The organism is Kribbella sp. NPDC003505, assembly GCF_040610875.1.
In the GTDB taxonomy this organism is placed as follows: domain Bacteria; phylum Actinomycetota; class Actinomycetes; order Propionibacteriales; family Kribbellaceae; genus Kribbella.
In genome coordinates this window covers 53,243-108,777 of the sequence record NZ_JBEXNA010000004.1, presented here as the reverse complement: position 1 = coordinate 108,777, position 55,535 = coordinate 53,243, and the positions used below count along the sequence as shown (strand labels likewise).

Here is a 55,535-nt window from a genome sequence, read left to right as displayed (position 1 = left end):
CTCGCCGCCGAACGAGAACTCCCGCAGTTCGTCCAGCCGGTCGATCGCGATGGTCAGCGGCGGGCGGTCACCGAAGATGTTCACCTGGACGCCGAGATCGGTGGAACCGGCAACGACCACCGCATCGTCCCGATCGCCCAGCATCGCAAGCGCCTGGTCGAGTGACGCCGGTCGGACGAACTCGCCTTCCGCAGACACCATGCCGGTCGGCGCCGGGGCGGGCGGTGGTGTGTCACGGCGTACGGCGAGCGCGTCGTTGTCCGCAGGCATGTCCAACGCGTAGGCCGCGTCCCGGATCGGGCGGTAACCCGTGCACCGGCACAGGTTCCCGCTCAACGCATGCAGATCGAACCCGTTCGCGCCGTGCTCGTGGTCACCTTCACCACAGGCACGACCCGGGCGGTAGTACTCGGCGGCCATGCTGCAGATGAAGCCCGGCGTGCAGAAGCCGCACTGCGAGCCCCCGCGGACCGCCATCTCCTGCTGCACGGGGTGCAGGTCGGCAGGGGTGCCCAGGCCTTCGGAGGTGATCACCTCCTGGCCGTCGAGGGACGCGACCGGCAGGAGACACGCGTTCACCGCGGTCCACTCGGTCTGTGAGTCGGTGCCGGGGCGGGCGACGAGGACGGAACAGGCACCGCACTCGCCCTCCGCACACCCCTCCTTGGCGCCGGTCAGGCCGCGGTCGCGCAGCCAGTCCAGAACCGTCGTGTGCACGGAGACCGCGCCGATCGCGGTGAGCTCGCCGTTCACCGTCAAGGCGGGGGCGCGCAGGGCTTGGGTCGTCATCGGTTGGTGCTCCATCGGGTGCGTGCGCTGTGGATCGGGTTGGCGTCGGACACGAAGTCGTCGAACCGGTAGCCGGCGATCTTCGCGATCTCGAGCAGCGCGGCGGCGTGCTCCTGGTTCTCGCAGTTCCCGAGCCGTTCCCGGCCCTGCTCGACGATCCGCTCGTACGACTCGGCGTCGCGGACCGAGATCACCAGCGGGAATCCGAACCGGTCCTCGTACGCCGAGGTGATCGCGGTCAGCTCGTCGCGCTCGGGGTCGCCGAGGAACGTCAGCCCCTTGTCGGACTGGTCCCGCAGCGACGCCTCGCCGCTGAGGCCGTCGGCGACGAACTGCGAGCCGAGCCGCGGGTACGCCTGGATCAGTTCCAGCTGCTCCTCGCGGGAGCCGGAGAACAGCGCCTCCTGGAACGAGCGCCGCAGCGCGTGCGTGTCGGCGTACGGCCGCATCTCCCAGGCCCGCTCGACCGCCCAGCGCGGGCCCTGGAACAGGCCGCCGAACGTCTCGACGAACTCCTCGCGGGTCATCTCGTTCACCTGGTCGAGCCGGACCGTGTCGCCCGGCTGGCCCGCCACCGCGGGCCCGAAGTTCTTGCCGACGTGGTGGAACAGGATGTTCAGGCCGATCGCGGTCAGGCTGCCGAGCGTGATGCCGCTGCCGAAGATGATCTCGGCCCAGCTCGGGACGGCCTGCGCGACCTGCGGCTGCGCGGTCACGTACATCGCCAGGCCGACGCTGGTCGCGACGATCACGACGTTGCGGTGGTCGTGGAAGTCGACCTTCGCGAGGGTCTGGAAGCCGACCACGGCCACGGTCGCGAACATCGCCAGCGCCGCGCCGCCGAGCACCGGATGCGGTACGCCGGCGACGATCGCACCGGCCTTCGGCACCAGACCGATCAGGATCATGATCGCGCCCGCGGCCGCGACCACCCAGCGGCTGCGGACCCGGGTCAGCCGGACCAGGCCGACGTTCTCCGCGAAGCAGGTGTACGGGAACGAGTTGAAGACGCCGCCGATCGTGGTGGCCAGGCCGTCGGCCCGCAGCGCCCGCGCGATGTCCTCGCGGCCGACCCGCTTCTCGACGATCTCGCCGGTCGCGAACACGTCGCCGGTGGTCTCCACGGCGGTGATCAGCATCACCACGACCATCGAGATGATCGCCGCGACCGAGAACTTCGGCCAGCCGAAGTAGAACGGCGTGGTCACCCCGGCCCAGGCCGCGTCACCGACCGCGCCGAAGTGCGCGTCCCCGAACGCCCAGGCGACCAGCGTGCCGACGACCAGGCCGATCAGGACCGCGATGGTCGCCATGAAGCCCTTGAACACCCGCTGGATCAGGACGATCAGCGCCAGCGTGCCGAGCGCGTACGCCATGTTCTTCCCGCTGGTCGGCGCGGCGCTCGGGCCGGCGCCGCCGACCGCGTCCCCGGCCGCGACCGGCAGCAGCGCCAGACCGATGATCGTGATCACCGACCCGGTCACCACCGGCGGGAAGAACCGGATCAGCCGGCTGAAGTACGGCGCGATGAAGAACGTGGCCAGTCCCGCGACCAGGACGGCGCCGTAGATCACCAGCAGCCCGTCGGTGCCGCCGCCCGCCGCGAGGCCGATCGCGATCATCGGCGAGACCGCCGTGAACGTCACGCCTTGCAGCAGCGGCAGCCGGACGCCGACCTTCCAGAAGCCGACCGACTGGATGATCGACGCGATGCCGCAGGTGAACAGGTCGGCGTTGATCAGGTGGATGAGCTGCTCGGTGCTGAGCCCGATCGCACTGGCGAGCAGGATCGGTACGATCACCGCCCCGGCGTAGAACGCCAGTACGTGCTGAGCGCCGTACACCGCGAGCTTCGCAGGTGGGAGCACCTGGTCGACGGGGTGGCGGTTGGTATGGCGGCTCGGTCGCAGGACTGCCTTCATCGGGGACACGCTCCTCGGCTGCTTGGGGCGGTGCGGGGATTTGACCTGCACCTGAGCATCGGCTCACCGGGGGACGGATTGCACCCGGTGAACCTCCGAAGATGAACGGCCGGAGAACGGTCCGTTTTGTGTGATCACACAACTACAGCGATTTGAGCGCCAGGAACACGTCCACCCGGTCCTCGAGGCTCGACAGATCGCGTCCGGTCAGTTGCTCAACGCGTTCGATCCGGTAGCGAACGGTGTTGACGTGCAGGTGCAGGGACTCCGCCGTCCGTGTCCACGAGCACGAGCAGGCGAGGAAGGCCTGCAGCGTCATGAGCAGGTCGGCGTGGGTCCGGCGGTCGTGGTCGAGAACCGCACCGAGGACGCGGTGGCTGTAGGTACGGCGTACGTCGTCGGGCAGCGTGGCGAGCACCAGGACGTGCGAGGCGACCTCGTCCGATGTGACCACCGACACCGGCGCTCGCGCGGCACCTGCCGCCCGCTGCGCGAACCTGGCCTCCTCGAGCGCGCCGGCGAGTGCGTCGACCGCCGTCTCGCCGCTGATCCCGACCGCGAGGCGGGCCCGGTTGAGGCCCGGGGCGAGGCGACCGAAGGCCCGGCGCAGGTGCTCCGGAAGGCCCGGCGCGAACGGCAGGAATCCGACGAGCAGCCCGTCCCGCCCAGGGGCGACGACGGCCGGGCCGACCGTCAGCGCGACATCCTCCAAGAGGCTGAGAGCGACCTCGCTCGGGCCGTCGTCGCGGAGTTCGGCGACCGCCACGACCATCGGCCGCTCGGAGTGGGCGCCGGCCTGCCGCAGCCGGGCGGCGACCTCGGTCAGCGGGGCGCCCGACTCGACCATGGCCAGCGCGTCCGCCACCAACGGGCGCAGTGCGCGGCGGCCCTCGTCACGCCGGGCCCGGTCCAGGGCAGCGATCGCGCACAGCTCGTGCACCGCCTCGACGTGATCGCCGGACCATTCGTTGTGGTCGCCCTCGATCACCAGCACCCACGCCGTCAGCCGGTTGCCGAGCCCGGATCCGACCGGGAACAGGCTGTACGACGCGTCGATCGTCATCGCCACGGCCGGTGTCCGGTCCGCGGTCAGGAACTTGCGGGTGACCGCGTCGACCGCGGCCGCGTCGAGCTCGCCCGGCCCGGGAACGACGTGCCGCCCGGTCGGGGTCAGCACCCGGCAGTCGTGCCCGATCTCGGCGGAGATCCTCGCCGCCAGCTCGTCGAGGCTCCGCCCGGCGGCGATCGACGACAGCAGCTGCCGCTGGCGCACCAGGCTGGCCGACAACCGCGCGCCGGTCTCGGCCGATCCCGCCGCCGCGACGTACTCCGTGACATCGGCGAACGCGATCTCGATCGGGACCTCGACCAGGGTCACGTCGTGCCGCCGGCAGGCCTCCACGAGATCCGCCGGCACGTCGCCCAGTTGCGCCTTGCCGGCCAGGATCGTGGTCGCTCCGCGGCCGGCCATCGACGCCACGAACACCTCGCTGTCGGCGGCCTGCCGGCGCCAGACCAGTCCGGTCAGGACGACCTCGCCGCCGCTCAGGTACCGCCCGGGCTCGAGCAGGTCGGTGGTCACCAGCCGCCCGATCGGCCGATCCAGCATGCCGGCGCCGGAGTACAGCAACCGCAGCCCCAGCTCGGGCGCATCGAGCAACTCCGCCAGCAACACGACGTACCTCCCTTTAGAGGAAAGTACAACGCGCGCGCCCGCGTACGACAGCCCCTCGGTCCGCGGCCGAACCCCGCCGGACGCTTGACGCTCTCTCGATCACGCGCTTATGGTCATTTCGCAGAACAGAAATCAAGTTCCACAATGCGGAAATTGGAGTCGGGATGAGTCACCAGCTGAAGTACACGGTGAACTGTTCTTTGCTCTTCGCCGAGTTGCCTCTGCTCGAGCGGCCGGCCGCCGCGCGCCGGGCCGGGTTCAGCGCGGTGGAGTTCTGGTGGCCGTTCGTCGCGGCCGTCCCGCCGGACCGGCAGGTCGACGCGTTCGTCAGCGCGGTCGCCGACGCCGGCGTACGGCTGACCGGGCTCAACTTCTTCGCCGGTGACATGCCGGGCGGCGACCGCGGGCTGGTGTCCTGGCCGAAGCGGTCCGGCGAGTTCCGCGACAACGTCGACGTCACCGTCGGCATCGGCGAGCGGCTCGGCGCCCAGGGCTTCAACGCCCTGTACGGCAACCGCGTCGACGGCAGCACCGAACAAGAACAGGACGACGTCGCCGTCGAGAACCTCGCGCTCGCCGCCAAGGCCGCCGCGCGGATCGGCGCCACGGTCCTCGTCGAGCCGGTCAGCGGCGCGGAGCGCTACCCGCTGAAGATCGCGGCCGACGCGCTGGGCGTGATCGATCGCGTGCAGGCGGCGTACGACGTACCGAACGTCGGACTGCTCGCGGACCTGTACCACCTCGCGGTCAACGGCGACGACGTCGACCGGGTGATCGCCGACCACGCCGGCCGGGTCGCCCACGTCCAGATCGCCGACCACCCGGGCCGCAACGAGCCCGGCACCGGCACCCTCCCGCTCGACCGCCAACTGACCGCCCTCGAGGCGAACGGCTACACCGGCTTGGTCGGGCTCGAGTACAAGCCGTCCACCAACTCAGACGCAAGCTTCGGCTGGCTGCCGTTCGAGCGCCGCTGATCGACCCAGGAGACGAATCATGACCAACATCGCCTTCATCGGCCTCGGCATCATGGGCAACCCGATGGCCGTCCACCTCGCCAACGCCAGCCACACCGTCGCCGGCCTGGACCGTACGCCGGAGCGCGCGGAGGCCCTGGTCGCCGCCGGCGGCCGCGCCGCGACCTCGCTCGCCGACGCGGTCAAGGGCGCCGACGTGATCTGCGTGATGGTGCCCGACTCACCAGACGTGCAGGACGTGCTCGAGGGGGAGGACGGCGTCTTCCATTTGGCCGAGACCGGCACCCTGATCATCGACTTCTCCAGCATCCGGCCGGACGTCACGCAGCGGCTCGCCGAGCAGGCGCGGGCGAACGGCTTCCGGCTGCTCGACGCCCCGGTCTCCGGCGGCGAGGCGGGCGCCAAGAACGCCGCGCTGTCGATCATGGTCGGTGGAGACGCGGACGACTTCGCCGCGGCCAAGCCGCTGTTCGACGTCGTCGGCAAGACCGTCGTGCACGTCGGCCCGAGCGGGTCCGGCCAGACGGTGAAGGCCGCCAACCAGCTGATCGTCGCCGCGAACATCCAGGCCGTCTCCGAGGCGGTCGTCTTCCTGGAGGCGTACGGCGTCGACACCAAGGCCGCGCTCGAGGTCCTGGGCGGCGGGCTGGCCGGTTCCACCGTGCTGAACCAGAAGAAGCAGAACATGCTGTCGCGCTCCTTCGAGCCCGGGTTCCGGATCGACCTGCACCACAAGGACATGGGCATCGTCACCGCGGCCGCTCGCGAGGCAGGTGTCGTCGTACCGCTCGGCGCGCTGGTCGCCCAGCTGGTCGCGTCCGCCCGGGCGAACGGCGACGGCGGCCTCGACCACTCCGCGCTGCTCCGTGGTGTGGAGCGCCTGTCCGGCAAGGCGGTCAGCTGATGACTCGCATGCGCGCGGTCGACGCCGCCGTACTGATCCTGGAGAAGGAAGGCTCGACGCAGGCGTTCGGGCTGCCCGGCGCCGCGATCAACCCGTTCTACAGTGCGATCCGCGCGCACGGCGGGATCAAGCACGTGCTCGCCCGCCACGTCGAGGCCGCATCGCACATGGCCGAGGGCTACACCCGGGCCCGCGCCGGCAACATCGGCGTCTGCATCGGTACGTCGGGACCGGCCGGGACCGACATGATCACCGGGTTGTACTCCGCCTCCGCGGACTCGATCCCGATCCTGTGCATCACCGGCCAGGCGCCGGTGGCGAAGCTGCACAAGGAGGACTTCCAGGCCGTCGACATCTCCTCGATCGCCAAGCCGGTCGCGAAGTGGGCGGTCACCGTGATGGAGGCCGCGCAGGTCCCGGGCACCTTCCAGAAGGCGTTCCAGGTGATGCGCGAAGGCCGGCCGGGACCGGTGCTGATCGACCTGCCGCTGGACGTGCAGCTCGCCGAGATCGACTTCGACATCGACACCTACGAGCCGCTTCCGGTCTCGCGCCCCGCGGCGACCCGGGCGCAGGCGGAGAAGGTGCTGCAGCTGCTCGCGGACGCCGAGCACCCGCTGATCGTCGCCGGCGGCGGAATCATCAACGCCGACGCGTCGGACCTGCTGGTCTCCTTCGCCGAGATCACCGGGATCCCCGTCGTACCGACCCTGATGGGCTGGGGCGCGATCGCCGACGACCACCCGCTGAGCGCGGGCATGGTCGGGCTGCAGACGTCGCACCGGTACGGGAACGCGACCATGCTGGCCTCGGACGTGGTCCTGGGGATCGGCAACCGGTGGGCGAACCGGCACACCGGCGGACTGGATGTGTATCGGGGAGCTCGCAAGTTCATTCACGTGGACATCGAGCCGACGCAGATCGGGCGGGTGTTCGCACCGGACTACGGGGTCGTGTCGGACGCGCGCGCCGCGCTGGAGGTCTTCGTCGAGGTCGCCCGCGAGTGGGCCGCCGACGGACGCTTGCCGGATCGTACGGCGTGGGCCGCGGAGTGCCGCGAGCGCCGTACGACGCTGCAGCGGAAGACGCACTTCGACGCGGTGCCGATCAAGCCGCAGCGGGTGTACGAGGAGATGAACCGGGCCTTTGGGCCGGACGTGCGTTACGTCAGCACGATCGGGTTGTCTCAGATCCAGGCAGCGCAGATGCTGCACGTGTACCGACCGCGGCACTGGATCAACGCCGGCCAGGCCGGTCCGCTCGGCTGGACCGTGCCGGCGACGCTGGGGGTCGCGGTCGCGGATCCGGACAGCACGGTGGTCGCCTTGTCGGGCGACTACGACTTCCAGTTCCTGATCGAGGAGCTCGCGGTAGGGGCGCAGTTCAACATCCCGTACATCCACGTGGTGGTGAACAACTCCTACCTCGGCCTGATCCGCCAGGCGCAGCGGAACTTCGACATGGACTACTGCGTGCAGCTGTCCTTCGAGAACATCAACAGCCCGGAGGTCAACGGGTACGGCGTCGACCATGTGAAGGTCGTCGAAGGCCTGGGCTGCAAGGCACTGCGGGTCTCCGAGCCGGACGGGATCCTGCCGGCCCTGGAGCAGGCGAAGAAGCTGATGGTCGAGCACCAGGTCCCGATCGTCGTCGAGGTCATCCTGGAGCGGGTCACGAACGTGTCGATGGGTGTCGAGATCGACAACGTCGTCGAGTTCGAGGACCTGGCGATCTCACCCGAGGACGCGCCCACGGCCCTCGCGTTGCTGGACTGACCCGTGCGCGTGGTCGTTGCCTCCGACAAGTTCAAGGGCACCTTGACGAGTGCCGAGGTCGCGGACGCGGTCGGCACCGGGGTACGACGAGTCTGCCTCGACGCCACCGTGGTCGCAGTCCCGGTCGCCGACGGCGGCGACGGCACCCTGGCCGCCGCCGTCGCGGCCGGCTACACCCTCGTCCCGGTCGTAGCCTCCGGCCCCACCGGCGAGCCGGTCCACTCCGGCTACGCCCGACTCGGCAACTCGGCGGTGGTCGAGCTGGCCGATGTCTCAGGCCTGGTCCGCCTCCCCGACGGCATACCCGCACCCCTCACCGCCACGTCGTACGGCACGGGCGAGCTGATCGCCGCCGCCGTCGACGCCGGGTGCACCCGCATCATCCTCGCGATCGGCGGCAGCGCCTCCACGGACGGCGGCGCGGGGCTGATCGCCGCCCTGGCGGACCTGGGAACACCCCCTGGGGTCTGGGAACAGGCTATTGCTTGTTCCCAGACCCCAGCGCTTGTCGCCGCGAGGCTCCAAGGCGCGCGGTTGGTCGTTGCTTGTGACGTGGACAATCCGTTGACCGGGCCTCGGGGTGCGGCGGCTGTGTACGGGCCGCAGAAGGGGGCTACGCCGGAGCAGGTTGTGGAGCTGGACGCTCGCCTGGGGCGCTGGGCCGATGCGGTCGCTGACTGGACCGGCGCGGACCTTCGCGACACAGCGGGCGCCGGTGCGGCCGGCGGGGTCGGTTTCGCGGCGCTGGCGTTGCTGGGTGCCGAGCTCCGGCCGGGTATCGACCTGGTGCTGGAGATGGTCCATTTCCGCGAGCAGCTCGCCGGCGCCGACCTGATCATCACCGGCGAAGGGGCCTTGGACGAACAAACGCTGCACGGCAAGGCAGTTGCCGGTGTCGCGGCCGCTGCCGGCCGGCTGGGTCGCGACGGCGCGGGAATCCCGGTCGTCGCGGTCTGCGGTGTGAACCGCCTGGAGCCCGACAAACTCCAGGAGATCGGCGTATCGGCGGCCTACGCACTGACAGACCTGGAGCCTGACGTCAGCAGATGCATCGCCGAACCCCGCCCGCTGCTGGAACAGCTCGGCGAACGGATCGCAGCCGAGCACCTTACGATGGCACGAAGAGAGAAAGGCATCGCATGAGCGCTCTTGATCTCGTGATTCAGGCCCGCCGCGTGGTGCGACCCGACGGGGAGCGGTCGGCCGCGATCGGTGTCCGGGACGGGCGGATCGTCGCGATCTCCCCGTACGACGCGGAGCTCGACGCCGCGACGGAGCTGCGCGTCGGGGACGACGAAGTGCTGCTGCCCGGACTCGTCGACTCCCATGTGCACGTCAACGACCCCGGCCGCACCGATTGGGAGGGCTTCACCTCCGCGACGAAGGCCGCCGCGGCCGGCGGTGTCACCACGATCGTCGACATGCCGCTGAACAGCATCCCGCCGACGTGCGACGTGCCGGCGCTGGCGCTGAAGCGCAAGACCGCCGAGACCCAGGCGTACGTCGACGTCGGCTTCTGGGGCGGCGCGATCCCGGGCAACGTGCCCGACCTGCGCCCGCTGCACGACGCCGGCGTGTTCGGCTACAAGTGCTTCCTCCTGCACTCGGGTGTCGACGAGTTCCCGCCGCTGGACGCGGCGCAGGTCGAGGCCGCGATGCGCGAGATCGCGTCGTTCGACGGTCTGCTGATCGTGCACGCCGAGGACGCCCACGCCATCGACGAGGCCACCCCGCCGAACGGCGCCGGCTACCTCGACTTCCTCAATTCGCGGCCGCGCGCCGCGGAGAACGAGGCCGTCGCGCAGGTCATCCGGCTCGCCCGCGACACCGGTTGCCGCGTCCACATCCTGCACGTCTCCAGCGCCGACGTCCTCCCACTGCTCAGCCGAGCCCGCACCGACGGCGTACGGATCAGCGCCGAGACGTGTCCGCACTACCTGAGCTTCACCGCCGAGGACATTCCGGACGGCGCCACGCAGTACAAGTGCTGCCCGCCGATCCGCGAGGCCGCGAATCGCGAGCTGCTGTGGGAGGGCCTGCGCGACGGCACGATCGACCTGGTCGTGTCCGACCACTCGCCGTCGACGATCGACCTAAAGCACCTCGACACCGGCGACTTCGGCACCGCGTGGGGCGGGATCGCGTCCCTCCAGCTCGGCCTGCCGGCTGTCTGGACCGAGGCCCGCCGCCGCGGCTTCACGCTGACCGACGTCGTCCGCTGGATGTCCGCCGCCCCGGCCGCGCAGACCGGCCTGACCGCGAAGGGCGGTATCGAGGTCGGGTACGACGCCGACTTCTGCATCCTCGCCCCCGACGAGACCTTCGTCGTCGACGCGCGGCAGCTCCAGCACAAGAACGCCATCACGCCGTACGACGGCCGCACGCTGACCGGTGTCGTGCGGAGCACCTGGCTCCGCGGCGTCCCCGTCGACATCGCCGCCGACCCGCGCGGCCGCCTGCTGACCCGAGGAGAACGATGACCTTCTACGCGCCGAAGGGCGGACTGCCTGCGCAGACCGACCTCACCACCGACCGCGCGGTCTTCACCGAGGCGTACGCCGTCCTGCCGCGCGGCACGATGCGCGACATCGTCACCAGCCGGCTGCCGTTCTGGGACGACACCCGGTTGTGGGTGATCGCGCGGCCGCTGTCCGGGTTCGCCGAGACGTTCTCGCAGTACATCGTCGAGGTCGCGCCGGGCGGCGGCAGCGACAAACCCGAGACGGACCCGGCCGCCGAGGCCGTACTGTTCGTTGTCGCCGGCAACCTTGTGCTGACGGTCGCGGGCGAGAAGCACACGCTGACCGAGGGCGGGTACGCCTACCTGCCGCCGGGCGGCGACTGGACGGTGCGGAACACGAGCGACGCGGCGGTCACGTTCCACCTGGTGCGGAAGGCGTACGAGCGGATCGAGGGCATCGACGTACCGCCGGCGCTCGTCACCAACGAGGCGGATGTCGAGGGCCGGGAGATGCCGGACACGAACGGCGCCTGGAAGACGCAGCGGTTCGTCGACCCGGACGACGTACGGCACGACATGCACGTCAACATCGTGACGTTCGAGCCGGGCGGCGTGATCCCGTTCCCGGAGACGCACGTGATGGAGCACGGGCTGTACGTGCTCGAGGGCAAGGCGATCTACCTGCTGAACAAGGACTGGGTCGAAGTGCAGGAGGGCGACTTCATGTGGCTGCGCGCCTTCTGCCCGCAGGCCTGTTACGCGGGTGGGCCCGGCCGCTTCCGGTACCTGCTCTACAAGGACGTCAACCGGCACCCGAAGCTCACGCTCTGACGGTCACCGGTCGCTGCGGAGGGAGGAGCGCGTCCGTGATCAGCCGGGCGTGGCGTTCCACGTCGTACCGCGTGCCGTCGTACGCGAGCCGTTCGCGTTCGATGCCCTCGGAGAGGAAGCCGGCGCCGACGGCGACCGCGCAGGACGCCGGGTTGTTCAGGCGGTGCCCGAGCTCGAGACGGTAGAGCCCGGCCTCGTGGTGGGCCCAGCCGGCGAGCGCGCGCAGGGCATCCCGCGCGACGCCCTGGCCGCGCACGTCGGCCAGCGTCCAGTACCAGATCCAGCCCACCCGGTGCCGGTCGATGTTCGTCACCCCGACGCACCCGATCGGGTGGTCGTCGGCGTCCGCGACGGCGTACACGTGCCCGTTGTCCAGGTCCGCGACCCGCCCGATCCAGTCGACGGCGGACGCGCGGTCCACGATCCCGCCCTGATGCACCATCTCAGGGTCGTCGTGCGCCGCCGCCAGCCGCAGCGCATCACCCGTCCGCCACCGCCGGAGCCCCAGCTCCCCGAGCGCGTATCCCATCCAACGAAAATACTCCTGCGACGTCGCGCACAGACCCCCTCACGGCGCGTTCAGTTCCACACCACGGCCAGGCCCCCGACGATCACGACCACGGTGCCGAGAATCTCGACCAGGCGGTCGCCCAGCGGGATCTTCCCGTCGAACCTCCGATGGGTCGTGTCCTGATCGAAGGTGAAAGTCACCCCGCGCGCCGTGGCCAGGCAGCCGCCCACGGCGACCACCCCGCCGAGGGCAATCCCAACGGGATCGCAACCGACGGTGGTGTGGCGGTCGTCGCCAGCACGAGGGCGACCAGGTAACCGAGGCCGGTGGCGGTCAGGCATCGTGCGCGGACTGGCGTCGCCAGGCGCAGAAGTAGTGCGCCGACGGGCCAGGCGACATACGCGGCGAGGAGAACGGAACGCGGCACTGGGAGAGGATAGGGCGCATGGCATATCTGGATTTCAGGGATCAGGTTGTGGTGGTGACCGGGGCCAGTAGTGGGATCGGGGCCGCGGCGGCGGTCGGGTTCGCGGAGACGGGGGCAACGGTCGCGCTGCACTACCACCGGAACGAGGAGGGTGCGAAGCACACAGTGGGCGCGGTGCAGACGGCCGGTGGTACGGCGTCCTTGCACCAGGCGGATCTCGCCGACCCGGTCGCGGCGGACGCGTTCGTCGACGAGGTGCTCGCGCAGCACGGGCGGATCGACGTCCTCGTGAACAATGCCGGCGACCTGGTGAACCGGTCCGCGATCGCCGAGGTCACCGACGAGGAGTTCCACCGGATCCTGGACGTCAACCTGACCTCGGTATTCGCGCTCAGCCGGCGGATCGTGCCGGTGTTCCGCGCGCAGGGCGGCGGCTCGATCGTGAACGTGACGTCGATCGCCGGGCGGACCGGCGGCGCCGGCGGGTCGGTCGTCTACGCGACGTCGAAGGGCGCGGTCAGCACGTTCACCCGCGGTCTCGCCAAGGAACTCGCCCCGGAAGGCATCCGGGTGAACGCGATCGCTCCCGGCGTGATCAAGACCCCATTCCACGACCGCCACACCGGCGACACCCAGATGCAGACCATGCTGACCACGATCCCGATGGGCCGCACCGGTACGCCGCACGAATGCGTCGGCACGATCCTGTTCCTGGCCTCCGAGCGGATGTCGTCCTACGTCACCGGCCAGATCATCGAGGTCAACGGCGGTCAGCTGACGCCCTGAAGACCGCGTTGTGGTCCAAGACCTCACCGGTCGGCAGGTAACCGAGCTCATCCAGTACGGCGTGCAGCCGTGCGCGCGACTCGGGGCGTTTGTCCTCGACGATCACGACGCGCGGCCGCAACCGCTTGAACGTCTGCGTGGCTCCGGACAGGGCGGCGATCTCGGCGCCTTCGATGTCGAGCTTCACGGCATCCAGCCGCTCCAGCTCGCCGGCCCAGTCGTCGAGCCGGACGACAGGCACCTCCTGCACCACGTCACCGTCGCCGTACAGCGACCGCACGCCGGCGTCCGCCTCGTCGTACCGCGGGTCCGCCCGTAGCGTCGCCAACTCCCGCCGCTCGCCGAGTGCCATCGGCACGACCTCCAGCTGTACGCCGTTGCGCGCCGCCGCCGCGCCGAGCTTCGCCACACTGTCCGCGGCCGGCTCGAATGCGATCACCCGCCCGCCCCCGAGCTCCTGCAACCGCTTCGCGACAGTCAGGGCATGGACACCGATGTTCGCGCCGACATCCAGCACCACGTCCCCCCGCCGCAGCTTCGCTCGCAAGAACCGCCGTACGGCAGGCTCGTACCGTCCCGCGTAGTACAGAACAGCCTGCAGGTTGTCCCGCAGATCGAGCTCCAGCAGCACCCCCTGCCGTCGTACCCGCACCGTCGACGCCCACCGCGAGGGGATCTTCACCAGCCCCGGATTCGCCTCCGCCAACCGCGGCGAGATCCGCAGCGCGACCCGATGCACCCCCGCGTCGGTCAGCCCCTCAACCATCCCCAGAACCCGTCCACCACGACGCGCAGCACCGACCCCCAGCACCCGCTCCAGCCGGCATGCCAGACGCCAGGCTGCGCGCCGTACAACTCCGTCCCGGACGTCCATGCGCGCCCTGTTACCCACGATCGTCGGCGATACTCGTCCCGTGGGCGAGGTCAACGTCGAGCTACGCCGCTCCGGGTTCGCGGACTGGCAGCTGGAGTACGCCTTCGACCACTGGATCGGCGTCGTCGTCGTCTTGCCGCTTGCACTTCTCAGCAACCTCCTGACGCACCTGCTCGTGTTCCGGTGCGGTTGGACGCTGCACGTCTCCGCCGGCGACTACTACTACAAGAAGGTGCGCTACCGCTCGAAGGCCGCCGCCAAGGCCGATATCGAACGACAGCGGGAGCTGGCCGCGGCGATCGCACCGCCGGCTCCCGTCGAGCCGACGCGACTGCCCACACGAGGTGGATCCCTGCGCCGACCCTGGTGACAGCGGACCTCCGCCACTCACTAACCCCGGGCCGGAGCACTACGCCACGCTCGGCGGCACAGGGGAACCCGTGGTTAGTGCGTGACGGGCGTCCGGTTCATCGCGACAAGGTCCGGAAGCGGTGGGCAGACAGCGGCAGGAAGATCGCTACCAGCAGGAGCGGGGCGATGAGGGCTGCCACTTCCGCGTGGGAGCCGATCCAGGTGGCGGTGGCTGACGGGTCAGGGTTGCCGAAGAGGGCTCGGGAGGCGGTGGCGGTGGCCGACAGCGGGTTCCACTGGGCGATCGTGCCCAGCCAGGCCGGCATCGTCGACGTGGCGACGAAGGCGCTGGACAGGAAGCCGATCGGCCAGACCAGGACCTGCACCATCGTCACGCTCTGGGCGTTCTTGACCGTGAGCCCGATGAAGATCCCGACCCACAGCAAGGCGAACCGCAGCAGCAACAGCAACCCGAACGCGGCCAGTGCCGACGGCAGCCCTTCGTGCCATCGCCATCCGAGCACCAGCCCGGTGCCGACCAGGACGGCCAGTGTCACCACCGAGTCGAGCATGTCGGCGATACAGCGCCCGAGCACGACCGCCGCCGAGCTCATCGGCAGTGACCGGAATCGGTCCGTAACGCCCTTCGAGACATCGGTGGTGACCGCGGTCATCGTGCCCTCCAGCCCGAAAAGCATCGCCAGCGCGAAGATCCCGGGCACGAGCAACTCGTAGTACGACGAACCGGGCGGCTCCATCGCCCCGCCGAGCAGCCCGCCGAACATCAGCAGCATCAGCACCGGGAAGAACCACTGGAAGATCACCAGTCCCGGCTGCATCCGCCAGTGCGTCAAGGTCCGTCGCGCGATCGTCCAGCTGTCCGCGAGCGCCCAGCCCAGGCCGTTCATGCGGCCGCTCCGGTCAGGTGCAGGAACACTTCGTCCAGCGTCGGCCTCCGCAACGTGATGTCCTCCGGCTCGATCTTTGCCTCATGCAACGAGTTCGCCAGCTGCACGAGCGCCTTCGTGCGATCCTTCACCGGCACGCTCACCCGGACGTCCCGCACCCGGACCTCCCCGTCCGCCAGCGCCGCGGTCAGCTCGAGCACCCGCGGGACCTCGGCCGGATCCGCGAGGACCAGATCCAGCCAGTCCGACCCCAGCCGGGTCTTCAACTCGTCCGGTGTCCCTTCCGCGACGACCTTTCCCGCCTTGAGCATCGAGATCCGGTCCGCCAGGTGGTCCGCCTCCTCCAGGTACTGCGTCGTGAGCAACACCGTCGTACCGCCCGCGACCAGCTGCCGTACGGCGGACCACACCTCGATCCGCGCCGCCGGGTCGAGCCCGGTCGTCGGCTCGTCGACGAACAGCACCCGCGGCGCCACGATCAGACTCGCCGCCAGGTCGAGCCGCCGCCGCATCCCGCCGGAGTACTTGCTCACCGCCTGCCCGGCCGCCTCGGTCAGACCGAACCGCTCCAGCAACTCGTCCGCCCGGCCTTTGGCGTTCCCCAAATGGTTCAGCCGCGCGAACATCACCAGGTTCTGCCGCCCGGTGAGGATCTCGTCCACCGCGGCGTACTGCCCGACCAGTCCGATCCGCCGTCGGACCTCCGCCCCTTGGCGGCGTACGTCGTACCCCGCGATCGTCGCCGTACCGGAATCCATCTCCAGCAGTGTGGACAGGATCCGCACCGCCGTCGTCTTGCCGGCGCCGTTCGGGCCGAGCAGGCCCGTCACCGTGCCGGCCGTGACCTCCAGGTCGAAGCCGTTCAGCCCTGCGCCCTCCGTGCCGCCCCGGTAGTTCTTCCGTACGCCGACGGCCTCGATCACTCGTTCCGTGGTCACTTCCCACCTCTCCGCTGGTTGAGTCGTAGAGTGTACCGTACATTGTACGGCTCAGGTACGATGCAGCCAACGACGAGCGCTGGAGGATGGGTCCGAGTGGCGGGTAGGAAGGCGGCGGCACCCGATCCGGCGCGCAGCCTGGCGCTGCTCTGGGGAAGTCACACCAAGCCCGGCCGCTCCGGCCTGACGGTGCGCGCGATCGTCGGCGCGGCGATCGCGCTGGCGGACGAGGCCGGGCTCGAGGCGCTGTCGATGCGGATGGTCGCCGACCGGCTGAAGGTCGGCACGATGTCGCTCTACACGCACGTCCCGGGCAAGGGCGAGCTGACCGACCTGATGTTCGACCAGGTGTACGGCGACCTGTACGCCGACGCGGACGAGCCGGCCCGGCAACCGGGCGGCTGGCGCGGTGCGCTCGAGTTCATCGCCCGGCGCAACTGGGACGTGCTGACCGCGCACCCGTGGATCCACGAGGTGCCGACGATGCGGACGGCGCTCGGGCCGAACATCACCCGGAAGTACGACACCGAGCTCCGCCCCCTGGACGGCCTCGGCCTGACCGACGTCGAGATGGACTCGGCGCTGACCCTCGTCCTCACCCACGTGCAGGGCACCGCGCGGGCAGGCGCCGAACAGCTGCGCACCCAGCGCGACTCCGGCCTGTCGGACGAGGAGTGGTGGCGTCAGATCTCTCCGACGCTCACCACGGTCATGTCCGGCACGCACTTCCCGGTCGCGGGGCGCGTCGGCACCTCGGTCGGCGAGCACTTCCAGTCGGTCATCGACCCGGCCCACGCGCTCAGTTTCGGGCTGAGCACGATCCTCGACGGTCTGGCCCAGCTGATCGAGTCGCGGTCAGCTGTTCAGTAGGTCCTCGAACGGAGTCGGGTTCTCGAAGGGGTCGGCCTGGGTCGGCGTCTCGTTGTGCAGCGCCGCGACCAGTTCGGTGGCGGCCTGCGTGATCCGCGCGCGGAGGCCGACGGCGTTCGGGCCCCAGTCGGTGGAGGCGGCGTACACGGCGGTCGGGACCGGCAGCGCCTTCAGGTAGGCGAACAAGGGCCGCAGAGCGAACTCCAGGACCAGCGAGTGCCGCTCCGTGCCGCCGGTCGCGGCCAGCAGGACGGGCTTGCCGGCCAGGGCCTTGTCGTCGAGCACGTCGAAGAACATCTTGAACAGACCGGAGTACGACGCGCTGAAGGTCGGGCTGACGACGATCAGGGCGTCGGCGCCCGCGACCGTCTCCAGGACCTCGCGCAGCGACGCCGACGGGAAACCGGTGAGCAGGTTGTCGGTCAGTGCGTGGGCGTGGTCGCGGACCTCGATCAGCTCGATCCGCGAGCCGATGCCGCGTCCGGACAGCTCGTCCCGCACGGCGGCCGCCAGCTGGTCGGCGAGCAGCCGGGACGACGACGGTGTCGTCAGCCCGGCCGTCACGACGGCGATGACCTTGTCCTTCATCGGGTCGGCTCCTCGATCGTCTCCAGTTCACGCGCCCGCTCCGCCGCGGCCTTCAAGGAAGCGTGCGTCGGCGCGTCCGGTACGTGGGCCGGCTTCAATGCCGCGAACTCCTTCCGCAGCACCGGGATCACCTCTTCGCCGAGGATGTCGAGCTGCTCCAGCACGGTCTTCAGCGGCAACCCGGCGTGGTCGATCAGGAACAACTGCCGCTGGTAGTCGCCGACCTGCTCGCGGAACGACAGCGTCCGCTCGATCACCTCTTGCGGGCTTCCGACCGTCAGCGGCGTCTCCCGGCTGAAGTCCTCCAGCGACGGTCCGTGCCCGTACACCGGCGCGTTGTCGAAGTACGGCCGGAACTCGCGGACCGCGTCCTGCGAGTTCTTCCGCACGAAGACCTGGCCGCCGAGCCCGACGATCGCCTGGTCGGCGGCGCCGTGCCCGTAGTGCTCGAAGCGCTGCCGGTACAGCTGGATCATCCGCTGCGTGTGCGACATCGGCCAGAAGATGTTGTTGTGGAAGAAGCCGTCGCCGTAGTACGCCGCCTGCTCGGCGATCTCGGGCGACCGGATCGACCCGTGCCAGACGAACGGCGGTACGTCGTCGAGCGGCCGCGGGGTCGACGTGAAGCCCTGCAGCGGCGTGCGGAACTTGCCCTCCCAGTCGACGACGTCCTCGCGCCAGAGCCGGCGCAGCAGGGCGTAGTTCTCGACGGCGAGCGCGATGCCGTTGCGGATGTCCTGACCGAACCACGGGTACACCGGACCGGTGTTGCCGCGGCCCATCATCAGGTCCACCCGGCCGTCGGCCAGGTGCTGCAGCATCGCGTAGTCCTCGGCGATCTTCACCGGGTCGTTGGTCGTGATCAGGGTCGTCGAGGTGGACAGGATGATCTTCGACGTCTGCGCCGCGACGAACCCGAGCTGGGTCGTCGGCGACGACGGCACGAACGGCGGGTTGTGGTGCTCACCCTGGGCGAACACGTCCAGACCGACCTCCTCGGCCTTCTTCGCGATCCGGACCATCGACTTGATCCGCTCGCCCTCACTGACCGTGGTCCCGGTCGTCGGGTCCTCGGTCACGTCCCCGACGCTGAACACGCCGAACTGCATCCGTCCTCCTCGGGTAGGTAGTTCACTATTAAACTACTGACACCCACCAGAACACCAATCCTCCCCCGGGCATTCCGAACGCGCATCACCCACCAAACGGCAACGCCGACCCCGCGCCACGCTCGGCGTGGCGGGGATCGGCGCTGTTTTCGGGCCTTGGTGAGTGGCGGCGGTCCGCCTCAGACGGTATGCGGTTTCAGCAGCTCGTCGTCGCCGGTCAGCGCGGCGGCGATCCGGCGATGCTTGCCCGCCTCGTCGCGGCGGGACTGCCGTTCAAGGGTGCGAGCCAGCATCAGGTGGGCGTAGTACTCGGTCGGCTCGCGTTCGATGACCTCGAGGAGGTGCTCCTCGGCCGGCTTCAGCAGGGCCGCGTGGTAGTACGCCCGGGCCAGCAGCAGTCGCGTCCCGACGTCGTCGGGCGTCTCGTCGACCACCGGCTTCAGCGCCCGGATCGCACCGCGGTAGTCCCGCTCCTCGAAGTACTGCTGTGCCAGTCCGTAGCTCAGTGCGCGCATGTCTTCCACGGGCCTGGCAACGCCGTACGCCGGGGCGGTATTCCTCAGGACGCGTCCAGGACGGCCACCTGGTCCGGGGTCAGGCTCAGGTCGACGGCCGAGTACGAGTCGCGGATCGTCTCCGGGCGGCTCGCGCCGGGGATCGGGATGACGACCGGGGACTTGGCGAGCATCCAGGCCAGCGTGAGCTTCTGCGGGCTCACGCCGAGCTCGGCGGCCAGCGTCTGGAAGGCCGGGTACTGGGCGCCCAGCTCGCCGGCGCTCGAGATGCCGCCGAGCGGGGACCAGGGCAGGAACGCGATACCGAGCTCGTCGCACAGTTCCAGCTCCGGCTCGCTCGAGCGGAACCGGGGCGAGAACTGGTTCTGCACCGACACCAGGCGGCCGCCGAGGATCTCGTTGGCCTGCTTGATCTGGGCGGGGTTCGCGTTCGAGATGCCCGCCATCCGGATCTTGCCGGCGTCGAGCAGGTCGCGGACGGCGCCGATCGAGTCCTCGTACGGCGTCTTCGGGTCCGGCCGGTGGAACTGGTACAGCCCGATCGCCTCGACGCCGAGCCGCTTCAGCGACGCCTCCGCGGCCTCCGCGATGTGCTTCGGCGAGCCGTCGAGGGTCCAGCTGCCGTCACCGGGCCGCAGGTGGCCGCCCTTGGTCGCGACCAGCACGTTCGAGGTGTCGCCGCCGTACGTCGACAGCGCCTTGGCGATCAGGCTCTCGTTGTGCCCGACGTCGGTCGCGGTCAGGTGGTACGCATCGGCGGTGTCGATCAACGTGATGCCGGCGTCGAGGGCGGCGTGGATGGTCGCGATCGACCGGTCCTCGTCGGGCCGGCCCTCGATCGACATCGGCATCCCGCCGAGCCCGATCGCGGACACCTCGACGTCACCGATCCGGCGGGTCTTGTTCGTGTCAGCTGCCATACGTCCAACCTCCCGCGCGCGGACTGCGAAATCCAACAGGGATCTCCGCACGGATTCAGCACTCCGAGTGGTCAATGCCGAGTCAAGGGCTTACAAAACGTAGAGAAGTTACGTAAGAATATGGCGGAACTCACCTCAGGAACGGAGCCGCCCGTGCCGTCCCGTCGTACCTTCCTCCAGCTCACCGGCCTCAGCGCGGCCTCGGTCACGCTCGGCATCTCCGCCCCGGCGACCGCCGACGCGACGCCGGCCCGCCGATCCCCGACGGTGCGTTCGCCCTCGGGGTCGCGTCCGGCGACCCGCGCCCGGACGGTTTCGTCCTCTGGACCCGGCTCGCCCCGACCCCGCTCGCCACCGACGGCCACGGCGGCATGCCCGCCGTCGACGTGCCGGTGCAGTACGAGGTGGCCGAGGACCGCGGCTTCCGGAACGTCGTACGGCGCGGGCTCGCGATCGCCTCGCCGGAACTCGCGCACGCCGTCCATCCGCAGGTGGCCGGGCTCCAGCCGGGGCGCGAGTACTTCTACCGCTTCCGCGTCGGCACGCAGCTCAGCCCGGTCGGCCGGACCAAGACGCTGCCGACGTACGGCGACCGGTTCACCTTCGCGACCGCGTCCTGCCAGGCCTGGTACCACGGGTACTTCGCCGCGCATCGCGACATCGCCCGCCGTGCCCCGGACGCGGTGTTCTTCCTCGGCGACTACATCTACGAGTACGGAATCGTTGCCGGTGACAACCTCTGGCGCGCGGGTGTCGCGGTCGGGCCCGAGCACGGCGTCGAGATCGAGACGCTCGAGCAGTATCGGTTGCGCTACAGCCTCTTCAAGACCGACCCCGATCTCCAGGCCGCGCATGCGGTCGCGCCGTGGTTCCTGGTCTGGGACGACCACGAAGTGCAGAACAACTACGGCGCCGCCAACTCGCTGTACGGCGTACCGCCCGAGCTCTTCGTCCACCGCCGCGCCGTCGCGTACCGCGCGTACTACGAGAACGCCCCGCTCGCCCTCGACAGCCTCCCGCAGGGGCCGGACAGTCGCGTCTACCGCCGGTACGACATCGGCTCGCTGGCCAGGGTGCACCTGCTCGACACCCGCCAGTACCGCGACCCGCTGCCTGTCGACGAAGCCGACCGCGTCTCCGAACAGCGCACCATCATGGGCGCCGAGCAGGAGGCCTGGCTGTACGACGGCCTGCGCAGCTCGCGCGCGTCCTGGAACATCGTCGCGGGCGGCGTCGTCCTGACCGCCGTCACCGACGACCGCACCGAACAGTGGGACGGCTATCCCGCCAACCGGCGCCGCGTACTCGAGGCGATGGCCGGCGCCGGCACGTCGGTGATGCTCACCGGCGACATCCACCGCCACGTCGCGTCCGAGCTGCAGCTCGACGCACGCACCGTCGGTGTCGAGCTGGTGTGCTCGTCGGTCGGCTCGAACGGCGACGGCACCGACACCGATGCCTACGCGAAGGACTGGCTGCAGCACCCGAACATCAAGCTCTACAACGCTCGTCGCGGTTACGTGCACAGCACCATGACTCGCACCGAGCTGACCACCGAGTTCGTCAACTTCCCGTACATCCAGGCCGACGCCAACGCTCAGCCGAACATCCTCGCCCGCTTCCGCACGCCCGTCGCCGACCCCCGCCTGGAGGCCCTGTAATGCGTCGTCCACCAGCAATCACCGGTCTGCACGGCAACGGCGGCATCCGGATCGTGACGCTCGACTGGAAGCCGGTGTCGTGGGCGACTGTCGTCGACCACTACGCCGTCTACGCCGACGGCGCGCTGATCGGCAAGACCGTGTACCCGCACTTCGTCCATCGCGGCCTCGGCTTCACCGGTGTGACCAGGTCCTACTCCGTCGTCACGGTCGATGCCGCAGGCAACCGGTCCGCGGAGTCCGCGGCCGCGGCCGTCGCCAACCTGACGTCGGTGACGATCTCGGGTACGCCGGTCGCGACCGTCGGCACCTTCGACGGCAAGGGCTCCGAGCTGGCCCTCTCGCCGAAGGGCTACGCCCAGTACCCGACCGTCTTCCCGGCGGACGTCGCCTACACGTTCGGTACGTCGACCCCGGCGGCGGACTGGTCGTACCTGCTGCCGGGGCCCGCCGACAAATGGGCCGGCTCGAAGAACCACCGCGCGACGTTCCGCTTCGACCTGCCCGCCGTACCGTCGCAGGATCTCGATCTCGCGCTCTGGCTGATCGACAGTCATGCAAGCCTGGCTGCATCGGCCCTGCTGACGGTCAACGGGGTCGAGGTCGGCCGGCTCGCCTTCGCGAACGGCGCGACCAAGGGCTCGACGATTGCCGACAGCACCTATCCCGGCTCGCCGCTGAAACCGTCGTACCTCGAGCAGCCGTTGGCTCGGACGCTGTTCCGTCCAGGCGCAAACGTCCTCGAACTCTTCAAGGACGTCGGCTCCTGGATCGCGTACGACGCTCTCGGCATCTTCGCCCGGCGCTGAGGATCAGCCGGCGTGGACGTGCGGGCGCCGGTCCTCGACGACGTACGTCGCGCGGGTGCTGATCGGAGCGCCCGGGGTGTCGACGTACGGCACGACGCGGAAGTCGTTGCGCCACTGGTGCTGGTCGACCGTGACCCGTGAGTACCCGCGCTGGGAGTTGAAGAACTTCAGGTGCGGGTTCGCGGCCAGGAACTGCTGTCCCTGGTCGGTCGTGTCGGCGCCGTTGCCGCCGCTGGTGATCGACGTACCGACGAACTCGGTGCCGACGGTCGCCGAGTCCGGGTCCGCGAAGTCACGCTTCAGCTCGAGCGCGTAGTTCTGGTGCCGGTCGCCGGTGATCACCACCAGGTTGCGGACGCCGCTGTCCTGCGCGGCCGCGAGCACCTTGTTGCGCTCGGCAACGTAGCCGTCCCACGGGTCCAGCCAGACGTGCGTCTCCGGGCCGGGCGTCCAGTCGGTCTGGCCCATCGGCGCCTGGTTGCCGAGGATCTGCCAGCGTGCGTGCGAGGTCCGGAACCCGTTCAGCAGCCACTCGCGCTGCTTGCCGCCGAGCATCGTGTTGTCCGGGTCGAACCGGTCGTCGCAGGTGGACGAGTCGCCGTCGCCGCACGGCTGGTCGGAGCGGTACTGCCGGGTGTCGAGGATCGTGAAGTCCGCGAGCCGGCCGTACGGCAGCCGCCGGTGGTAGCGGATGTCCGGTCCGGACGGCATCTGCTCGTGCCGCACCGGCATGTTCTCGTACAGCGCCTGGAACGCCTGCGCCCGGCGTGCGCGGAAGACCGCGGGGTCCTGGTCCGGCTCGGTGTCGACCTGGGAGATGTCGCCGGCCCAGTTGTTCTCCACCTCGTGGTCGTCGAACGTGTGGATCCACGGGTGCGCCGCGTGCGCGGCCTGCAGCGGGGCCTCGGTCTTGTACAGCGAGTACTGCAGCCGGTACCGCGCGAGGTCGAACGTCTCGGTGTGGAACCGCGGGTCGGTGGTGACGCCGCGCTTGTTGGTCTTCACGCCGGACTCGTACAGGTAGTCGCCGAGGTGGACGACCAGATCGAGGTCCTCCTGGGCCATGTGGTCGTACGCCGTGAAGTATCCGTCCTGCCATGCGTTGCAGGACGCGAACGCGAACCGCAGCTCCCGCGGCTGCGCGAACGGGTGCGGCGTGGTGCGGGTCCGGCCGGTCGGTGACACCTCGGCGCCGGTGCGGAAGCGGTAGTAGTACACGTGGTCCGGCTGCAGGCCCTGGACCTCCGGGTGCACCGAGTGGCCGAGCTCGGGGGTCGCGACGACGCTGCCGCGCCGGACGACGTGCCGGAAGTTCTCGTCCCGGGCGACCTCGTACTCGACGCGGACCGGCTTCGCGGGCATGCCGCCCTTCCCGTCCACGGCGTACGGGTCGGTGGCGAGCCGGGTCCACAGCACCACGCTGTTCCACTGCGGGTCGCCGGACGCGACACCGAGCGTGAACGGGTTGCCGGCGCCGGACGGGGCGGCGTACGTCGTCGAGGCGGTCCAGGCCCCGGTGCCGAGCAGTACGGCGGCGGAGCCCGCACCCCCGTACCCGAGGAAGCGACGGCGGGACACGAACATGGTTCCTCCAGAGGCTGGGCGGTCGAAGCGGTGCCAGTGTTCTGCCGGAGAATGGCGGGGAGGTTAACGTGATCATCCGGGAACTTAACGACAAGCGACGGTATGAATCCGGTCTTCGCTAGGCTGGCCCGAATTGTTAGCTACCGGGGAGTTACCAATGGCCTACGAACCTTGCCGTTACGCGCAGCGCTGGCCGGAGCTGTTCGAAGCGCTCGACGACGACCAGAAGCAGCGCGTCAGCGACGCACTGTCGAACAACCGGCTCGAGGGCTGGGAGCCGCAGCGCGACGACGTCGCCGACCTGGTCGACCGCGAAGCAGGCCGCATCGACACCGCCGAGTACATCCGCCGGACGATGGCGAAGGTGACCCGCGGCGGCTCGGCGTGACCGAGCCCGACGCCGAGGAACTCGCGGCGAAAGAGCGCTGGAACGCGTACTTCTGGGAACCGGGCAGCTGCCTGAAGAACAAGCTCGGCCTCAACAACCCGATCGACCTGAACCTCGCCGAGTACCGGCTGCGGGCCGTCCGGCAGGGGGAGATCGACCGCGGTGAGGCCGACATCCCGCGCACGTACGACAAAGCGCACCTGCAGGCGATCCACCAGCACATGTTCCAGGACGTGTACGACTGGGCCGGGAAGTTCCGCGACGTCGGCATCAGCAAGCGCGGCCACTCGTTCGTCCCGCCCGAGTACCTGGACAAGTGGACCTCGAAGGTCGCCCAGAAGGTCCAGGACAAGGACTGGTCCACGATGTCGCGCGAGGAGTTCGTGCAGAGCATTGCCGAGGTGTACCGCTACCAGAACCTCACGCACCCGTTCCGGGAAGGCAACGGTGCGACCGGCAAGGTGTTCATCAGCCACGTGTCCGAGATGTCGCCGTACCGGCTCGACTTCGACCGAGTCGAGAAGGACGAGTGGAACGCCGCATCGAGTGCGACGTACCCGGCGGACCTGGAGACGAGTGTGGAGCCGGACCCGAGCAAGATGCACGCCGTCTTCGACAAGCTGACCGTCGACCGCGGCGCCGTACTGCGCGCCGACGCCGAACTCGGCGCCGCGCTGCAGCTGCAGAACTCGACGTACGCCGGCATCGACGAGTCCGAACACATCGACATCGACGACAAGCGCCCCGGCACTCACGCCGTGGATCTCGAGGCCGAAGCCGAGGCCGAGCACCAGACCTGATTCACCGCCCGGCAGGATGGGGGCATGGAGACCGACGAACGGATCCGCCGTGCCCGGCCGGACGACGTACCGGCGATCGTGGAGCTCGTGTACTCCCTCGCCGAGTACGAACGCGCCCGCCACGAGTGCCACCTGACCGCCGACCAGCTGCACACCGCACTCTTCGGCGCCACGCCCGCCGTGTTCTGCCACGTCGCCGAACACGAGGGCGAGGTCGCCGGCTGCGCGATCTGGTTCCTCAGCTTCTCCACCTGGCGCGGCGTCCACGGCATCTACCTCGAAGACCTCTTCGTCCGCCCCGAAACCCGCGGCACCGGCCTCGGCAAGGCCCTCCTCACCGCCCTGGCCCAGGAATGCGTCCGCAACAACTACGAACGCCTCGAATGGTCCGTCCTCAACTGGAACACCCCCGCCATCGACTTCTACAAGTCCCTCGGCGCCACACCCCAAGACGAATGGACCATCTACCGCCTCACCGACGAGGCCCTCACCAGCCTTGGGTCGTAATCGCCCGCGCTCGGCTGGCTAGCTTCGGCGGCTCTTGGCGGCGTACATGGCCTGGTCGGCTTCGTGGAGGAGGGTGTCGAGGTCGGTGGTGGTGGGGGTGATGGGGACGGTGCCGACGCTGGTGGTGACCTCGACGGCGATGTTGGGGAGGGGGCGGCTGACGGCGTATTCGAGGCGGGTGATGAGGGTGGTGAGGTCGTCGCCGGAGATGTCCTCGGCGAGGACGGCGAACTCGTCTCCGCCGAGCCGGGCGACCGTGTCGCCGTGGCGGACGGCGGTGCTGAGGCGGGTGGCGATCTCGCGGAGTGCGCGGTCGCCGGCCTCGTGGCCGTAACCGTCGTTGACGAGTTTGAAGTGGTTGAGGTCGCAGAACAGCAGCGCGCCCGGGCGGCCGGTGATCCGGGTCTGTTCCAGGACCTTGGCGAACCGGTGCTGCAGGAGCCGGCGGTTCGGCAGGCCGGTGAGGGGGTCGTGCGCCGCGTGGTGCCGGAGTTCGCGCTCGGCGTCCTTGCGGGCCGTCACGTCGTCGATCTGGACGAGCAGGATCCGCGGCAGGCCGGCGCCTTGCTCGACGAGTGACGCCGTACCGCCGAGCCAGATCGCGTTCCCGCTCGGCTGCGTGAACACCCGCTCGAACCGGTAGGTACCGTTGCTGGCGGCAAGTTTCTCCAGCTCGGTCCGGGTCTGCTCCGGCTCCTCGTCCCGCAGGAAGCTGACCAGCCGCGTCCCGACCAGCTGGTCCGGGGTGTAGCCGGTGATCCGGCAGAACGCGGCGTTCACCCGCAGGATCCGGCCCAGCTCGGGCCCGTCGAACGCGACCGTCGCCATCCCGTTCCCGGCGCCCTCGAAGACCAGCCGGAACGTCGCCTCGCTCGCCTCCAGCCGGGTCTTCTCGGCCAGCAGCCGGTCGGTCAGCCGGGCCTTGTCGATCGCGAGCCCGGCCTGGGTGGCGAAGATCTCCAGCAGTTCCCGGTGGATCGGCCCCGGCCGCCGCTGGTCCTCGGGCAGGTCGACCGACAGCATCCCGACCAGCTCGCCGTCGGAGGAGTACAGCGGCGCGAACAGCGCGTCCAGCGGGTGCCAGGCCTCCGGAGCATCCGAGACCGGTACGTCGGGCACCCAGCCGGTGACCTCACCCTCCGGCAGCCGCTCGTGCGGCACGAACCGGAGCTTGCCCCACTCGTCGGCGATCGCGAACTCGGCGTCGAACAGGTCCGCCGCGCTCACCTTCCCGAGCAGCGCCGAGCGGGCCTCCGGCGACCCGGCCACGGCGATCACCTCGAACTTGCCGTCCGGGTGCCGCAGGTTCAGCACGGCGATGCCGAAGCCGAGCCCGTTCACCACCCCGTCGACAACTGCCTGCAGCGTCTCGGCAAGGCTCCGCCCGGCGCCCATCCGCGCGCTCACCTCGTACAAGCGCCGTACGGCGGACAGCCGGACCGTGGGCTCGTTCTGCACTCGTTGAGAATAAGCCGATTTCACCGGGGGTGAGCAGGTGTATGCACAGGTGACCCGGTTAAGCGTTTGCTATGAGATGCGTCAGTACCGCAATTCGGTCAGTCCGCGGTAGCTGCGCTCGGCCGACTGCCAGGCGTCGGTGGGCTTGTCGTGCTCGACCAGATACTGCTCGACACCGCCCGCCTCGGCGTGCGTGAACATCGCGCCGAAGTCGAGCTTCCCGGCCCCGACGTCCTCCCAGGACCCGTCCGCGGCCATGTCCTTGACGTGCAGCGCCGGGAACCGGCCCGGGTGCTCCTGGAACAGCTTCGCCGGGTCGTGCCCGCCGTCCACCGCCCAGTACAGGTCCAGCTCGAACCCGAGCAGTTCCGGGTCCACGTCCAGCAGGATGTCGTACAGCACCTGCCCGTCGACCTCGTCGAAGTCCCGGCCGTGGTTGTGGAAGAGCAGCTTCAAGCCGTTGTCCCGCGCGACCTTGCCGGCCTCGGTGAACGCGGCGGCCGCCGTTCGGAAGCCCTCGACCGAGTGCAGCTCGGACGGAATCGACGGTACGACGGCCCACTGCGCGCCGAGCGTCTGCACGTCGGCCAGCGCGCCGGCCCAGTCGTCGCTCAGCCGCGCATACCCGACGTGCTCGAGCACGATCGCGAGCCCGGCGTCGTCCGCGAACCCGCGAATCTCCTCGGCGCTGTGGTCGAACCTCCCGCTCACCCCCACCGTGCGGTATCCGATCCCGGCGAGCCGCTTCAGCGTTCCCGGGTAGTCCTCGGCCAGCACGTCTCGCATCGTGTAGAGGTGCATGCCGATTCCGTCGGCAGGAATGGTCCGGTCAGTCATACAGGCAGCTCCTTTTCAGAGGACGTGTTCCTGATACCTCGCCAGCGCCAGGTCGAAGACTTCCTGCCCCGGCGCGTCCCACAACTGCTGGTTGAAGATCTCGACCTCGATCGGTCCGTCGTACCCGGCCGCGTCGCAGGCCTCGCGCAGCCGGCGCAGCTCGATCGCACCGTCGCCCATCATGCCGCGCCCGAGCAGCGTGTCCGCGGGCAGCGGAACCACCCAGTCGCTGACCTGGTAGGACACGATCCGCTCGCCGGCCCGCTCGATCTGCCGGTACACGTCGGCGTCCCACCACAGGTGGTAGGCGTCCACGATCACGCCCACCTGCGACGCCGGGAACTGCTCGGCGAGGTCGAGCGCGCCGCCCAGCGACGACACCACGCAGCGGTCCGAGCAGAACATCGGGTGCAGTGCCTCGACCGCCAGCGTGACGCCGCGCTCTTCGGCGTACGGCGCCAGCTCGGCCAGCCCGTCGCGCACCATCGCGCGCGCACCGTCCAGGTCGCGGGATCCGGCCGGGAGTCCGCCGCTGACGAGCACGAGGACCGGCGTGCCGACGGTCGCGGCCTCGTCGATCGCGCGCCGGTTGTCCTCGATCTTCGCCTTCCGCTCGGCGGCGTCGGTCGAGGTGAAGAAGCCGCTGCGGCACAGCGACGAGACCTTCAGGCCGGCGTCGGCGACCAGTTTCGCCGCCTGGTCGACGCCGTACTCCTGGATCGGCTCGCGCCACAGGCCGATCCACTCCAGCCCGGCCTTCGCGCTCGCCGCGACGACGTCCTCGAGCGGCCAGTACTTCGTGGTCGCCTGATTGAGGCTGTACCGGTTCATGCGTCGATCCCGCCGACCCGCAACAGCTGACGGAACCGGTCGACAGCCAGCTCGGGATCGGTCAGTACGCCGGCCTGGTCCGCGAGCCGGAAGGTGTCCGCCAGGTGGGGCAACGACCGGCCGGTCTGCAGACCGCCCACCATCGTGAAGCCGGGCTGGAACCCGTTCAGCCAGGCCAGGAACGCGATCCCGGTCTTGTAGTAGTACGTCGGCGCGGAGAAGATCTGCCGAGCCAACGGTACGGTCGGCTGGAACACCCGCTCGTAGGTCTCCAGGTCACCGGCGTCCAACGCGTGCAGAGCTGCTGCCGCCGCCGGGGCGATCGCGGCGAAGATCCCGAGCAACGCGTCGCTGTGCCGCTCGCCGTCGCCGCGGATCAGCTCGGGGTAGTTGAAGTCGTCCCCGGTGTAGAGCCGGACGCCCGCGGGCAGGCAGTTGCGCAGGGCAACTTCCTTCGAGGCGTCGAGGAGGCTGATCTTGATCCCGTCGACCTTCTCGACGTTGGCGTTGATCAGGTCCACGACGCTCGCGGCCGCGGAATCGAACGAGTCGCCGCCCCAGTACCCTTCCAAGGCGGGGTCGAACATCGGGCCCAGCCAATGCAGGATCACCGGCTGGGTGGACTGGGTGAGAAGGCGGTCGTACACCTTGCGGTAGTCGTCCGGCGAGTCCGCCGCCGCGCACAAGGCCCGGCTGGCCATCAGGATCGGCCGCGCGCCGACATCCTCGGCAACGGCCAACTGCTCTTCGTACGCACTGATGACCGCATCCAGGGTGGCCGGACCCGTCAGCTGGTCGGTGCCGACGCCGACGGCGATCCTGCCGTCCGGCGCTTCGGCGGCGGACCGGCGGATCAGCTCCTGCGTTGCCTTCCAGTCGAGGCCCATCCCGCGCTGCGCGGTGTCCATCGCCTCGGCGACCGACAGGCCCAGCGACCACAGGTGCCGCCGGAACTCCAGCGTGTGCTCCCAGTCGATCACCGCGGGCGCGCCGGGCGCGTTGTCCCCGAGCGGATCCGCCACTACGTGCGCCGCGGCGAACGCGAGTCGCGAGCGCGCCGGCGAGTAGGTGCCCTGAGCAACCGGCTCGCCGGTCAGCCGGTACTTCTCGAGTCCCCCGTGGACAGGAAGGTTCAGCTCCATCAGTTGGTCCCGAGATCGAGCGCCGGGACCTCGAGCTTGCGGCCCTCGTGCCACGACTTCAGACCCAGCTCGGCGAGCTGGACGCCCTTCGCGGCCTCGACGAAGTCCCAGGTGAACGGCGCGTCGTCGACCACGTGCCGCAGGAACATCTCCCACTGCACCTTGAAGCCGTTGTCCATCGGCTCGTTGTCCGGCACCGTCGCCCACTGGTCGCGGAACTTCTCGGTGACCGGGATGTCCGGGTTCCACACCGGCTTCGGCGTCACGGACCGGTGCTGGACGCGGCAGTTGCGCAGGCCGGCGACCGCGGAGCCCTCGGTCCCGTCGACGTGGAACTCGACCAGCTCGTCGCGGAAGACCCGCGTGGCCCACGAAGAGTTCAGCTGCGCGACGATCCCGCCCTCCAGCTCGAACACCCCGTACGCCGCGTCGTCCGCGGTCGCGGTGTACGACTCGCCGTTTTCGTCGACCCGGGTCGGGATGTGCGTGGCGCCCTGGCAGTACACCGACTTCACGGAGCCGAACGTCTGGTCGAGCACGTACCGCCAGTGGCAGAACATGTCGAGGATGATGCCGCCGCCCTCTTCGGACTTGTAGTTCCAGGACGGCCGCTGCGCCTCCTGCCAGTCACCCTCGAAGACCCAGTAGCCGAACTCGCCGCGGACCGAGAGGATCCGGCCGAAGAACCCGCCGTCGACCAGCCGCTTCAGCTTCCGCAGGCCGGGTAGCGACAGCTTGTCCATCACCACGCCGTTCTTCAGCCCGGAGTCGACCACGAGCTTGGCCAGGTCGACGGCCGCGTCCAGGCTCTCGGCGATCGGCTTCTCGCAGTAGATCGCCTTGCCGGCCTCGACCGCGGCCCGGACGCCCTTCTCGCGCAGCTGGGTGAGCTGGGAGTCGAAGTAAATCTCGACGTCCGGCTCAGCCAGTGCCTCGGCCAGATCGGTGGTCCACCGCTCCAGCCCGTACTGCTCGGCGATCCGGCGCAGCTTGAGCTCGTTGCGGCCGACCAGGATCGGCTCGGGGATGATCATCGTGCCGTCGGCCGCGGGCAGTCCGCCCTGCTCCCGGATCGCCACGATGGAACGCTCGAGGTGCTGGCGCAGGCCCATCCGGCCGGTGACGCCGTTCATCACGATGCCGATGCGTCGCTCGTTCACAGTTCTACCTCTCACGCTCGGGTGGTGTCATAAACGTCGAGGCGGCCGCACATACCGTGCCGGCCGAACTCGGTGGGGGTCGGAAGTCGGTGGAGTTCGGCGGTCTGCAGATGCGGCGCGGTGCCGGCCTCCAGCGCGTCCAGCGCGGCGCCGGTCTCGTCCGCGAGCCGCCGGGCGCCCTGCTCCCAGCGCTGGCGCCAGTTGGCGAGCTGCGGCCGCACGATCCGGATCGCCGCCGCGAAGAACTCGTCCAGCGCCGCGGGGCCTTCCACCTCGTACCGCTCGCGCAGCACGGCGTACCCCTGGAGCGCGAGGTCGCGCCGGGCCATCGCCGACCGGGTGCGGGCCTCGCCCTCGCCGGTCAGGGCGGTCGCCGCCAGGTACGTCGCGCGGTCGGCGAGGTGTTCGGGCGGCAGCGTCAGGACGGCGTCGCCGGCCTCGGGTAGCCCGGAGTTGGACATCAGGGTGAGGATCTGCAGCCCGCCGTCGTTGACCAGCCGGTGGATCGTGCCGGGGTCGAACCAGACGACGGTGCCGGCCTGCAGTGGGGTCTCGGTGTAACCCTTCGTGTTCAGGGTCTGTACGACGCCGGCGCCGGCGATCACGCAGTACCCCTCCGAGCAGGCCAGGTGGACGTGCGGCGTTCCGCCGACCAGGCCGTCGGGTGCCTCGGCGTCGTACACCGTCAGCTTCGAGATGCCGATGCCGCCGGGCAGGGCCGCAGCCGGTCCGGGCTCGAACTCACACATGGACGCCTCCCTCCCGCAGGCGTGGAAAGGGCTTTCCGTAGCCTGTGATCGCAACCATAGGTGGGCGTCACGGCCGAGTCAACCTGCAACGGAAAGCGATCTCCAACACCCTCTCCCGCCGCGCCGCGTTCACCTCACCCCGTCCGGCGGCAGCTCCGCATCTGATGGGTGGGCGTCCGAAAGTCAGGGTTTGCGCCCGGGATATCGGTCGCCAACCCGGCATCTGAGACGTCCACCCACCAGATGAGGCGGCGGCTGCCGGCGGGGAACGGCCTGGCGGCGTGGTACGTCGTAGCCGGTCGACAAGACATTCGCCCTCCGGCCTCCGAGCCGGACTCTTGTGGAGGTGGTTATGGCCGACAGAATCAGCCGCCGGCAGGCGTTGATGCTCGGTGGAGGTGCGCTGGCCGCACTCGGCTCGGCGGCCGGTGCGCAGACGGCTTCGGCGGCACGGCCCGTGGAGCGGAGCGCAGCGGCGCAGGCGGGGACGGAGTGGTTTCGGCTACCCGTCGTGACGGCGAACATCGGGCGCAAGCACCTCGGCGCCCGCGAGGCCGCGATCACGGCGGTCCGCGGGGGCGACCCGGGGCACCGGCCGTTCGTCGGCTGGCAGGAGATCAGCGAGGGCGACTCGGGCGAGCCGCCGATGATCACGCGGCACTTCGGCAGCAAGTACCGCAACGCGTTCCTGCACGACCCCAAGTCGTTCCGGGTGCCGATCTCGGTGCCGGAGCCGTGGAAGATCGTGAACTCGAAGCGCACCTTCGTGCACGGCGGCATCGCCCACGTGACGCCGCCCCGGTACATCAACGAGGTGGTCGTCGAGCACAGCGCGCACCCGGGCCTGAAGTTCGCCCTGATCAACTCGCACTACATCGCGAACGCGTACAACGGCAACAAGAACCCGAACCTGCAGGACGAGTGGCAGCTGCACAAGAAGCTGCACCGCGAGCGCGTGATGGCCCACCACAACCAGGGCCACCTGGTGATCTGGACCGCGGACACCAACAATCCCGGCTACGTGCGGGCCACCGGCCAGGACAGTGAGCACCGGGCCCTCTTCAAGGGCATCGACCGGATCAACTGGCTGCCCGGCGACGGCAAGGTCCGGCTGGACCTGGTCAACACCAAGGTGATCCCGATGAACGTCGACGGCCATGACGCCCGGCTGGCCGTGTTCCGGATCAAGCTGGCCTGACGCGGACCGTCGCGACCGCCTGAGCCCATTCGTTCCGGCGCCGGCCACGATTGCCGGCGCCGGGACCGGGCTCGAACGTCCGGTACCGCCGCTTCCTCGCCCAGCCGGTCGACGCGCCGAGCGTGGTCCACGCCAGCTCGGCGACACCCAGAGCCGAGATCTCCGGTACGTCAGCCGCCTCGACCGGATGACCGAGCAGATCCGCCTGGGTCTGCATGAGCAGGTCCGATACCGTCGCGCCGCCGTCCGCACGGAGGCTGCTGAGCGGGCCCGGGATCGTGTCCGCGAGGTCGCAGATCTGGTGCGCGACCGCGTCGACGGCCGCCCGCGCGATGTGCGCCCGCGTCGTCGAGCTGCTCATGCCGGTCAGGGCCGCCCGCGCGTCCCGGTCCCAGTGCGGTGCGCCGAGTCCCGCGAACGCCGGTACCAGGACGACGCCCTCCGCCGCCGGGACCGTCCCCGCGAGAGCCGTCAAGGCGCCGACGTCGGGAAGACCGAGCAGGTCCGCGGTCCAGGCGAGCGCGGCGCCGGACGACACGATGTTGCCTTCCAGCGCGTACACCGGCCGGTCGGTCAGCCAGGCGAGCGTGCATCCGTCCGGCTCGAACCCGTCCACCGGCGTCATCACCGACGAGCCGGTCCCGTACGTCGCCTTCACCAGACCCGCTTCGGCACACCCTTGCCCGTACATCGCCGCATGCGAGTCCGCGAGGACGGCGACGATCGGGATCCCGTCGGCCAACCCCGGTACGCCCTTCGTCACCCCGAATCCGGCGTTCGACGGGCGTACGTCGGGCAGCGCCGCCCGCGGTACGCCGAACGCTTCGAGCAGCTCGTCCGACCAGTCCAGGGTCGTCAGGTCGTACAGCAACGTACGAGAGGCGTTACCGGCCTCGGTCAAGTGCTCTTGGCAACCGGTCAGCCGGTAGATCAACCACGCGTCGACGGTCCCGACCAGGCAGTCGGACCGGTCGCGGAGCCAGCGCATCTTGGGCGCGGAGAACATCGCGTCGACGCGCAGGCCGGTACGCCGGCGGACCAGGGCGTCGACTGCCGGCGGTAGTTGGGCACACCAACTACTGGTGCGAACGTCCTGCCAGCCCAGAACCGGACCCACGGGCTCGCCCGAGGAGTCCCAGCCGACGACGGACTCGCGCTGGGTGGACAACGCGACCCCCACGATCTCCGCTCCGCCGCCCGCGAGGCAGGTGGCGATCGCTCGAAGGACGCTCCGCCACAGATTCTCGGCGTCTTGTTCGACCCAGCCGGGCCGGGGCGTCGCGAGGCCGACCGGGGCCGAGCCGCTGCCGAGCACGGTTCCGTCGGCGGCGACCAGGACCGCCTTGGAGTTGGTCGTGCCCTGGTCGATCGCGAGTACCGCCTGGACCATCGGCCCTCCAAGTTTCAACTGAGCTCTTGACGTGACTCTAGCCGCGTGGTGACACTCATGGCGACAGGCTATGCAGTACTGAATATCTATTCGCAAAGCGAAACGGAGGAGAGCGCGTGAAGCCGAGCAGACGCCGGGTGATCATCAACACCGATGCCAAGAACGAGGCGGACGACCAGTTCGCGATCGTGCACGGGCTGCTGTCGCCGACCTTCGACGTCCGCGGCCTGATCCCCGCGCACTTCGGCACCCGCCGGTCGGATCGCAGCATGGAGGAGTCTCGCGAGGAGATCGACCTGCTCTTGGACCTGCTGGACCTGACCGGCCGGGTCACCGTCGCGAACGGCGCCCCGACCGGTATCCCGGACGAGCAGACCCCGCTCGACTCGCCCGGTGCGCGGCTGATCATCGAGGAGTCGAAACTGGCCTCCGACGGTGACCCGCTGTTCGTCTCGTTCCTCGGGCCGCTCACCGACATGGCCTCGGCCATCCTGCTCGATCCCGAACTCGTCCACCGGAACGTGATCGTGATCTGGATCGGCGGCCGCGGCTACAACGGCTACGCCGCCGACCACCGGATCGAGTTCAACCTGTCGAACGACATCCATGCGGCCAATGTCGTGTTCGGGTCCGGGATCACGGTCTGGCAGGTCCCGAGCGACGTGTACACGAAGGTTTCGGTCAGCTACGCCGAGCTCGAGGAGAAGATCGGCGACGCCGGTCCGCTCGGCAAGTACCTGATCGAGCAGCTGGTCGCGTGGAACGCCACCTGGCACGGCGAGCCGATCGAGTCCCGCTCCCTCGGCGACTCGCCCGCCATCTCCTTGATGCTCTACCCGCACAGCGGCAACTTCCGGACCCGTCCGGCGCCGCGCTTCGGTGTCGACGGCTGGTACCTGCCCGGCACCGACAACCCCATCCAGGTCTGCGAGCAGGTCGACGTCCGGTTCCTGCTGGAGGACATGTTCGCCAAGATCCGCCGCTTCGCCCGTCAAAGGAGCATGCAATGAGCACGTCGTACACCCGCCGGGGATTTCTCGGTCTCACATCCGCCGCCGCGCTCGGCGCCGGTCTGTCCGCCTGCACCGGGGGTGGTACGTCGACCGGCGGGGGCGCCACCCAGGCGGCGTCGAACAACCTGCGCCTGTTCACCTACGAGGGTGACGAGACGATCGGGTTGCTGAAGGCGCAGGTGAAGAAGTTCGACGAGCAGAACGGGACCACGACCACGGTCGACAGCCTGCCCGGCTCGGGGGCGGCGGTGTACCCGGACAAGCTGCGCACGGAACTGCTCGGCGGCAAGGGCCCGGATGTCTGGCGGATCTGGGGCGGCCAGATCGGAGCGCCGTTCGCCAAGGCCAAGCAGGCGCTCGACCTGACGCCGTACTACTCCAAGTACGGCTGGGACTCGAAGATCAACACCCAGGCGATCGGCGGGATGACCTTCGAGGGGATGAAGGCCGGGGTGCCGTTCGTGTCCCTCGGGATCGGTGCCTGGTACAACAAGTCGCTGTTCGCGAAGGCCGGCGTCAGCGCCCCGCCGAAGACGTACGCCGAACTGGAGGCGATCAACGACAAGCTGGTGGCCGTCGGCGTCACGCCGCTCGGGACCGGTGGCAAGTACGGCTGGCACATCATGCGGCTGTTCGAGTACTTGCTCGAGCACACCGCGGGACCGGAGCTGCACGACAAGCTGCTGACCGGCGCCGAGAGCTGGGACCGGCCCGAGGTGGTCGAGGCGTTCGCGCTGTTCAAGAGGTGGCAGGACAAGAAGTGGCTGCCGCAGGGCGCGCTCGGTCTCGACCCGGCCGACATCGAGCCGGCGTACGTCCAGGGCAAGACGGCGTACACGATCACCGGACCGTGGACCGAGGCGGCGGCGATCCTGTCGGCGAAGAAGAGCTCGTCGGCGTTCGGCAACTTCGAGCTGCCGACCGACAAGAGCCCGGCGCGGCACTCCGGCTTCGTCGAGGGCTACATGATCAACGCGAAGTCCGGCAACGCGGACAAGGCCGCGGCGCTCATCGACTTCATCATCCAGCCGGCCACCCAGAAGGCGCTGCAGGTCACTGCCTCCACGGTCAAGGGCGCCGAGCCCGACCCGAAGACGCTGCCGCTGGCGGCGGAGTGGGCGCAGAAGTACGGCAGCAACCCGTTCTACACGATCCAGGACCAGGCGTTCCCGAAGAAGCAGGCCGACCAGTACTTCAGTGTCCAGAGCGACCTGCTGCAAGGCTCGGTCCAGCCGGATGCCGCGGCCAAGAAGATGCAGGAGATCGTCTCCGCGTGGGCGAAGAGCTGAGCACATGGCCAGCTCAGTCGCAGTCGTCAAACCGAAACGCGGGGGCCGCTGGTCGCCGTGGTTGTTCGCCCTGCCTGCCCTGGTGGTGTACGTCGCGTTCCTGGTGTACCCGGCGTTGTCGTCACTGTGGTTCAGCCTGACCAACTGGGACGGCCTGAGCGCGACGTACGAGTTCGTCGGGCTGGACAACTACTTCAAGCTGCCGCAGGACCCGGTGGTCGTCACCGCGGTGCAGAACAACCTGATCTGGACCGTGGTCACGATCGCCGTACCGACCGTGATCGGGCTGCTGCTGGCGATCGCGCTGAACGGCAAGGTGCACGGCAAGCCGATCCTGCGGCTGATCTTCTACACGCCCGCGGTGCTGCCGCTCGTGTCCATCGCGAGCATCTGGGGCTGGCTGTACAACCCGCAGTACGGCGCGATCAACTCGTTCCTGCGGCTGATCGGGCTGGACGGGTTGGCGCAGGCGTGGCTCGGGCAGGACTCGACCGCGCTCTGGGCCGTGATGGTGCCGGCGATCTGGTTGCGCACCGGATTCCCGATGCTGCTGTACCTGGCCGCGCTGCAGGGCATCCCGAACGAGCTGTACGAGGCCGCGACTGTCGACGGCGCGACGAAGTGGCAGCAGTTCTGGCACGTGACGATGCCGAGCCTGCGGCCGGCGCACTACATCGTGCTGGCGCTGTCGCTGATCGACTCGTTCAAGGTCTTCGACATGATCTACGCGATGACGTACGGCGGTCCCGGGACGTCGACGCAGGTGATGGGGACGTGGATGTACTTCAACGTCTTCCAGTACTACCAAGCCGGCTACGGCACCGCGATCGCCGTCGTGATCACGCTGGTGGCGATCGCGGTAGGCATCCCGTACGTCCGCTCCCAGACGAGGGAGGCCTCATGACCACCATCGCCCCGGCCCAGGTGACCGCGCCGGCTCAGGCTGCCGCCACCGAACCGATCAGTTCCGGTCCCAAGGGGCGTCGCGGCCTGGTGATGACGCTCGTCCTGGCAGTGATAGCGCTCTTCTGGATCTCACCGCTGGCACTGCTGGTGATCACCGCGGTGCGCCCGCTGTCCGACTTCATCGGCAACGGGCCGTTGTCCTGGCCCGACCAGCTCACCTGGAGCAACTTCAAGGACGCGTGGGGCATCGGCAACTTCGCCACGACCTACAAGAACAGCGCGATCCTGGCCGCGATCAAGGTGCCGCTCGGTGTGCTGGTCTCGGCGATGCTCGGGTTCGCGCTGGCCAAGCTGCGGATGAAGTTCCGCCGGACGGTGATGTTCTCGGTGTTCCTCGGGCTGACGATCCCGATCTACATCACGATCGTGCCGGTCTTCATCATGATGCGGCAGGCCGGAGCCACCGACAGCATCTTCGGGCTGATCGGGCCCTACCTGGCGTTCGGCATCCCGTTCGAGGTGCTGGTGCTGCAGTCGTTCTTCCGGCAGCTCCCGGACGAGATCATCGAGGCCGCCCGGGTGGACGGTGCCGGTGACTGGCGGGTGTTCTTCACGATCATCCTGCCGCTGTCGGTGCCGGCCCTCGTCACGGTGGCGATCCTGGACGCGGTCGCGACCTGGAACGAGTTCCTGTTCGCGCTGATCCTGTTGAACTCCGACGCGCACAAGACCATCCCGGTCGGGCTGCTGAACTTCCAGGGCCAGTTCGCCAACAACAACACCGGCCTCGCGGCGGGCATCCTGATCGCCGTCGTGCCGATCCTCATCGCTTACACCCTCCTTCAGCGCTGGATCGTCGGCGGTCTCACCGCGGGCTCGCTGAAGGGCTGACACCGCCCCGCACCGCCCATGACAAGGAGAATCGAAACCATGACAGACATGCCGGTCTTCGGCGCGGGTATCTGGCACTTCGCCACCTACAAGGATCGTTACGCCACCGACGGGTACGGCGAGCCCGTCGGCCTGCTGGAGCAGATCGACCGCGCCGGCGCCGTCGGCGACCTGTCCGTCGTCGACCTGAACTGGCCGTTCGCCGGGTACGACGGGACGCTCGACGAGGTGAAGGCAGCGCTGCAGCGGAACAACCTGAAGGCGATCGCGATCACGCCGGAGATCTACACGAAGGACTTCGTCAAGGGGTCGTTCACGAACCCGGACCCGAAGGTCCGGCAGCAGGCGCTGGAGCTGTTGCACCAGGCAACCGAGCTGGCCAAGGGCCTGGGCTGCTCGTACGTGAAGCTGTGGCCGGGTCAGGACGGCTGGGACTACCCCTTCCAGGTGAACTACCACGACATCTGGAACCTCGCGCTGGACGGTCTCAAGGAGCTGGTGTCGGCGCATCCCGACATCAACTTCGTGATCGAGTACAAGCCGCGTGAGCCGCGGGTGAAGATCATCTTTCCGAGCGTCGCGCGCACGCTGCTCGGCATCGAGAAGATCGGCCTGCCGAACCTCGGCATCCTGCTCGACTTCGGCCATTCGCTGTACGGCCAGGAGACGCCGGCCGACGCGGCGCAGCTGGCGATCGACTACGGCCGGCTGTTCGCGATCGACGTCAACGACAACCTGCGCGGCTGGGACGACGACATGGTGGTCGGCTCGGTGCACCTGGTCGAGACGTTCGAGTTCTTCCACACGCTGCGCAAGAACAACTGGGAGGGCGTGTGGCAGCTCGACCAGTTCCCGTTCCGCGAGGACAGCGTGCAGGCCGCGAAGCAGGCGATCACCTTCCTGAAGGCGGTGCACCACGCGCTCGACGTCCTGGACGAGGAGGCGCTGGCGGCGGCGCAGGCGTCCCACGACGCCCTCGCCGCGCAGAAGCTGGTCCAGAAGGTCCTGCTGAGTTCGATGGCTGAGCAGGCATGAGCGATCGTATGACGCTGACAGTCGAGCACGCGACGCTGCCGGTGCTCGGGCGGCTGCCGATCCACAGCAGCCGCGCCGAGCAGATCGTGCACATCGCCGAGGCCGCCCAGCAGATCCGGATCCAGGACCTGAAGCTGGTCCACCACGCCGGCGCCGGGCACATCGGCGGCGACTTCTCCGCGATCGACATCCTGGCCACGCTGTACGGCGCCGTGCTCGACATCTCGCCCGACGCGGTCGACGACCCCGAGCGGGACCGCTTCATCCTCAGCAAGGGCCACGTCGCCGGCGCGCTCTACACGACGCTCGCCGCGTTCGGGTTCCTGCCGGTCGAGGAGCTGGCGACCTTCCTCAAGCCGCTGTCCGCGCTGAACGGGCACCCGAACCGGAACAAGGTCGCGGGCGTCGAGGCGAACACCGGTCCGCTCGGGCACGGCCTGCCGGTCGCGGTCGGTCATGCCCTCTCGGCCAAGCTCGACGTCTCGCTGCGGCGGACGTACGTGCTCGTCGGCGACGGCGAGCTGCAGGAGGGCTCGAACTGGGAGGCGATGATGGCGGCCTCGCAGTACCAGCTGGACCGGCTGACCGTGATCGTGGACCGGAACCGGCTGCAGCAAGGCGCGACCACCAAGGAGACCAACGACCTCGACCCGCTGCCGGAGAAGGCGGCCGCGTTCGGGTTCGCGGTGGTCGAGGTGAACGGCCACGACCACGGCGAGCTGCTCGACGTGCTGTCCGCCGTACCGTTCCGCCCGGGCAAGCCGACCTTCGTGATCGCCCACACGCACAAGGGCCACCCGATCTCGTTCATGAGCAACAACGTCGCCTGGCACCACCGGGTGCCGGACGCGGCGGAGTTCCAGCAGGCGCTGACCGAGCTGGAAGCTGTTGCTCCCGGATATGCCAAGGAGCCGGCATGACCGCCGTAGAAACCCCTTCCATCGCTGACCAGCCGCGGTACGACTGCCGGGACGCGTACGTCGAGACGCTCGCGGAGCTCGCCGAGGCCGATCACCGAATCGTGGGGGTGGTCAACGACTCCGTCGGGTCGAGCAAGCTGAACAGCTTCCGCAAGGCGTTCCCGGACCGGCTGATCAACGTCGGCATCGCCGAGCAGGACATGGTCGGGGTGGCGTCCGGGCTGGCGAACGGCGGCCGGATCCCGTTCGTGTCGGCGGCGTCCTGCTTTCTCACCGGGCGTGCGCTCGAGCAGATCAAGGCCGATGTCGCGTACTCGAACACCAACGTCAAGCTGTGCGGGATGAGCCCGGGTGTCGCGTACGGCGAGCTCGGCCCGACGCACCACTCGATCGAGGACATCGCCTGGCTGCGCGCGATCGACGGCCTGCGGATCGTCGTACCGGCGGATCCGGTCGAGACCGCGGCCGCGCTGCGCTGGGCGGCCGCGGCGCCCGGGCCGGTGTTCATCCGGGTCAGCCGGATGAGCGTGCCGAAGGTGTACGCCGACGACTACGAGTTCCGGCTCGGCAAGGCGATCACGGTCCGCGAAGGCAACGACGTGACCGTGATCAGCAACGGGACCGTGCTGTGGCGGGCGCTGGCCGCCGCGGAACGGCTCGCCGCGGAAGGGATCTCGGCGCGCGTGCTGTCGATGCCGACGGTGAAACCGCTGGACGTCGACGCCGTGGTCGCGGCCGCGCGGGAGACGGCCGGCATCGTGACCGCCGAGGAAGCGGTGCCGGGCGGCGGGCTCGGCGGCGCGGTCGCGGAGACCGTCGTCCAGCATCACCCGGTCCGGGTGTCGATCCTCGGTATCCCGGAGTTCGCACCGACGGGGTCGGCCGGCTACCTGCTCGACCGGTACGGCCTGTCCGCGGACGGCATCGCCGACGCCGCCCGCAAGCTGCTCAGGCCAGGTAGCTGACGAGATCCGCGATCGAGATCATCGCGAAGCCATGAGCGTCGGCGAAACCGCGCAGATCGGCGCCGGTCATCAGGGTGCCGTCGTCGTTCATGAGCTCGCCGATCACGCCGACCGGCGGCAGTCCGGCCAGCCGGACGAGTTCGACGGTGGCCTCGGTGTGACCGGGCCGCTGCCGGACTCCGCCGTCGACGGCGCGCAACGGCAGGATGTGGCCGGGCCGGATCAGGTCCGCGCGCTGCGCCGAGGGATCGGCCAGCACGCGGACGGTCCGCGCCCGGTCCGCGGCGGAGATGCCGGTGCCGACGCCGGTCGCCGCGTCGACGGACACGGTGTACGCCGTCCGCAGGCTGTCCTGGTTGTCCGGCACCATCAGCGGCAACTCGAGCCGGTCCAGGATCTCCGGCGCGGCGGGCGCGCAGACGTAGCCGCTGGTGTGGCGGACGAGCAGGGCCATCAACTCGGGGGTCGCGAGGCTCGCGGCGAAGGTCAGGTCGCCTTCGTTCTCGCGGTCCTCGTCGTCGACGACCACCACGGGTCGCCCGACGGCGAGCTCGGCGACGGCGCGCTCGATGGTGTCCAGGCTGGTGACGGTGTTCACGGTCGTTGTCCTCTCGGCAGTGCACGCAGAGCACTCCGGGGGGCAACGACAAGCCCACGCCCCCGTTTCCGAGGACGTGCGACTGCCACGTGCGTCTTCCCATCCGGACTTTCACCGTCGGTCCTGGAGTTCCACCAGGTCAACCGCTCCTCCTCGCGGAGTCACGGGTCGCGGACTGTCACCGCCGGCTCGGAATTTCACCGACCCCAGAGCACGTGTGTTCTTCTCGGCAACAGCCTAACGGCAATCAGCAGATCAGGAGTGTCATGTCCATCTCATCCGTCTGGCACCCGATCGAACTCCCGGCCACCGGCGACTGGGTCGAGTTCGAGCACGAGACCGGTCTGCGCCTGCGGCGCCCGACCTTCTGGGACGGCGCCGGCCCGGAACAGGTCCGCTCCGCGCGTGGTGGTGTGGGGCGGAAGGTTCGGTTCGCGGCGCCGCTGCCCGGCCGCTGGCGGTGGGCGGCCGGCGGCGGGTCCGCCGTTCCGCCCGAGGGCGGGGAGTTCGACGTGGCTCCCGCACCTGCCGGCGAGAGCAATCCGTTCTACTTGCACGGGTTCTGGCGGATGTCGCCCGGCGGGCGCAGTCTCGTGTATGCCGACGGGACACCGGCGGTCCTGGTCGCCGACACAGCATGGGCTCTGCCCTGGCGCGCTACCCCGGAGCAAGTGCGTGAGTATGCCCGGGACCGGCAGTCCAAGGGTTTCAACGCAGTGCTGCTGATGACCGTGCAGCCGGACATGCGGGCAGTCGGGCCGCGCGACCGCACCCAGGACGAAGGCTTCGACGTCGGATTCGAGGACCTCCCGGACGGCCACCTCAACCAGCTGAACGTCGAGTACTTCCAATACCTCGACCTGCTGCTGGAGATCCTCGTCGAGCACGGCATCGTTCCGGTGCTGCAGCCCGTGTTCCAGGGGTTCGGCTGGAAGGGGCTCGACGTCGCCGGCACCGTCGTACCGCCGGAGGAGTACGCCGCCTACTGCCGGTACCTCGTCGCGCGGTACGGCGCCCGGCCGGCGATCTACCTGGTCGGCGGCGACGGCTCCGGAGCCGAGCCGCAGACCGCGGCCGGCGGCGCCGAGGTACACGCGGTCGACTGTTACGAGCAGCCGACCGGCATCCACTACCGGCCGCACATCCGGGCGGCCGCCCATCAGGACGCCGAGTGGCTCGATTTCCAGTGGTGCCAGACCGGCCACACCGGCGAGCACGTCCCGGAGCGGGTCGCCGACATGTGGCGGAACCACCCGGTCAAGGCGGTCGCGAACGGCGAACCGACGTACGAGCACACCGGCCGGACCGGTGTGGCCGAGGGCTGGTGGCAGGGCCACGAGGCGTGGAGCAACCTGTGCGCGGGCGGGACGATGGGCGTCGTCTACGGCGCGGGCAGCCTGTGGCAGTGGCGGCTGCACAGCGAGGAGCCGGGGCACTCCGAGTTCTTCCTCGCCCCCGGCGCCGGCTGGCGGGAGGCGATCGGCTTCGAGGGATCGACGTACGTCGGGATGCTCGGCAAGATCCTGAACGGACTGCCGACGACCGACATGACGCCGGACTGGACTCGGGTGATCTCGGGCCGCGCCCTGAGCACCGTGGACGGCGGCCTGATCGTGTACCGCGAGAACGGCGGCCCGGTGATGGTGTTCGACGACACGGTCCCGCTGAACTACACGATCGTCGACCCGCGCGACGGCTCGGTCGTCGCGACCGGCCGGCGGGACACGCCGCGAAGTCCGCTGCCTGACGCCGGTGGCGCACCGCGGGTCTACATCTGCCTATAGTCCAGGTTGATCGTCTTGAAGGGGAGCGCCGTGAACAGCAACCGTGGTGTCCGCCAGCCCGGGCTGGACGAGCTGCGGCTGCTCGCGAAGGTGGCCCGGATGTACCACGAGAAGGGCATCCGGCAGCCGCAGATCGCCGCCGAGCTGAACCTGTCCCAGGCGCGCGTCTCCCGGATGCTGAAACAGGCCGTCGAGGTCGGCATCGTGCACACCGTGGTGACCATGCCGAGCGGCGTGCACAGCGACCTCGAGGACGAGCTGCAGGGCCGGTACGGGCTGCGGGACGCCGTGGTCGTCGACACCCTCGGCGTGGGCGACGACGTGCTGCCGGCGCTCGGCTCGGGCGCGGCGGCGTACCTGGACATGACGCTGACCGGCGGGCACGTGGTCGGCATCTCGTCGTGGAGCGAGACGCTGATCAGCGCCGTCGACCGGATGCCGCGCAAGAGCGTCCCGGTGGTCGACAAGGTGGTCCAGATCGTCGGCGGGCTGGGCGACGCCGCGGTGCAGATGCAGGCCACCCGGCTGACCGCGCGGTTCGCCGAGCTGACCGGCGGGATGCCGGTCTACCTGCCCGCTCCCGGGCTGGTCGGCACCCCCGCCGTCCGCCGGGCGATGATGAACGATGTGTCGGTTCGGGACGTTCTGGGCACGTGGGGACAGCTCACCGACGCCCTGGTCGGGATCGGCAGCCTCGAGCCTTCGCCGCTGCTGCAGCGCAGCGGCAACGCGGTCGCGGAGGCCGACCAGGACGAGCTGCGCCGGCTCGGTGCCGTCGGGGACGTGTGTTTCCGGTTCTTCGACGAAGAGGGAAAGCTCGTGCGTTCGACGTTCGACCAACGGGTCATCGGGGTGACCGCGAAGGAACTGCTGGCGGTGCCGCGCCGGATCGGCGTGGCCGGCGGGGACCGCAAGTACTCCGCGATCCGCGCCGCCCTGCTCGGCGGCTGGGTCAACATCCTGATCACCGACCTCGCAATGGCTCACAAGCTTCTCGATGCAGCCTGACGAGCAGCGGGAGGTCTACGCGACCATCGACCTGGCGTTGCGGGTCGGTGAGGTGCTGCTGTCCAGCGGCGCCGGTACGGCGGACGCGACCGCGACGATCCTCGGCGTCACCGCGGCCGGCGGGCTGCGCGGGTGCGAGGTCGACATCACGTTCACGTCGATGGCGGTCTCGTACCAGGCCGCGCCCGACGTCGCGCCGGAGACGCACATCCGGCTGGTCCGGTACCGGTCGCAGGACTTCTCCCGGCTGACCGAGGTCGACCAGCTGGTACGGCGGTTCGCCCGCGGCGACGTGACCCGCGAGGAGGCGTCGCGGGAGCTCGCCCGGATCACGTCGGCCGGCCCGCCGTACCCGCGCTGGAGCGCGGTGCTCGCCTGGGGCGTGATGGCCGGCGGCGCGACGCTGCTGCTCGGCGGCGGCTGGCTGATCACGCTGGTCGCGGTGCTGACCGCGATCGTGATCGACCTGAACAACCGGTGGTTCGCCCGGCAGCGGCTGCCCGCGTTCTACCAGCAGGTCGCCGGCGCATTCGTGGCGACCGCCGTCGCGCTGATCCTGTACGCCGTGCACGCACCGGTGAAACCGTCCCTGGTCGTTGCCGCGGGCATCATCATGCTGTTGGCCGGGATCGCGCTCACCGGTGCCGTCCAGGACGCCATCACCGGGTACTACGTGACCGCCGCGGCCCGCAGCCTCGAGGCGATGCTGCTCACCGGCGGGATCATCGCCGGCGTCTCGCTCGGCCTCGCGCTCGGGCTGAGGTTCGGCCTGCACGTCGGCATCGAACCCCAAACCATCCAGCTGGCGAACCTTCCGATCATGGTGATCTCCGGCGCGGTGATGGCGGTCGCCTTCGCCTACGCGACGTACGCGCCGCTGCGGGCGTTGCTGCCCGTCGCCCTGATGGGCGCCCTCGCCTCGCTGGTGTTCACGCTGATGACACGCGCGTCCTTCGGCCCGGCGTGGTCCACGGCCGCGGCCGCGTTCGTCGTCGGTCTGGGCGGGTACTCGGGCGGCCGGCGCACCGGCGTACCGCCGTTGGTCGTGGTCGTCGCCGGATCGATCCCGTTGCTGCCCGGGCTGACGATCTACAAGGGCCTGTACGAGCTCATGGGTGTCGGCCAGCTGATCGGCATCGTCAGCCTCACCACCGCAGTCGCGATCGGCGTCGCGCTCGCCTCGGGCCTGATCCTCGGCGAGTACGTCGCCCAGCCGATCCGCCGCGAGGCGAGACGTCTCGAGGACCGTCTGGCCGGGCCCCGCCTCGTCGGACCGCGCCGCCCGGTCCGCCGCCGGACCGGCCGCACGACCCGTCGCCGCCGCCGCGCCGCCTAGCGGACGGCCGCCGCCAAAAGCCCACTTTGTGCCCCCACCGTGCATTTCGGCCGCCGGGATATGCGCGGTGGGGGCACAAAGTGGTCGACGGGGCGGGTGGAGGGTGTGGTTTACTGCCGACTGGTGCGATTCCACGGTGTGACGGTTCTGGCCCGTCGGCTCTGCCGCGAGGCGGAGTAACCCGGTGCTGACCCGGGGCCACGCGGTGATACCCCGCTTCAGCTCGGACCTCCCGGTCCCTGGCCATCGTCAAGTGGTGGAGAGCGAAGCATGTTCACAGGACGAATCGAGCACGTCGGGACGGTCGCCGGGGTCGACGGCGGCTCGTTGCGGGTGACCTCGGACGTGGCGGTCGCGCCGGGTGGCGCGGTGTGTCTCGACGGAATCAGGTTCACCGTGGAGCCGGGTCCGGCCGGCGAGATCCAGGTAGTGGTCACCGACGAGACGCGACGACGTACGACGCTGGACCGGGTCGCCGTCGGTACGACGATGCACGTCGAGTTGCCGGTGGCGGCCGGCGACCGGATCGACGGGCACTTGGTGCAGGGGCACGTCGAAGGCGTCGGCAAGGTACTACGGGTGGACGTCGAGCCGGCCGGCCACAGGGTGTGGATCAAGCCGCCGGAGCGACTGCTGGCCCGGCTGGTGGCCAAGACCTCGGTCGCGATCGACGGGGTGAGCATCACCGTCGCCGAGGTGCTGAAGGACCGCTTCTCCGTCGTCCTGGTGCCGAACATGCTGGTGAAGACGAAGCTGGGTTCACTGGCCGCGGGAAACCGGGTCAACCTCGAGAGCGACCTGCTGGTGCGGATGGCCCGCGACCGGCACGGGCCCGAGCTGATGCGGGCGGTGGCCCGACTGCCTTGGGCCGGTCAGCTCAGCGGCGAGATCGGCGTACAGAAGGTCGTCGCGCAGATCGCGGCCGGCGGCGGCGTGGTCGTCTGGGACCCGACCGCCGAGGGCGAAGGCGACGTGGTCTTCGCCGGCGAGCGCTTCCGCCCCGAATCCATGCGCTTCCTGCTGACCGAGGCCTGCGGCCACACCACGGTCCCGTGTGACGCCGACGTCCTGCGGAGGCTGAGGATCGACCCGATCCCGGGCGAGGGGGATCGTCAGGGGACCGCGATGCATGTGCCGATCGACCTCGCCTCGGCGCCGGGTACCGGGGTGTCGGCGGCGGAACGAGCCGCGACCGTACGGCGGTTGGCGTCGCCGGACGCGGCGCCCGAGGACTTCCTCCGGCCGGGCCACGTGTTCCCGCTCGCGGCCTGTCCCGGGCTGCTGGCCGAGCGCCAGGGCCACACCGAGGCGACCGTTGCCCCGTGCAAGGCGGCCGGTCTCGCGCCGGTCGGGGTCTGCTGTGAGGTGATGCGCGCGGACGGCGTGATGGCCGGCGCCGCGGACCTCGAACAGTTCGCGCTCCGCTGGGAGCTCCCGATGATCGACATCCACGACCTGGAGCGCTGGCTGTGAACGCCCTCTACGACAACCCGGAGTTCCTCGACGGCTACCGCCGTTTACGGCAGTCCGGTGCCGCGATCAACGAGCCGCTCGAGATTCCCGCGATGAACGCGGCGCTCCCGCCGGTCGCCGGGGTGCGTGCCGTGGATCTCGGTTGTGGTGAAGGCGGTCTGGCCGTCCGGCTGGCCGAGGCGGGCGCGGCCGGCGTGCTGGCCGTCGACGCGTCGGAACAGATGCTGGCCGCTGCGACACCGCATCCTCGCGTTCGCTACCAGTGCGCCGACCTGGCCGACTTCGACGTACCGCGCGGTTCCGCGGACCTGGTCGTGAGCAGCATGGCGCTGCACTACGTCGAGGACTTCGAGGACCTGGTGGCGCGGGTCGCTCGCTGGCTCGTGCCGGGCGGGGCTTTCGTCTTCACGACGGAACATCCGGTGATGACGGCTCCGCTGGTCGCCGCGGACTGCGTGATCGACGACTACGCCGACGAGGGGCGCCGCGAGCGGACCTGGTTCGTCGAGGGCGTGGTCAAGTACCACCGCACGATCGGGACTGTCGTCGCGATCCTGCATCGGCACGGCCTCCGGGTGGACCGCGTCGACGAGCCTGTCCCGACACCCGGCCAGGTCGCGGCGCAGCCGTCCCTCGCGATCCACCGCCGCCGCCCGCCGATCCTCCTGGTCTCGGCGCGTTTCGCGCCACAGGGTGACCATCGTGTCGACGGCACGTTAGAGTTACCGACGGGAAACATCGGCGAGGAGGATCGACGTGGCACTGGGTAGGACGTCCCCACGGGACCTGCCGCTGTTCGCGGATCTGTCCGGGCGCGACATCCGGGACATCTTCCGCGCCGGCGAGGAGGTCTCGGTACCGGCCGGCTGGTCGCTGATCCTGGAGCAGACGCCGCCAGACGCGGCGTACCTGATCCTCAGCGGGACGGCCGCGGTCCGCGAGAAGGGCGAGGAGATCGCCGAGCTCGGCCCCGGCGACATCGCCGGTGAGGTCGCGGTCCGGAAGAACACGTTGCGAACGGCAACCGTCACGGCGAAGTCGCGGCTGCAGCTGCTGCACTTCACCCGGGAGAAGTTCGACGACCTCACCCGCCGGCTGCCCGCGTTCCGGGACGCCATCGACGCCACCATCGCCGAGCGCCGCGGTGGGCACTGACCCTGGGACGCCGGATCTGGCCGGACTGACCCGGGAGTTCGAGCGGACGCTGCTCGGTGGCGAGCGGAAGTTCACCCGGATCGAGGTGTCCGAACGGGCCGGGATCTCGATTCAGCGCGCCGAGCGGATGTGGCACGCACTCGGGTTCGCGACCGTGCCGGACGACGAGGTCGCCTTCACCGACGACGACGTCGAGGCGTTGCGGCTGGTCGCGGCGCTCGAGGACGACGGGTTCATCGAGCCCGAGATGGAGTCCTCGCTGGCCCGCAAACTCGGGCAGACCCAGTCCCGGCTGGCGTCGTGGCAGTCGGCGATGTTCCTGGAGTTCCTCGGCGGGTCCAAACTGTCCGCGGACGAGGCGATCGAGGTCGCCGGCCTGTTGCTGCCGGCCATGGAACGCCTGCAGACCTACGTCTGGCGCCGGCACCTCGCCGCGGCCGCCGGGCGCGCGGTGGCCGGCTCGGACGAGTTGGCCCGCGGCGTTCGGGCGGTCGGCTTCGCGGACATCGTCAGCTACACCCGCCTGGCCCGGCGGTTGGACGAGGCGGAGCTGGGCGAGCTGATCGAGCGGTTCGAGGGCACCGCGGCCGATGTGGTCGCGCTGAACGGCGGCCGGGTGATCAAGTCGATCGGCGACGAGGTGCTGTTCGTGGCCGACACCGCCGCGCAGGGAGCCGCGGTCGCGCTGGCGCTGCAGGACGCGGTGACCGCGGACGCGGACCTGCCGGAGCTACGGATCGGGCTCGCGTACGGCACGATTCTGATCCGGCTCGGCGATGTGTACGGCGAGGTGGTCAACCTGGCTGCCCGGCTCACCACCGAATGCAAACCCGGCCGGGTCCTCGCCGACCGTGAACTCGCCGCGGCCCTCGACGGCCACCCGTCGTACGCCATCCACCGCCTGCGCCGCGTCGCCGTCCGCGGCTACCGCCATCTGGTCCCGTACGCGATCCAGCGAGCCGGTTGAGCGGCAGCTCGACAGTACGTATACGCCCACTGCGGGGGATCGGCGCGGCGCGCACGCCTGCTGGATGCGGCTGTCGGCGGACACCTCCTGTCGAGCTGCCGTCCGTGACATACGGTTCGGGGTGTGCGGGAGATCAGGACGCCGGCTGAGCTGCAGCTGGTTGGCGGGGGCGACCCGATTGTTGGGTGGGCGGCTCAGGGGTTGGCCGCCGGGGTGCGTGCTTGGCGTGCGGGGGCAGCGGTAGCGGTCGCGTCACCGGATGTGTCGAAGCATGACCGGCTGGCGGTGGTCGGGCCGGTCGAGGATGCGGTCCGGCTGACGGCCGGCGTACTGGCGGAGGTCGGTCCGTCGTACCGGCCGTTCGGGGACGAGGAGCTGATCCGCGAACTTGCGGCGCGGGTGCCGGGGCTGACGTTCTCGGCGGCCTTCGGGTGGATGGATGTCGAGGTGATCCCGGACGTCACCACGACGGCTGCCTGGATCGACGGGGATACCGGCGTCGAAGAGCTGCTGACACTCGCCTCGCCCACGTCGTACGCGTGGCCCGGGCATCCCGGCGTACGGCGTTGGGCCGCGGTGACGGGTGAGCGTGGCGAGCTGTTGAGTATCGCCGCGGACGCGTGGAGCGCACCCGAGGTCGGTTTCCTCGCCGGCGTCGCGACGCATCCCGTGGCCCGCGGCAAGGGACTGTCGCGCCAGGTCTGCGGATTCACGACCGCCGAACTGGTGAAACGCCACGGCCGCGCGGCCCTGATGGTGGACGCGAGCAACGCCGCCGCGATCGCCGTCTACCGCCGCCTCGGCTACACCTACCGCCGCGTCGCGGCAGCGTCGGTCACCTCGTCGGCTTGACGGTGAGGGTGACGCCGGGGGTCGGTGTGCCGGAGGGCTTGGCAGTGGTGGGCGTGGCCGGGGCCGGCGGCGGGGCGAAGGGGGTCTTCGTCGAGTCCTTGCAGTTGTCGGACGTGACGTCGCCGTTCTCGTCGGGGACGACGACGGCCTGCGGGAACAAGTTGCTGGTGGAGTCGCGGGACACCTGGCCGTAGCTGGCCGCGCAGTCCTGCAGCTCCAGGGTGATCGGTTTGCCGTTCTGGTCGTAGAGCCGCACTGACACCTGCTTGCCCTGGGCATCGAACGGGTAGATGTTCGAGACCGGGGTGCCGTTCACCGTGATGCCGTTCTCCGGCGGGTTGTAGCGCGTGCTCGTGCCGCGGTAGTCGTTGTAGTTGTTGAGGAACCCGAACGACGCACCGGCGTACGCCGCGGCCAGGAACGCCGGGACCGCGACCGCCGCGACGACGTTGAGCGGGACGACGTACCACAGCCAGCGCCGGTCCTGTTGGGTCCGGCGACCGATCCACACCGACACAGCGGCGCCGGCGAAGGCGCCGACCACGGTCACCGACAGAGCGCCGAACAGCGCGAAGAATCCGCCCGCGCCGATCATGCCCCGCACGACCCACCAGACCGGCTGGCCGATCGTCACCAGCTCGTGCCGGACGTTCGGCGGGATCTGGTCGATCCAGCCGCGGATCGCCGCCTCGCCACGGGCGCCGCGCGGGGTGTCCAGGACGATCCGCGGGTCGTTGTCGTGCAGCGCGCGCAGACCGAGCGTCGCCGCCACGAACAGGACACCGAGCCCGAGCAGCCCGAAGAACGTCGTCTCGTCCCGCGACCACGCGAAGATGCTGACCGCAACGAGGAACGGGCCGACCGTGCAGGCGATCAGGCCCCAGTGCAGCGCCCGCACGCCGGCGGCGAGCTGGTCCTGGTTGACCGGCTCGGTGCGGGCCGGATAGCCGGCCGCGGTGCGCAGCTCGTCGGCGTACTGCCGGGGCGTCCCCAGGCGGGCCTGCAGGTCGGCGAAGGACGGCTGGTCGCCGAGCTCGGCCGCGACCTCGGTGAGGTGATCGGTGACGTCGTGGAGCACATCCTCGAGCTCGCCCGGCGGCAGATCGTCGAGTTCGGCCCGCACCTGCGTCAGGTAGCTCGCGACCGCTCCGGTCAGGGTGCTGTTCACGCGGCCTCCTTCTCCAACAGCAGCACCGACATCGTGTCGGCGAAGTGGTTCCAGGTCTTCGTGGACTGTTCGAGCAGTTCGCGCCCGGTCTTGTTCAGCCCGTAGTACTTGCGGTGCGGGCCTTCCTCGCTCGGCTGCACGTACGACGTCAGCGCGCCGGCCTGGAACAGCCGGCGGAGTGTCCCGTACACGGAAGCGTCCGCGACGTCCTCGAGCCCCGCCGCGCGCAGGCGGCGCAGCACGTCGTACCCGTAGCCGTCGGCGTCTCGCAGTACGGCGAGCACGGCGAGATCCAGTACGCCTTTGAGTAGTTGGCTCGTGTCCATGGCGGCCTCCTCCGGTGTTCCGCGGAGAAGACTACTACACATTGCGGAGTACTCCGGTTGAGAGACTGGGCGACTCCGCAATGTCGATCAAGTCGGCCCCGGGCGGCTGGGGCACAGTGGTGGACATGGCGGACGTGTTCGAGAAGTTCGTGGCGGTGGTCGCGGCCGGTCTTCGGGAAGCCGACGACCCGCTCGACGGCGCCGGCCTGGCGGGCCGCGTGCATCTGTCGCGGTTCCACTTCGACCGGGTGATCGGTGCGGTGGCGGGCGAGTCGCCGTTCGCGTTCCGGCGGCGGGTGCTGCTCGAGCGGGCGGCGTACCGGCTGCTGACCGAGCCGGTCGCCGTACTCGATGTCGCGGTCGAGGCCGGGTACGGATCGCACGAGGCGTTCACCCGTGCGTTCGCCAGGGCGTACGGGATGTCGCCACGGGAGTGGCGGCGGGAAGCGTCGCGGGTCTTCTTCCTCGCGGCGCCGAGTGGAGTGCATTTCCAGCCGCCGGCCGGTCTTCGGCTGCCGGCCCGTAGAAAGGTGAGAGGCATGGACGTACTTGTCAGGATGGTCGAGCACCACGTGTGGCTGACCGCAGAACTGATCGAACGCGGCGCCCGGCTGGATGCCGCCACCCTGGACCGCCCCATCGAGCTGTCCGTCGAAGGGATCGACGACGACATCTCGATCCGCTACCTCCTGGACCGCCTGGTCTGGCAGGAGGAGATGTGGTTGGCGTCCGTCGAGGACCGCCCGTTCCAGGTCCCGGAGTGCGGCCGCGAGGTCGTCACCCCGATCCCCGAACTCCGCACCCGGCACGCCGACGCCGGCGCTCGCTTCGTGGCCCTCGTCAACCAACTCAACGAAGAAGGCCGCTTCGACGAGTCCTTCGTCGACACCACCTGCGAACCACCCCGAGTCTTCACCTACGGCGGCATGGTCGCCCACGTCCTGACTTTCGCCGCCCACCGCCGATCCCTCCTCGTAGGCGCCTTCTACACCGCCGGCATCACCGACCTCAACGCCGGCGACCCGATGCACTTCGTAGCCGAAGGCAACTAATTCGTCGAGTCGTGAAGATTGGCTCACGCGCGCAGCCGATATTCACGACTCGACGTCGGGGGTGCGGACCAATCGCCACGACTCGGCGCTCTGGGGCAGGGGGAACGGGCTAGGCGGCGCGGAGGGGGTGGCGTCGGGCGCGGAGGTCCTCGGAGACGCGGGCCACGACGGTGTGCGGAATCTGCAGGATGTCGTAGGCGGTGACGACCCGGATCCGCCAGCCTTCCCGCTCGAGGTTCTCGCGGCGGCGGATGTCCAGCCGCCACTGACGCGCATCCGCCAGGTGGCGCTTCCCGTCGTACTCGATCCCCAATTTCGAGTCGGGGTAGGTGAGGTCCGGTTCGGCCAGCCAGCCGCCGGCGGAGTCGGTGACCACGTAGCCGGTCTCCGGCTCGGGCAGACCACCGAAGACGAGCAGCAGCCGGAGCCGCGATTCCATCGCAGAATCGACGCCTGAGCGGACGAGGGCCGCTGCTTCCCGAGCACGTCGGGCGCCCCGGACGCCGATCGCCGCGAGGGCTGCCTCGACCAGGTGGTTCGGCTCCGCGTGGGAGTGCCGTACGAGGGAATCTCCTGCGCAGACCAGTCCGGTCAGGTCGCAGTGCGGTGACAGGTCGACGAATGTCCGCTCGGGCGAGGTCAGCGGCAGTCCGGCACGCAGCGCGCGGTCGAGTCGCTGTACTTCGTGAACGCGCAGCCCGCTCACCCGTGGAAGGGTTCGCCGCGGCTCGCGTCGTACGGTCACGTGGACGATCTCGGCGGCGCGATCGTCGGCGCTCCACAAGCTCAGCGCGGTGTCGTGACTCACGACCGCACCGGGCGTCAGCATCAACGCTGCCTCGGCCTGCAATCGAGACGTGAGAGCGACCGTTGCGTCGACGTACACAGGACCCAGCACCTGTCGGTACCGCGGGCCGCGCAGCACGCCGCGTGAGATACCCGCCGCCCGCGCATCCGCCACCGTGAACAACACACGACCATCATCGCGGGATCCCCTGTCCGACGCTTTCCTTTGTCCACAGCACCGCCGAGTCGTGGCGATTGGCTCCGAACCGCTTCGTCGAGTCGTGGATTCTGGCTGATCTGCTCAGCCGATTTCCACGACTCGACGGGAGAGGAGGGTCAGTTCTTGGGGTCGTGGAGGTTGGGGCGTTGGGTGGGGGTGGTGATTTCGACCTGGATCGACTGGGGTTTGGTGGGGGCCGTCAGGTGGCCTGAGGAGATGGGGATGTTGAGTTGGCTGGCGGCTACGTCGATGTCGATGGTGGCGCCGGTGTCGTTGGGGCTGGTCCACTCGGTGTCGGACAGGGTGATGGCCAGTCCGAGGATGCGGCCCTTGGGGATGATCTGGTCCTGGGCGCGGAGGGGGACCGTGACGGTGGTCCACTGGCCGGGCTCCAGGGGGGTCGGCTTCGTGAGGGACTTGCTGTGCGCGGCGTCGATCCAGCCGCGGCTGACGATGCCGTGGTCGCTCTGTGCGGTGAGCTTCTCGACGGTGTAGTAGCAGCTGTCGTCGTAGTCGGTGCTCGATCCCTCACAGGTGCTGTCGTCGGTACGGCGGATGCCGGTGTACCGCTGGGCTTCGCCGTACTCGATGAGGCGCGCGGTCACCGGCGTCGTCGCTGAGTCGGACTTCAGCCGGAGCGTGACCGACGGCGTCCCGCTGACCCGCAGCGGTGCCGCGAGCGGCGCGGACAGGAACATCTGACGCCCCGCGATCACCTGCGTCGGGTCCGCGACGATGTCGTCCTCGGTGAGCTCGGGATCGTCGGTGACGGTGACCGAACCCTTGCCCGCGGCACCCAGCTTGCCGGCCGCCAGCGGCACCGGCAGCGGACGGTTGACCGCAGGCCACGTCCGGTAGTTGCGCCACACGTCCGGCGTCGTCTCGACCGAGACCATCGGCTCCTTCATCACGCCGTTCTGCAGGCCCTGCAGCCAGTAGTCGAACCACTTGTGCAGCTCGTCGACCCACTCGTCACGGCGGAACTCGAACGGGTCCACGTGGTCCTCGAGCCCGAGCCACAGCTTGCGCGGCACGTTGTTGCGGGACAGCGCCGACCACCACTGCGAGAAGTGGTTCGTCTGCACGTTGTAGTCGCTGAGTCCGTGGGTGATGAAGACCGAGGCCTTCACCTTCGACGCGTTCGCG

Annotated in this window: 56 protein-coding genes and 1 riboswitch (2 of these 57 running past the window's edge); of the genes, 31 read left to right on the top strand and 25 right to left on the bottom strand. The window is 69.7% G+C overall.

Annotation, left to right across the window (positions count from 1 at the left end; all coding sequences use genetic code 11):
- The 3 genes from ABZX12_RS14095 to ABZX12_RS14085 all read right to left on the bottom strand — a co-directional run.
- Positions 1-789: the 5' portion of an FAD binding domain-containing protein gene (locus ABZX12_RS14095; RefSeq protein WP_355693075.1), read on the bottom strand. Its footprint begins 648 nt before the window's first position; only the first 789 of its 1,437 coding nucleotides appear in the window; its start codon is at positions 787-789; the stop codon falls past the left edge of the window.
- On the bottom strand, positions 786-2,711 hold the full coding sequence (uraD, locus tag ABZX12_RS14090; protein WP_355693073.1) for a 2-oxo-4-hydroxy-4-carboxy-5-ureidoimidazoline decarboxylase: 1,926 nt from the start codon (positions 2,709-2,711) through the stop codon (positions 786-788). Before uraD ends, ABZX12_RS14095 begins: the two co-directional genes overlap by 4 nt.
- Before the next feature lie 142 nt (positions 2,712-2,853).
- On the bottom strand, positions 2,854-4,386 hold the full coding sequence (locus ABZX12_RS14085; protein ID WP_355693071.1) for a helix-turn-helix domain-containing protein: 1,533 nt from the start codon (positions 4,384-4,386) through the stop codon (positions 2,854-2,856).
- A gap of 164 nt (positions 4,387-4,550) precedes the next feature.
- Between ABZX12_RS14085 and ABZX12_RS14080 the strand changes: the two genes are divergently transcribed.
- From ABZX12_RS14080 to ABZX12_RS14055, 6 genes are read left to right on the top strand one after another with little or no spacing between them, the layout of a single operon-like run.
- Positions 4,551-5,363 (top strand): TIM barrel protein, encoded by an 813-nt coding sequence (locus tag ABZX12_RS14080; protein ID WP_355693069.1) that lies wholly within the window; start codon positions 4,551-4,553, stop codon positions 5,361-5,363.
- A gap of 19 nt (positions 5,364-5,382) precedes the next feature.
- Positions 5,383-6,267 carry a 2-hydroxy-3-oxopropionate reductase gene (locus tag ABZX12_RS14075; RefSeq protein ID WP_355693067.1) on the top strand — a complete coding sequence of 295 codons (885 nt, stop codon included), beginning with the start codon at positions 5,383-5,385 and terminating at the stop codon, positions 6,265-6,267.
- Positions 6,267-8,042: a glyoxylate carboligase gene (gcl, locus tag ABZX12_RS14070; protein ID WP_355693066.1), complete on the top strand. Its 1,776-nt coding sequence runs from the start codon at positions 6,267-6,269 to the stop codon at positions 8,040-8,042. Before ABZX12_RS14075 ends, gcl begins: the two co-directional genes overlap by 1 nt.
- Positions 8,043-8,045: 3 nt before the next feature.
- Entirely contained in the window at positions 8,046-9,185 is a 1,140-nt protein-coding gene (locus tag ABZX12_RS14065; RefSeq protein WP_355693065.1) for a glycerate kinase, read from the top strand.
- On the top strand, positions 9,182-10,522 hold the full coding sequence (gene allB / locus ABZX12_RS14060; protein WP_355693063.1) for an allantoinase AllB: 1,341 nt from the start codon (positions 9,182-9,184) through the stop codon (positions 10,520-10,522). Before ABZX12_RS14065 ends, allB begins: the two co-directional genes overlap by 4 nt.
- The gene (locus ABZX12_RS14055) at positions 10,519-11,334 is read left to right on the top strand and encodes a bifunctional allantoicase/(S)-ureidoglycine aminohydrolase (RefSeq protein ID WP_355693061.1); all 816 of its coding nucleotides are present in this window, start codon (positions 10,519-10,521) and stop codon (positions 11,332-11,334) included. Before allB ends, ABZX12_RS14055 begins: the two co-directional genes overlap by 4 nt.
- Here ABZX12_RS14055 and ABZX12_RS14050 read toward each other — a convergent pair.
- Positions 11,324-11,863 (bottom strand): GNAT family N-acetyltransferase, encoded by a 540-nt coding sequence (locus tag ABZX12_RS14050; RefSeq protein WP_355693059.1) that lies wholly within the window; start codon positions 11,861-11,863, stop codon positions 11,324-11,326. The genes ABZX12_RS14055 and ABZX12_RS14050 overlap by 11 nt on opposite strands.
- Before the next feature lie 50 nt (positions 11,864-11,913).
- Entirely contained in the window at positions 11,914-12,045 is a 132-nt protein-coding gene (locus tag ABZX12_RS14045; protein WP_355693057.1) for a hypothetical protein, read from the bottom strand.
- Positions 12,046-12,290: 245 nt separating this feature from the next.
- Here ABZX12_RS14045 and ABZX12_RS14040 point away from each other — a divergent pair, with 245 nt between their 5' ends.
- Positions 12,291-13,058 (top strand): SDR family NAD(P)-dependent oxidoreductase, encoded by a 768-nt coding sequence (locus ABZX12_RS14040; RefSeq protein WP_355693055.1) that lies wholly within the window; start codon positions 12,291-12,293, stop codon positions 13,056-13,058.
- Here the strand turns inward: ABZX12_RS14040 and ABZX12_RS14035 are convergent.
- A complete protein-coding gene (locus tag ABZX12_RS14035; protein ID WP_355693053.1) occupies positions 13,033-13,824 on the bottom strand; it encodes an FkbM family methyltransferase in 792 nt (263 codons plus the stop codon). The genes ABZX12_RS14040 and ABZX12_RS14035 overlap by 26 nt on opposite strands.
- 148 nt (positions 13,825-13,972) lie before the next feature.
- On the opposite strand from ABZX12_RS14035, the gene ABZX12_RS14030 reads away from it, so the two are divergent.
- Positions 13,973-14,302, top strand: a complete 330-nt coding sequence (locus tag ABZX12_RS14030; RefSeq protein ID WP_355693051.1) for a hypothetical protein — start codon at positions 13,973-13,975, stop codon at positions 14,300-14,302.
- Between the two features lie 97 nt (positions 14,303-14,399).
- Here the strand turns inward: ABZX12_RS14030 and ABZX12_RS14025 are convergent, their stop codons facing one another.
- Complete coding sequence (locus ABZX12_RS14025; RefSeq protein ID WP_355693050.1) at positions 14,400-15,191, bottom strand: ABC transporter permease; 792 nt, start codon at positions 15,189-15,191, stop codon at positions 14,400-14,402.
- Positions 15,188-16,129, bottom strand: coding sequence for an ATP-binding cassette domain-containing protein (locus tag ABZX12_RS14020; protein ID WP_355693048.1), 942 nt, complete (start codon positions 16,127-16,129; stop codon positions 15,188-15,190). Before ABZX12_RS14020 ends, ABZX12_RS14025 begins: the two co-directional genes overlap by 4 nt.
- A gap of 96 nt (positions 16,130-16,225) precedes the next feature.
- Here ABZX12_RS14020 and ABZX12_RS14015 point away from each other — a divergent pair, with 96 nt between their 5' ends.
- A complete protein-coding gene (locus ABZX12_RS14015; protein ID WP_355693047.1) occupies positions 16,226-16,999 on the top strand; it encodes a TetR/AcrR family transcriptional regulator in 774 nt (257 codons plus the stop codon).
- On the opposite strand, the gene ABZX12_RS14010 is transcribed toward ABZX12_RS14015, so the two are convergent.
- From ABZX12_RS14010 to ABZX12_RS13995, 4 genes are all read right to left on the bottom strand, one after another.
- Positions 16,985-17,587 carry an FMN reductase gene (locus ABZX12_RS14010; protein ID WP_355693045.1) on the bottom strand — a complete coding sequence of 201 codons (603 nt, stop codon included), beginning with the start codon at positions 17,585-17,587 and terminating at the stop codon, positions 16,985-16,987. The genes ABZX12_RS14015 and ABZX12_RS14010 overlap by 15 nt on opposite strands.
- On the bottom strand, positions 17,584-18,696 hold the full coding sequence (locus ABZX12_RS14005; RefSeq protein WP_355693043.1) for an LLM class flavin-dependent oxidoreductase: 1,113 nt from the start codon (positions 18,694-18,696) through the stop codon (positions 17,584-17,586). The genes ABZX12_RS14010 and ABZX12_RS14005 overlap by 4 nt, the downstream gene beginning before the upstream one ends.
- 179 nt (positions 18,697-18,875) lie before the next feature.
- A complete protein-coding gene (locus ABZX12_RS14000) occupies positions 18,876-19,211 on the bottom strand; it encodes a tetratricopeptide repeat protein (protein ID WP_355693042.1) in 336 nt (111 codons plus the stop codon).
- Positions 19,212-19,255: 44 nt separating this feature from the next.
- Entirely contained in the window at positions 19,256-20,131 is an 876-nt protein-coding gene (locus ABZX12_RS13995; RefSeq protein ID WP_355693041.1) for an aldo/keto reductase, read from the bottom strand.
- 257 nt (positions 20,132-20,388) lie between these two features.
- Here ABZX12_RS13995 and ABZX12_RS13990 point away from each other — a divergent pair, with 257 nt between their 5' ends.
- A complete protein-coding gene (locus tag ABZX12_RS13990) occupies positions 20,389-21,792 on the top strand; it encodes an alkaline phosphatase D family protein (protein WP_355694285.1) in 1,404 nt (467 codons plus the stop codon).
- Positions 21,792-22,601, top strand: a complete 810-nt coding sequence (locus ABZX12_RS13985; RefSeq protein ID WP_355693039.1) for a polysaccharide lyase family protein — start codon at positions 21,792-21,794, stop codon at positions 22,599-22,601. The genes ABZX12_RS13990 and ABZX12_RS13985 overlap by 1 nt, the downstream gene beginning before the upstream one ends.
- A 3-nt stretch (positions 22,602-22,604) precedes the next feature.
- Here ABZX12_RS13985 and ABZX12_RS13980 read toward each other — a convergent pair whose 3' ends face one another.
- Positions 22,605-24,185, bottom strand: coding sequence for an alkaline phosphatase D family protein (locus tag ABZX12_RS13980; RefSeq protein WP_355693037.1), 1,581 nt, complete (start codon positions 24,183-24,185; stop codon positions 22,605-22,607).
- 157 nt (positions 24,186-24,342) lie between these two features.
- On the opposite strand from ABZX12_RS13980, the gene ABZX12_RS13975 reads away from it, so the two are divergent.
- Genes ABZX12_RS13975 through ABZX12_RS13965 form a run of 3 tightly spaced genes read left to right on the top strand, consistent with a single transcriptional unit; the run spans position 24,343 to position 25,880 of the window.
- Positions 24,343-24,573 (top strand): hypothetical protein, encoded by a 231-nt coding sequence (locus tag ABZX12_RS13975; protein WP_355693036.1) that lies wholly within the window; start codon positions 24,343-24,345, stop codon positions 24,571-24,573.
- Positions 24,570-25,373: a Fic family protein gene (locus ABZX12_RS13970; RefSeq protein ID WP_355693034.1), complete on the top strand. Its 804-nt coding sequence runs from the start codon at positions 24,570-24,572 to the stop codon at positions 25,371-25,373. Before ABZX12_RS13975 ends, ABZX12_RS13970 begins: the two co-directional genes overlap by 4 nt.
- A gap of 24 nt (positions 25,374-25,397) precedes the next feature.
- Positions 25,398-25,880 (top strand): GNAT family N-acetyltransferase, encoded by a 483-nt coding sequence (locus tag ABZX12_RS13965; RefSeq protein ID WP_355693032.1) that lies wholly within the window; start codon positions 25,398-25,400, stop codon positions 25,878-25,880.
- A gap of 18 nt (positions 25,881-25,898) precedes the next feature.
- On the opposite strand, the gene ABZX12_RS13960 is transcribed toward ABZX12_RS13965, so the two are convergent.
- The 6 genes from ABZX12_RS13960 to ABZX12_RS13935 all read right to left on the bottom strand — a co-directional run bounded on the left by ABZX12_RS13960 (position 25,899) and on the right by ABZX12_RS13935 (position 32,057).
- Entirely contained in the window at positions 25,899-27,338 is a 1,440-nt protein-coding gene (locus ABZX12_RS13960) for a diguanylate cyclase (RefSeq protein WP_355693030.1), read from the bottom strand.
- Positions 27,339-27,419: 81 nt separating this feature from the next.
- A complete protein-coding gene (locus ABZX12_RS13955; RefSeq protein ID WP_355693028.1) occupies positions 27,420-28,175 on the bottom strand; it encodes a sugar phosphate isomerase/epimerase in 756 nt (251 codons plus the stop codon).
- 15 nt (positions 28,176-28,190) lie between these two features.
- On the bottom strand, positions 28,191-29,006 hold the full coding sequence (locus ABZX12_RS13950) for a sugar phosphate isomerase/epimerase (RefSeq protein WP_355693027.1): 816 nt from the start codon (positions 29,004-29,006) through the stop codon (positions 28,191-28,193).
- A complete protein-coding gene (locus ABZX12_RS13945; protein ID WP_355693025.1) occupies positions 29,003-30,148 on the bottom strand; it encodes a dihydrodipicolinate synthase family protein in 1,146 nt (381 codons plus the stop codon). The genes ABZX12_RS13950 and ABZX12_RS13945 overlap by 4 nt, the downstream gene beginning before the upstream one ends.
- Positions 30,148-31,308 carry a Gfo/Idh/MocA family oxidoreductase gene (locus ABZX12_RS13940; RefSeq protein WP_355693023.1) on the bottom strand — a complete coding sequence of 387 codons (1,161 nt, stop codon included), beginning with the start codon at positions 31,306-31,308 and terminating at the stop codon, positions 30,148-30,150. The genes ABZX12_RS13945 and ABZX12_RS13940 overlap by 1 nt, the downstream gene beginning before the upstream one ends.
- 11 nt (positions 31,309-31,319) lie before the next feature.
- Entirely contained in the window at positions 31,320-32,057 is a 738-nt protein-coding gene (locus ABZX12_RS13935) for a cupin domain-containing protein (RefSeq protein WP_355693021.1), read from the bottom strand.
- 352 nt (positions 32,058-32,409) lie between these two features.
- On the opposite strand from ABZX12_RS13935, the gene ABZX12_RS13930 reads away from it, so the two are divergent.
- Entirely contained in the window at positions 32,410-33,255 is an 846-nt protein-coding gene (locus ABZX12_RS13930) for a hypothetical protein (protein ID WP_355693020.1), read from the top strand.
- On the opposite strand, the gene ABZX12_RS13925 is transcribed toward ABZX12_RS13930, so the two are convergent.
- A complete protein-coding gene (locus ABZX12_RS13925) occupies positions 33,242-34,645 on the bottom strand; it encodes an FGGY family carbohydrate kinase (protein WP_355693018.1) in 1,404 nt (467 codons plus the stop codon). The genes ABZX12_RS13930 and ABZX12_RS13925 overlap by 14 nt on opposite strands.
- Before the next feature lie 116 nt (positions 34,646-34,761).
- Here ABZX12_RS13925 and ABZX12_RS13920 point away from each other — a divergent pair, with 116 nt between their 5' ends.
- From ABZX12_RS13920 to ABZX12_RS13890, 7 genes are read left to right on the top strand one after another with little or no spacing between them, the layout of a single operon-like run.
- Positions 34,762-35,655, top strand: coding sequence for a nucleoside hydrolase (locus tag ABZX12_RS13920; RefSeq protein WP_355693016.1), 894 nt, complete (start codon positions 34,762-34,764; stop codon positions 35,653-35,655).
- Positions 35,652-36,947, top strand: a complete 1,296-nt coding sequence (locus ABZX12_RS13915) for an extracellular solute-binding protein (RefSeq protein WP_355693014.1) — start codon at positions 35,652-35,654, stop codon at positions 36,945-36,947. The genes ABZX12_RS13920 and ABZX12_RS13915 overlap by 4 nt, the downstream gene beginning before the upstream one ends.
- Before the next feature lie 4 nt (positions 36,948-36,951).
- A complete protein-coding gene (locus ABZX12_RS13910; protein WP_355693012.1) occupies positions 36,952-37,851 on the top strand; it encodes a sugar ABC transporter permease in 900 nt (299 codons plus the stop codon).
- Positions 37,848-38,744, top strand: coding sequence for a carbohydrate ABC transporter permease (locus ABZX12_RS13905; RefSeq protein WP_355693010.1), 897 nt, complete (start codon positions 37,848-37,850; stop codon positions 38,742-38,744). Before ABZX12_RS13910 ends, ABZX12_RS13905 begins: the two co-directional genes overlap by 4 nt.
- A 39-nt stretch (positions 38,745-38,783) precedes the next feature.
- Positions 38,784-39,779, top strand: a complete 996-nt coding sequence (locus ABZX12_RS13900) for a TIM barrel protein (protein WP_355693008.1) — start codon at positions 38,784-38,786, stop codon at positions 39,777-39,779.
- Complete coding sequence (locus ABZX12_RS13895) at positions 39,776-40,699, top strand: transketolase (protein WP_355693006.1); 924 nt, start codon at positions 39,776-39,778, stop codon at positions 40,697-40,699. Before ABZX12_RS13900 ends, ABZX12_RS13895 begins: the two co-directional genes overlap by 4 nt.
- Positions 40,696-41,664 (top strand): transketolase C-terminal domain-containing protein, encoded by a 969-nt coding sequence (locus tag ABZX12_RS13890; protein WP_355693004.1) that lies wholly within the window; start codon positions 40,696-40,698, stop codon positions 41,662-41,664. The genes ABZX12_RS13895 and ABZX12_RS13890 overlap by 4 nt, the downstream gene beginning before the upstream one ends.
- Here ABZX12_RS13890 and ribB read toward each other — a convergent pair.
- Entirely contained in the window at positions 41,648-42,262 is a 615-nt protein-coding gene (ribB, locus tag ABZX12_RS13885; RefSeq protein ID WP_355693002.1) for a 3,4-dihydroxy-2-butanone-4-phosphate synthase, read from the bottom strand. The genes ABZX12_RS13890 and ribB overlap by 17 nt on opposite strands.
- 85 nt (positions 42,263-42,347) lie before the next feature.
- Positions 42,348-42,481, bottom strand: a riboswitch (FMN riboswitch).
- 47 nt (positions 42,482-42,528) lie between these two features.
- Here ribB and ABZX12_RS13880 point away from each other — a divergent pair.
- The 8 genes from ABZX12_RS13880 (at position 42,529) to ABZX12_RS13845 (ending at position 50,837) form a co-directional block, all read left to right on the top strand.
- Positions 42,529-44,046, top strand: coding sequence for a DUF4038 domain-containing protein (locus ABZX12_RS13880; RefSeq protein ID WP_355693000.1), 1,518 nt, complete (start codon positions 42,529-42,531; stop codon positions 44,044-44,046).
- Between the two features lie 30 nt (positions 44,047-44,076).
- Positions 44,077-45,054, top strand: a complete 978-nt coding sequence (locus tag ABZX12_RS13875) for a sugar-binding transcriptional regulator (RefSeq protein WP_355692999.1) — start codon at positions 44,077-44,079, stop codon at positions 45,052-45,054.
- Complete coding sequence (locus tag ABZX12_RS13870; protein ID WP_355692998.1) at positions 45,044-46,390, top strand: threonine/serine exporter family protein; 1,347 nt, start codon at positions 45,044-45,046, stop codon at positions 46,388-46,390. The genes ABZX12_RS13875 and ABZX12_RS13870 overlap by 11 nt, the downstream gene beginning before the upstream one ends.
- A 270-nt stretch (positions 46,391-46,660) precedes the next feature.
- Positions 46,661-47,863, top strand: coding sequence for a 3,4-dihydroxy-2-butanone-4-phosphate synthase (locus ABZX12_RS13865; protein WP_355692996.1), 1,203 nt, complete (start codon positions 46,661-46,663; stop codon positions 47,861-47,863).
- Positions 47,860-48,633, top strand: coding sequence for a class I SAM-dependent methyltransferase (locus ABZX12_RS13860; protein WP_355692994.1), 774 nt, complete (start codon positions 47,860-47,862; stop codon positions 48,631-48,633). The genes ABZX12_RS13865 and ABZX12_RS13860 overlap by 4 nt, the downstream gene beginning before the upstream one ends.
- Positions 48,620-49,018: a cyclic nucleotide-binding domain-containing protein gene (locus tag ABZX12_RS13855; protein WP_355475244.1), complete on the top strand. Its 399-nt coding sequence runs from the start codon at positions 48,620-48,622 to the stop codon at positions 49,016-49,018. Before ABZX12_RS13860 ends, ABZX12_RS13855 begins: the two co-directional genes overlap by 14 nt.
- On the top strand, positions 49,008-49,985 hold the full coding sequence (locus ABZX12_RS13850) for an adenylate/guanylate cyclase domain-containing protein (RefSeq protein ID WP_355692993.1): 978 nt from the start codon (positions 49,008-49,010) through the stop codon (positions 49,983-49,985). Before ABZX12_RS13855 ends, ABZX12_RS13850 begins: the two co-directional genes overlap by 11 nt.
- 261 nt (positions 49,986-50,246) lie before the next feature.
- Positions 50,247-50,837, top strand: a complete 591-nt coding sequence (locus ABZX12_RS13845; RefSeq protein WP_355692992.1) for a GNAT family N-acetyltransferase — start codon at positions 50,247-50,249, stop codon at positions 50,835-50,837.
- Here the strand turns inward: ABZX12_RS13845 and ABZX12_RS13840 are convergent.
- Both ABZX12_RS13840 and ABZX12_RS13835 read right to left on the bottom strand, forming a co-directional pair.
- Positions 50,821-52,005 (bottom strand): hypothetical protein, encoded by a 1,185-nt coding sequence (locus tag ABZX12_RS13840; RefSeq protein WP_355692990.1) that lies wholly within the window; start codon positions 52,003-52,005, stop codon positions 50,821-50,823. The two genes, ABZX12_RS13845 and ABZX12_RS13840, sit on opposite strands and share 17 nt — an antisense overlap.
- On the bottom strand, positions 52,002-52,331 hold the full coding sequence (locus ABZX12_RS13835) for a PadR family transcriptional regulator (protein ID WP_355692988.1): 330 nt from the start codon (positions 52,329-52,331) through the stop codon (positions 52,002-52,004). Before ABZX12_RS13835 ends, ABZX12_RS13840 begins: the two co-directional genes overlap by 4 nt.
- An 80-nt stretch (positions 52,332-52,411) precedes the next feature.
- Between ABZX12_RS13835 and ABZX12_RS13830 the strand changes: the two genes are divergently transcribed.
- A complete protein-coding gene (locus tag ABZX12_RS13830; RefSeq protein ID WP_355692986.1) occupies positions 52,412-53,383 on the top strand; it encodes a helix-turn-helix domain-containing protein in 972 nt (323 codons plus the stop codon).
- Between the two features lie 109 nt (positions 53,384-53,492).
- Here the strand turns inward: ABZX12_RS13830 and ABZX12_RS13825 are convergent, their stop codons facing one another.
- Together ABZX12_RS13825 and ABZX12_RS13820 are read right to left on the bottom strand one after the other, a co-directional pair.
- A complete protein-coding gene (locus tag ABZX12_RS13825; RefSeq protein WP_355692984.1) occupies positions 53,493-54,356 on the bottom strand; it encodes a hypothetical protein in 864 nt (287 codons plus the stop codon).
- A gap of 149 nt (positions 54,357-54,505) precedes the next feature.
- Positions 54,506-55,535, bottom strand: partial view of a Xaa-Pro dipeptidyl-peptidase gene (locus tag ABZX12_RS13820; protein WP_355692983.1) — the 3' portion only. Its footprint extends 905 nt past the window's final position; 1,030 of the gene's 1,935 nt are visible here — the last part of the coding sequence; the start codon falls outside the window, past its right edge; its stop codon occupies positions 54,506-54,508.

Excerpts from the sequence above, each read along its gene's own strand:
- ABZX12_RS14075 (WP_355693067.1), top strand. The coding sequence starts at position 5,383 with ATGACCAACATCGCCTTCATCGGCCTCGGCATCATGGGCAACCCGATG.
- ABZX12_RS13935 (WP_355693021.1), bottom strand. The coding sequence starts at position 32,057 with ATGTGTGAGTTCGAGCCCGGACCGGCTGCGGCCCTGCCCGGCGGCATC.
- ABZX12_RS14040 (WP_355693055.1), top strand. The coding sequence starts at position 12,291 with ATGGCATATCTGGATTTCAGGGATCAGGTTGTGGTGGTGACCGGGGCC.
- ABZX12_RS13915 (WP_355693014.1), top strand. The coding sequence starts at position 35,652 with ATGAGCACGTCGTACACCCGCCGGGGATTTCTCGGTCTCACATCCGCC.
- ABZX12_RS13870 (WP_355692998.1), top strand. The coding sequence starts at position 45,044 with ATGCAGCCTGACGAGCAGCGGGAGGTCTACGCGACCATCGACCTGGCG.
- ABZX12_RS13930 (WP_355693020.1), top strand. The coding sequence starts at position 32,410 with ATGGCCGACAGAATCAGCCGCCGGCAGGCGTTGATGCTCGGTGGAGGT.
- ABZX12_RS13975 (WP_355693036.1), top strand. The coding sequence starts at position 24,343 with ATGGCCTACGAACCTTGCCGTTACGCGCAGCGCTGGCCGGAGCTGTTC.
- ABZX12_RS14010 (WP_355693045.1), bottom strand. The coding sequence starts at position 17,587 with ATGAAGGACAAGGTCATCGCCGTCGTGACGGCCGGGCTGACGACACCG.
- ABZX12_RS14000 (WP_355693042.1), bottom strand. The coding sequence starts at position 19,211 with ATGCGCGCACTGAGCTACGGACTGGCACAGCAGTACTTCGAGGAGCGG.
- ABZX12_RS13895 (WP_355693006.1), top strand. The coding sequence starts at position 39,776 with ATGAGCGATCGTATGACGCTGACAGTCGAGCACGCGACGCTGCCGGTG.
- ABZX12_RS13980 (WP_355693037.1), bottom strand. The coding sequence starts at position 24,185 with ATGTTCGTGTCCCGCCGTCGCTTCCTCGGGTACGGGGGTGCGGGCTCC.
- ABZX12_RS13910 (WP_355693012.1), top strand. The coding sequence starts at position 36,952 with ATGGCCAGCTCAGTCGCAGTCGTCAAACCGAAACGCGGGGGCCGCTGG.
- gcl (WP_355693066.1), top strand. The coding sequence starts at position 6,267 with ATGACTCGCATGCGCGCGGTCGACGCCGCCGTACTGATCCTGGAGAAG.
- ABZX12_RS13880 (WP_355693000.1), top strand. The coding sequence starts at position 42,529 with ATGTCCATCTCATCCGTCTGGCACCCGATCGAACTCCCGGCCACCGGC.
- ABZX12_RS13835 (WP_355692988.1), bottom strand. The coding sequence starts at position 52,331 with ATGGACACGAGCCAACTACTCAAAGGCGTACTGGATCTCGCCGTGCTC.
- ABZX12_RS13995 (WP_355693041.1), bottom strand. The coding sequence starts at position 20,131 with ATGGCAGCTGACACGAACAAGACCCGCCGGATCGGTGACGTCGAGGTG.
- ABZX12_RS13965 (WP_355693032.1), top strand. The coding sequence starts at position 25,398 with ATGGAGACCGACGAACGGATCCGCCGTGCCCGGCCGGACGACGTACCG.
- ABZX12_RS14050 (WP_355693059.1), bottom strand. The coding sequence starts at position 11,863 with ATGGGATACGCGCTCGGGGAGCTGGGGCTCCGGCGGTGGCGGACGGGT.
- ABZX12_RS13865 (WP_355692996.1), top strand. The coding sequence starts at position 46,661 with ATGTTCACAGGACGAATCGAGCACGTCGGGACGGTCGCCGGGGTCGAC.
- ABZX12_RS13900 (WP_355693008.1), top strand. The coding sequence starts at position 38,784 with ATGACAGACATGCCGGTCTTCGGCGCGGGTATCTGGCACTTCGCCACC.
- uraD (WP_355693073.1), bottom strand. The coding sequence starts at position 2,711 with ATGAAGGCAGTCCTGCGACCGAGCCGCCATACCAACCGCCACCCCGTC.
- ABZX12_RS13945 (WP_355693025.1), bottom strand. The coding sequence starts at position 30,148 with ATGGAGCTGAACCTTCCTGTCCACGGGGGACTCGAGAAGTACCGGCTG.
- ABZX12_RS14005 (WP_355693043.1), bottom strand. The coding sequence starts at position 18,696 with ATGCAGTTCGGCGTGTTCAGCGTCGGGGACGTGACCGAGGACCCGACG.
- ABZX12_RS14025 (WP_355693050.1), bottom strand. The coding sequence starts at position 15,191 with ATGAACGGCCTGGGCTGGGCGCTCGCGGACAGCTGGACGATCGCGCGA.
- ABZX12_RS14035 (WP_355693053.1), bottom strand. The coding sequence starts at position 13,824 with ATGGTTGAGGGGCTGACCGACGCGGGGGTGCATCGGGTCGCGCTGCGG.
- ABZX12_RS13890 (WP_355693004.1), top strand. The coding sequence starts at position 40,696 with ATGACCGCCGTAGAAACCCCTTCCATCGCTGACCAGCCGCGGTACGAC.
- ABZX12_RS13925 (WP_355693018.1), bottom strand. The coding sequence starts at position 34,645 with ATGGTCCAGGCGGTACTCGCGATCGACCAGGGCACGACCAACTCCAAG.
- ABZX12_RS14080 (WP_355693069.1), top strand. The coding sequence starts at position 4,551 with ATGAGTCACCAGCTGAAGTACACGGTGAACTGTTCTTTGCTCTTCGCC.
- ABZX12_RS13950 (WP_355693027.1), bottom strand. The coding sequence starts at position 29,006 with ATGAACCGGTACAGCCTCAATCAGGCGACCACGAAGTACTGGCCGCTC.
- ABZX12_RS13955 (WP_355693028.1), bottom strand. The coding sequence starts at position 28,175 with ATGACTGACCGGACCATTCCTGCCGACGGAATCGGCATGCACCTCTAC.
- ABZX12_RS13985 (WP_355693039.1), top strand. The coding sequence starts at position 21,792 with ATGCGTCGTCCACCAGCAATCACCGGTCTGCACGGCAACGGCGGCATC.
- ABZX12_RS13830 (WP_355692986.1), top strand. The coding sequence starts at position 52,412 with ATGTCGATCAAGTCGGCCCCGGGCGGCTGGGGCACAGTGGTGGACATG.
- ABZX12_RS14055 (WP_355693061.1), top strand. The coding sequence starts at position 10,519 with ATGACCTTCTACGCGCCGAAGGGCGGACTGCCTGCGCAGACCGACCTC.
- allB (WP_355693063.1), top strand. The coding sequence starts at position 9,182 with ATGAGCGCTCTTGATCTCGTGATTCAGGCCCGCCGCGTGGTGCGACCC.
- ABZX12_RS13905 (WP_355693010.1), top strand. The coding sequence starts at position 37,848 with ATGACCACCATCGCCCCGGCCCAGGTGACCGCGCCGGCTCAGGCTGCC.